The 49,905-nt window shown below is 62.2% G+C and carries 52 protein-coding genes and 2 pseudogenes (1 of these 54 running past the window's edge); 15 read left to right on the top strand and 39 right to left on the bottom strand.

Annotated elements, in window-relative coordinates; translation table 11 throughout:
* Positions 1-57 precede the first annotated feature (57 nt).
* Both NDO48_RS30445 and NDO48_RS30440 read right to left on the bottom strand, forming a co-directional pair.
* Positions 58-375, bottom strand: a complete 318-nt coding sequence (locus NDO48_RS30445; protein ID WP_267322121.1) for a DMT family transporter — start codon at positions 373-375, stop codon at positions 58-60.
* Between the two features lie 79 nt (positions 376-454).
* Positions 455-772: a DMT family transporter gene (locus NDO48_RS30440; RefSeq protein WP_267322121.1), complete on the bottom strand. Its 318-nt coding sequence runs from the start codon at positions 770-772 to the stop codon at positions 455-457.
* Between the two features lie 160 nt (positions 773-932).
* On the opposite strand from NDO48_RS30440, the gene intI1 reads away from it, so the two are divergent.
* Both intI1 and NDO48_RS30430 read left to right on the top strand, forming a co-directional pair.
* Entirely contained in the window at positions 933-1,946 is a 1,014-nt protein-coding gene (gene intI1 / locus NDO48_RS30435) for a class 1 integron integrase IntI1 (protein WP_000845048.1), read from the top strand.
* Positions 1,947-2,237: 291 nt separating this feature from the next.
* A complete protein-coding gene (locus NDO48_RS30430) occupies positions 2,238-2,702 on the top strand; it encodes a hypothetical protein (RefSeq protein WP_267322122.1) in 465 nt (154 codons plus the stop codon).
* A gap of 53 nt (positions 2,703-2,755) precedes the next feature.
* On the opposite strand, the gene NDO48_RS30425 is transcribed toward NDO48_RS30430, so the two are convergent.
* The 12 genes from NDO48_RS30425 to NDO48_RS30370 form a co-directional block, all read right to left on the bottom strand.
* Positions 2,756-3,301, bottom strand: coding sequence for a hypothetical protein (locus tag NDO48_RS30425; RefSeq protein ID WP_267322123.1), 546 nt, complete (start codon positions 3,299-3,301; stop codon positions 2,756-2,758).
* 18 nt (positions 3,302-3,319) lie between these two features.
* Positions 3,320-5,329, bottom strand: coding sequence for a hypothetical protein (locus NDO48_RS30420; protein WP_267322124.1), 2,010 nt, complete (start codon positions 5,327-5,329; stop codon positions 3,320-3,322).
* Positions 5,295-5,690 (bottom strand): hypothetical protein, encoded by a 396-nt coding sequence (locus NDO48_RS30415; RefSeq protein ID WP_267322125.1) that lies wholly within the window; start codon positions 5,688-5,690, stop codon positions 5,295-5,297. The genes NDO48_RS30420 and NDO48_RS30415 overlap by 35 nt, the downstream gene beginning before the upstream one ends.
* A gap of 2 nt (positions 5,691-5,692) precedes the next feature.
* Complete coding sequence (locus tag NDO48_RS30410; RefSeq protein ID WP_267322126.1) at positions 5,693-6,190, bottom strand: hypothetical protein; 498 nt, start codon at positions 6,188-6,190, stop codon at positions 5,693-5,695.
* Positions 6,187-6,951: a ParA family protein gene (locus NDO48_RS30405; protein ID WP_267322127.1), complete on the bottom strand. Its 765-nt coding sequence runs from the start codon at positions 6,949-6,951 to the stop codon at positions 6,187-6,189. Before NDO48_RS30405 ends, NDO48_RS30410 begins: the two co-directional genes overlap by 4 nt.
* Positions 6,952-8,198: 1,247 nt before the next feature.
* Positions 8,199-8,396, bottom strand: a complete 198-nt coding sequence (locus NDO48_RS30400; protein WP_267322128.1) for a hypothetical protein — start codon at positions 8,394-8,396, stop codon at positions 8,199-8,201.
* 60 nt (positions 8,397-8,456) lie between these two features.
* Entirely contained in the window at positions 8,457-8,846 is a 390-nt protein-coding gene (locus NDO48_RS30395; RefSeq protein ID WP_267322129.1) for a DUF2958 domain-containing protein, read from the bottom strand.
* 537 nt (positions 8,847-9,383) lie between these two features.
* Entirely contained in the window at positions 9,384-9,557 is a 174-nt protein-coding gene (locus NDO48_RS30390) for a hypothetical protein (RefSeq protein WP_267322130.1), read from the bottom strand.
* Positions 9,558-9,808: 251 nt separating this feature from the next.
* A complete protein-coding gene (locus tag NDO48_RS30385; protein WP_267322131.1) occupies positions 9,809-11,962 on the bottom strand; it encodes an integrase in 2,154 nt (717 codons plus the stop codon).
* Complete coding sequence (locus NDO48_RS30380; protein WP_267322132.1) at positions 11,959-13,761, bottom strand: hypothetical protein; 1,803 nt, start codon at positions 13,759-13,761, stop codon at positions 11,959-11,961. The genes NDO48_RS30385 and NDO48_RS30380 overlap by 4 nt, the downstream gene beginning before the upstream one ends.
* Positions 13,758-15,167, bottom strand: coding sequence for a tyrosine-type recombinase/integrase (locus NDO48_RS30375; RefSeq protein WP_267322133.1), 1,410 nt, complete (start codon positions 15,165-15,167; stop codon positions 13,758-13,760). The genes NDO48_RS30380 and NDO48_RS30375 overlap by 4 nt, the downstream gene beginning before the upstream one ends.
* A 632-nt stretch (positions 15,168-15,799) precedes the next feature.
* Positions 15,800-16,129: a DUF736 domain-containing protein gene (locus NDO48_RS30370; protein ID WP_267322134.1), complete on the bottom strand. Its 330-nt coding sequence runs from the start codon at positions 16,127-16,129 to the stop codon at positions 15,800-15,802.
* 751 nt (positions 16,130-16,880) lie between these two features.
* Between NDO48_RS30370 and NDO48_RS30365 the strand changes: the two genes are divergently transcribed.
* Positions 16,881-17,117, top strand: a complete 237-nt coding sequence (locus NDO48_RS30365; protein WP_267322135.1) for a hypothetical protein — start codon at positions 16,881-16,883, stop codon at positions 17,115-17,117.
* Here the strand turns inward: NDO48_RS30365 and NDO48_RS30360 are convergent.
* From NDO48_RS30360 to NDO48_RS30325, 8 genes are all read right to left on the bottom strand, one after another.
* The gene (locus NDO48_RS30360) at positions 17,111-17,425 is read right to left on the bottom strand and encodes a hypothetical protein (RefSeq protein WP_267322136.1); all 315 of its coding nucleotides are present in this window, start codon (positions 17,423-17,425) and stop codon (positions 17,111-17,113) included. The genes NDO48_RS30365 and NDO48_RS30360 overlap by 7 nt on opposite strands.
* 66 nt (positions 17,426-17,491) lie before the next feature.
* Positions 17,492-17,821 (bottom strand): DUF736 domain-containing protein, encoded by a 330-nt coding sequence (locus NDO48_RS30355; protein WP_267322137.1) that lies wholly within the window; start codon positions 17,819-17,821, stop codon positions 17,492-17,494.
* Between the two features lie 798 nt (positions 17,822-18,619).
* Positions 18,620-18,892 (bottom strand): hypothetical protein, encoded by a 273-nt coding sequence (locus NDO48_RS30350; protein ID WP_267322138.1) that lies wholly within the window; start codon positions 18,890-18,892, stop codon positions 18,620-18,622.
* Positions 18,889-19,290 carry a DUF3085 domain-containing protein gene (locus NDO48_RS30345; RefSeq protein ID WP_267322139.1) on the bottom strand — a complete coding sequence of 134 codons (402 nt, stop codon included), beginning with the start codon at positions 19,288-19,290 and terminating at the stop codon, positions 18,889-18,891. Before NDO48_RS30345 ends, NDO48_RS30350 begins: the two co-directional genes overlap by 4 nt.
* Positions 19,287-19,601 (bottom strand): hypothetical protein, encoded by a 315-nt coding sequence (locus NDO48_RS30340; protein ID WP_267322140.1) that lies wholly within the window; start codon positions 19,599-19,601, stop codon positions 19,287-19,289. The genes NDO48_RS30345 and NDO48_RS30340 overlap by 4 nt, the downstream gene beginning before the upstream one ends.
* Positions 19,598-19,777, bottom strand: coding sequence for a hypothetical protein (locus NDO48_RS30335; RefSeq protein ID WP_267322141.1), 180 nt, complete (start codon positions 19,775-19,777; stop codon positions 19,598-19,600). The genes NDO48_RS30340 and NDO48_RS30335 overlap by 4 nt, the downstream gene beginning before the upstream one ends.
* Positions 19,778-19,944: 167 nt before the next feature.
* Complete coding sequence (locus NDO48_RS30330) at positions 19,945-20,133, bottom strand: hypothetical protein (RefSeq protein WP_267322142.1); 189 nt, start codon at positions 20,131-20,133, stop codon at positions 19,945-19,947.
* A 352-nt stretch (positions 20,134-20,485) separates the two neighbouring features.
* Complete coding sequence (locus NDO48_RS30325; protein WP_267322143.1) at positions 20,486-21,433, bottom strand: recombinase family protein; 948 nt, start codon at positions 21,431-21,433, stop codon at positions 20,486-20,488.
* 405 nt (positions 21,434-21,838) lie between these two features.
* On the opposite strand from NDO48_RS30325, the gene NDO48_RS30320 reads away from it, so the two are divergent.
* The 4 genes and pseudogenes from NDO48_RS30320 (at position 21,839) to NDO48_RS30305 (ending at position 25,393) form a co-directional block, all read left to right on the top strand.
* Complete coding sequence (locus NDO48_RS30320) at positions 21,839-22,987, top strand: RHE_PE00001 family protein (protein WP_267322144.1); 1,149 nt, start codon at positions 21,839-21,841, stop codon at positions 22,985-22,987.
* 379 nt (positions 22,988-23,366) lie between these two features.
* On the top strand, positions 23,367-23,978 hold the full coding sequence (locus NDO48_RS30315; RefSeq protein WP_267322145.1) for a hypothetical protein: 612 nt from the start codon (positions 23,367-23,369) through the stop codon (positions 23,976-23,978).
* Positions 23,979-24,119: 141 nt separating this feature from the next.
* Positions 24,120-24,212: pseudogene (locus tag NDO48_RS30310) on the top strand (helix-turn-helix domain-containing protein); the annotation flags it as partial.
* Between the two features lie 314 nt (positions 24,213-24,526).
* Entirely contained in the window at positions 24,527-25,393 is an 867-nt protein-coding gene (locus NDO48_RS30305) for a hypothetical protein (RefSeq protein ID WP_267322147.1), read from the top strand.
* An 845-nt stretch (positions 25,394-26,238) separates the two neighbouring features.
* Here the strand turns inward: NDO48_RS30305 and NDO48_RS30300 are convergent.
* From NDO48_RS30300 to NDO48_RS30265, 8 genes are all read right to left on the bottom strand, one after another.
* Positions 26,239-27,021, bottom strand: coding sequence for a hypothetical protein (locus NDO48_RS30300; RefSeq protein ID WP_267322148.1), 783 nt, complete (start codon positions 27,019-27,021; stop codon positions 26,239-26,241).
* A 98-nt stretch (positions 27,022-27,119) separates the two neighbouring features.
* Positions 27,120-27,377 (bottom strand): hypothetical protein, encoded by a 258-nt coding sequence (locus tag NDO48_RS30295; protein WP_267322149.1) that lies wholly within the window; start codon positions 27,375-27,377, stop codon positions 27,120-27,122.
* Positions 27,374-27,601 carry a hypothetical protein gene (locus NDO48_RS30290; RefSeq protein WP_267322150.1) on the bottom strand — a complete coding sequence of 76 codons (228 nt, stop codon included), beginning with the start codon at positions 27,599-27,601 and terminating at the stop codon, positions 27,374-27,376. Before NDO48_RS30290 ends, NDO48_RS30295 begins: the two co-directional genes overlap by 4 nt.
* A gap of 151 nt (positions 27,602-27,752) precedes the next feature.
* Entirely contained in the window at positions 27,753-27,998 is a 246-nt protein-coding gene (locus tag NDO48_RS30285) for a hypothetical protein (protein WP_267322151.1), read from the bottom strand.
* On the bottom strand, positions 27,995-29,023 hold the full coding sequence (locus tag NDO48_RS30280; RefSeq protein WP_267322152.1) for a Fic/DOC family protein: 1,029 nt from the start codon (positions 29,021-29,023) through the stop codon (positions 27,995-27,997). Before NDO48_RS30280 ends, NDO48_RS30285 begins: the two co-directional genes overlap by 4 nt.
* The gene (locus tag NDO48_RS30275) at positions 29,020-29,301 is read right to left on the bottom strand and encodes a hypothetical protein (RefSeq protein ID WP_267322153.1); all 282 of its coding nucleotides are present in this window, start codon (positions 29,299-29,301) and stop codon (positions 29,020-29,022) included. The genes NDO48_RS30280 and NDO48_RS30275 overlap by 4 nt, the downstream gene beginning before the upstream one ends.
* 122 nt (positions 29,302-29,423) lie before the next feature.
* The gene (locus NDO48_RS30270; protein ID WP_267322154.1) at positions 29,424-30,344 is read right to left on the bottom strand and encodes a DUF2493 domain-containing protein; all 921 of its coding nucleotides are present in this window, start codon (positions 30,342-30,344) and stop codon (positions 29,424-29,426) included.
* Positions 30,345-30,641: 297 nt separating this feature from the next.
* Entirely contained in the window at positions 30,642-31,007 is a 366-nt protein-coding gene (locus NDO48_RS30265; protein WP_267322155.1) for a toprim domain-containing protein, read from the bottom strand.
* Between the two features lie 99 nt (positions 31,008-31,106).
* On the opposite strand from NDO48_RS30265, the pseudogene NDO48_RS30260 reads away from it, so the two are divergent.
* Together NDO48_RS30260 and rnhA are read left to right on the top strand one after the other, a co-directional pair.
* Positions 31,107-31,457: pseudogene (locus tag NDO48_RS30260) on the top strand (phosphotransferase); the annotation flags it as partial.
* The gene (gene rnhA, locus NDO48_RS30255; RefSeq protein WP_267322156.1) at positions 31,454-31,933 is read left to right on the top strand and encodes a ribonuclease HI; all 480 of its coding nucleotides are present in this window, start codon (positions 31,454-31,456) and stop codon (positions 31,931-31,933) included. The pseudogene NDO48_RS30260 and the gene rnhA, both read left to right, overlap by 4 nt.
* Before the next feature lie 20 nt (positions 31,934-31,953).
* Here the strand turns inward: rnhA and NDO48_RS30250 are convergent, their stop codons facing one another.
* Both NDO48_RS30250 and NDO48_RS30245 read right to left on the bottom strand, forming a co-directional pair.
* Positions 31,954-32,439 carry a peroxiredoxin gene (locus NDO48_RS30250; RefSeq protein WP_267322157.1) on the bottom strand — a complete coding sequence of 162 codons (486 nt, stop codon included), beginning with the start codon at positions 32,437-32,439 and terminating at the stop codon, positions 31,954-31,956.
* A gap of 92 nt (positions 32,440-32,531) precedes the next feature.
* On the bottom strand, positions 32,532-33,338 hold the full coding sequence (locus tag NDO48_RS30245; protein WP_267322158.1) for a protein-disulfide reductase DsbD domain-containing protein: 807 nt from the start codon (positions 33,336-33,338) through the stop codon (positions 32,532-32,534).
* Between the two features lie 147 nt (positions 33,339-33,485).
* Here NDO48_RS30245 and NDO48_RS30240 point away from each other — a divergent pair, with 147 nt between their 5' ends.
* Positions 33,486-34,094: a YqgE/AlgH family protein gene (locus tag NDO48_RS30240; protein ID WP_267322177.1), complete on the top strand. Its 609-nt coding sequence runs from the start codon at positions 33,486-33,488 to the stop codon at positions 34,092-34,094.
* On the opposite strand, the gene NDO48_RS30235 is transcribed toward NDO48_RS30240, so the two are convergent.
* Genes NDO48_RS30235 through thrC form a run of 4 tightly spaced genes read right to left on the bottom strand, consistent with a single transcriptional unit; the run spans position 34,085 to position 40,292 of the window.
* Positions 34,085-36,925 carry an EAL domain-containing protein gene (locus NDO48_RS30235; protein ID WP_267322178.1) on the bottom strand — a complete coding sequence of 947 codons (2,841 nt, stop codon included), beginning with the start codon at positions 36,923-36,925 and terminating at the stop codon, positions 34,085-34,087. The genes NDO48_RS30240 and NDO48_RS30235 overlap by 10 nt on opposite strands.
* A 50-nt stretch (positions 36,926-36,975) precedes the next feature.
* The gene (locus tag NDO48_RS30230) at positions 36,976-37,572 is read right to left on the bottom strand and encodes a GNAT family N-acetyltransferase (protein ID WP_267322159.1); all 597 of its coding nucleotides are present in this window, start codon (positions 37,570-37,572) and stop codon (positions 36,976-36,978) included.
* Between the two features lie 15 nt (positions 37,573-37,587).
* The gene (locus NDO48_RS30225) at positions 37,588-38,880 is read right to left on the bottom strand and encodes a M16 family metallopeptidase (RefSeq protein WP_267322160.1); all 1,293 of its coding nucleotides are present in this window, start codon (positions 38,878-38,880) and stop codon (positions 37,588-37,590) included.
* 14 nt (positions 38,881-38,894) lie between these two features.
* The gene (thrC, locus tag NDO48_RS30220; protein ID WP_267322161.1) at positions 38,895-40,292 is read right to left on the bottom strand and encodes a threonine synthase; all 1,398 of its coding nucleotides are present in this window, start codon (positions 40,290-40,292) and stop codon (positions 38,895-38,897) included.
* A gap of 128 nt (positions 40,293-40,420) precedes the next feature.
* Between thrC and NDO48_RS30215 the strand changes: the two genes are divergently transcribed.
* Complete coding sequence (locus tag NDO48_RS30215; RefSeq protein ID WP_267322162.1) at positions 40,421-41,014, top strand: hypothetical protein; 594 nt, start codon at positions 40,421-40,423, stop codon at positions 41,012-41,014.
* Positions 41,015-41,068: 54 nt separating this feature from the next.
* On the opposite strand, the gene NDO48_RS30210 is transcribed toward NDO48_RS30215, so the two are convergent.
* On the bottom strand, positions 41,069-41,758 hold the full coding sequence (locus NDO48_RS30210; RefSeq protein WP_267322163.1) for an HAD family hydrolase: 690 nt from the start codon (positions 41,756-41,758) through the stop codon (positions 41,069-41,071).
* Positions 41,759-41,929: 171 nt separating this feature from the next.
* Here NDO48_RS30210 and NDO48_RS30205 point away from each other — a divergent pair, with 171 nt between their 5' ends.
* Positions 41,930-43,063: a site-specific DNA-methyltransferase gene (locus NDO48_RS30205; RefSeq protein ID WP_267322164.1), complete on the top strand. Its 1,134-nt coding sequence runs from the start codon at positions 41,930-41,932 to the stop codon at positions 43,061-43,063.
* Positions 43,064-43,215: 152 nt separating this feature from the next.
* Here NDO48_RS30205 and NDO48_RS30200 read toward each other — a convergent pair whose 3' ends face one another.
* Positions 43,216-43,827, bottom strand: a complete 612-nt coding sequence (locus NDO48_RS30200; RefSeq protein WP_267322165.1) for an HAD family hydrolase — start codon at positions 43,825-43,827, stop codon at positions 43,216-43,218.
* Between the two features lie 7 nt (positions 43,828-43,834).
* A complete protein-coding gene (mutY, locus tag NDO48_RS30195; RefSeq protein ID WP_267322166.1) occupies positions 43,835-44,947 on the bottom strand; it encodes an A/G-specific adenine glycosylase in 1,113 nt (370 codons plus the stop codon).
* Positions 44,948-45,004: 57 nt separating this feature from the next.
* Between mutY and NDO48_RS30190 the strand changes: the two genes are divergently transcribed.
* The 3 genes from NDO48_RS30190 to smc form a co-directional block, all read left to right on the top strand.
* Positions 45,005-45,502 carry a DUF721 domain-containing protein gene (locus NDO48_RS30190; protein WP_267322167.1) on the top strand — a complete coding sequence of 166 codons (498 nt, stop codon included), beginning with the start codon at positions 45,005-45,007 and terminating at the stop codon, positions 45,500-45,502.
* 143 nt (positions 45,503-45,645) lie between these two features.
* The gene (locus NDO48_RS30185) at positions 45,646-46,389 is read left to right on the top strand and encodes a DsbA family protein (RefSeq protein ID WP_267322168.1); all 744 of its coding nucleotides are present in this window, start codon (positions 45,646-45,648) and stop codon (positions 46,387-46,389) included.
* 60 nt (positions 46,390-46,449) lie between these two features.
* Positions 46,450-49,905: the 5' portion of a chromosome segregation protein SMC gene (gene smc, locus NDO48_RS30180; RefSeq protein ID WP_267322169.1), read on the top strand. The gene runs 3 nt beyond the window's last position; 3,456 of the gene's 3,459 nt are visible here — the first part of the coding sequence; the start codon lies at positions 46,450-46,452; its stop codon lies off the right edge, out of view.

The following is a 49,905-nucleotide window of genomic DNA, read 5'->3' as shown; positions in this document are numbered from 1 at the left end:
AACGCCTGAATTAAGCCGACTCGCGAAGCGGGTTCGGCTTGAATGAATTGTTAGCGCTCAGTGCGCCAACTTTAACGTCGCTACTCCGGCCACTATCAACGCTACTCCCAGATAGCGAAAGAATGACGTGGGGTCTCCGTAGTACATGACGCCGACTAAGAAGGTTCCCGCGGCGCCGATCCCTGTCCAGATCGCATACGCTGTGCCAATAGGAATTGTTCGCTGGGCTAGAAAGAGAAGCGCGCCACTAATGCCCATGAATACTACGGCGACCCCAATCCCGCTCCAACGAGTGTCAGGCTCTTGGGCCATCTTTAGCCCAACTGGCCAGCCGATCTCAAACAACCCCGCGAGTAATAGATAGATCCAAGCCACGGCAATCTCCCAATTGAGTGCTAACGCCTGAATTAAGCCGACTCGCGAAGCGGGTTCGGCTTGAATGAATTGTTAGCGCTCAGTGCGCCAACTTTAACGTCGCTACTCCGGCCACTATCAACGCTACTCCCAGATAGCGAAAGAATGACGTGGGGTCTCCGTAGTACATGACGCCGACTAAGAAGGTTCCCGCGGCGCCGATCCCTGTCCAGATCGCATACGCTGTGCCAATAGGAATTGTTCGCTGGGCTAGAAAGAGAAGCGCGCCACTAATGCCCATGAATACTACGGCGACCCCAATCCCGCTCCAACGAGTGTCAGGCTCTTGGGCCATCTTTAGCCCAACTGGCCAGCCGATCTCAAACAACCCCGCGAGTAATAGATAGATCCAAGCCACGGCAATCTCCCAATTGAGTGCTAACTTTGTTTTAGGGCGACTGCCCTGCTGCGTAACATCGTTGCTGCTCCATAACATCAAACATCGACCCACGGCGTAACGCGCTTGCTGCTTGGATGCCCGAGGCATAGACTGTACAAAAAAACAGTCATAACAAGCCATGAAAACCGCCACTGCGCCGTTACCACCGCTGCGTTCGGTCAAGGTTCTGGACCAGTTGCGTGAGCGCATACGCTACTTGCATTACAGCTTACGAACCGAACAGGCTTATGTCCACTGGGTTCGTGCCTTCATCCGTTTCCACGGTGTGCGTCACCCGGCAACCTTGGGCAGCAGCGAAGTCGAGGCATTTCTGTCCTGGCTGGCGAACGAGCGCAAGGTTTCGGTCTCCACGCATCGTCAGGCATTGGCGGCCTTGCTGTTCTTCTACGGCAAGGTGCTGTGCACGGATCTGCCCTGGCTTCAGGAGATCGGAAGACCTCGGCCGTCGCGGCGCTTGCCGGTGGTGCTGACCCCGGATGAAGTGGTTCGCATCCTCGGTTTTCTGGAAGGCGAGCATCGTTTGTTCGCCCAGCTTCTGTATGGAACGGGCATGCGGATCAGTGAGGGTTTGCAACTGCGGGTCAAGGATCTGGATTTCGATCACGGCACGATCATCGTGCGGGAGGGCAAGGGCTCCAAGGATCGGGCCTTGATGTTACCCGAGAGCTTGGCACCCAGCCTGCGCGAGCAGCTGTCGCGTGCACGGGCATGGTGGCTGAAGGACCAGGCCGAGGGCCGCAGCGGCGTTGCGCTTCCCGACGCCCTTGAGCGGAAGTATCCGCGCGCCGGGCATTCCTGGCCGTGGTTCTGGGTTTTTGCGCAGCACACGCATTCGACCGATCCACGGAGCGGTGTCGTGCGTCGCCATCACATGTATGACCAGACCTTTCAGCGCGCCTTCAAACGTGCCGTAGAACAAGCAGGCATCACGAAGCCCGCCACACCGCACACCCTCCGCCACTCGTTCGCGACGGCCTTGCTCCGCAGCGGTTACGACATTCGAACCGTGCAGGATCTGCTCGGCCATTCCGACGTCTCTACGACGATGATTTACACGCATGTGCTGAAAGTTGGCGGTGCCGGAGTGCGCTCACCGCTTGATGCGCTGCCGCCCCTCACTAGTGAGAGGTAGGGCAGCGCAAGTCAATCCTGGCGGATTCACTACCCCTGCGCGAAGGCCATCGGTGCCGCATCGAACGGCCGGTTGCGGAAAGTCCTCCCTGCGTCCGCTGATGGCCGGCAGCAGCCCGTCGTTGCCTGATGGATCCAACCCCTCCGCTGCTATAGTGCAGTCGGCTTCTGACGTTCAGTGCAGCCGTCTTCTGAAAACGACACAAATAGACTCGCTCTTTCAATTAATGAGCTAGGCCCGTAAGCTACGCGCATTGAGGTATCTCCTATTTGGCCGGGTAGGTTTCGAGTGATGGCCGAAATCCCAGCTTCGGGCCGACCAGGCCAACTGAGAAAGAAATTTCAGGAGAAAGGCCGTGCTGCCGTCGCCGAACTGAAGTCGCCGCGAGGACAATTTGCGTCCGCACTTCACAGTTTCACGGAGAGCGCTTACGCGGCATCGTCGTGGGACAAGGATTTCGAGGACGAACTTTTCAGGCGCTTCGAGCTTGAAGCGCCCGCTGACTTCATGACGTGGGTGGCGTCGGCCACGGAGGGGCTTTTCCGTTCCGTGGACAAACCACCCATATGGGTTGGCGAGGTCGATTGGTGTTTTCATAACGGCACACCGTTGGCGTTTCTGGCGCAGTTCTCTGATGACGATGATGCCACCTTCTACGTGTTCCGAGGCTACAACGAAGAAAAGCGGACGTTCTTCAAGATGCGCGCATGGCGTGGGGAGGCCCGGATTATTCTGGACGGTAAAATTGGGGGTTAGGCTGCAATAGGAGCGTAGAATAAGCCAGGTTCAATGCCGATTGCGATGCCATTTCAAGCCGTGTGCAGTGGTGCAGCCAGATCAGCGGCGTCATACCAGTCGCCGGCAACGGAGACGCCTCGCAGCCAGGTCTCTTCGGCCGAAGCGGGGGTTTGGCGATAGTTGGCGCAGTAGATGATCATTGGTGACGGCCACTCAGGCGCGGTCATCCGATTGACCAAGGTAAATACTCCCTCCTCTGCCCCGCTGATGCGGATCTCGATCTGGTCGGCCAGGCCGTAATCGTTGAGGCCCTGCAGGTAGGCCATGCCGGCTTCGGCGGAGGCGTGGTAGCGTACGATCAGCGAATATCGGTCGTACCGATCGAGCGTCGCGATGGACTTGATTTCGACCATACCGGGATAGGCGGCCGGGTCGTTGTGCAGTGAATGAGTGGTCTTGGTGCCTGGCTCGACGCCGGCGAGATTGTATCGGCTGATAAGCACGGACGTGACATACTGCTCGATGCGGAAGATGCGGGGGAAAGACAAGCCGAGCGGCTCGCAGACGACGTCGCCGGATTGGCCGTATCTGATCGGAAACTGGATGACGTTCGTCATGCTCTCCCCTGCACTGCGCTACCGGCTGCGATCGCCGCGATCGCGATCCTTGGGCGGTGTGAGCACCACTCGGGTCGGCAGCTCGCGATCGGTCTGTTTCTGCTGTTCGCGCTCCTTGCCCTTGTCGCGGCCGCGTTCGCTGCGATCGTCGGCGGCGCGGCCCTGATTGGCTTGGGCGATACGCGATTCATCGACGGTGCGATTGCTCGAGGTGCGGTCGATCTCGCCTTTTTCGAGCACTGGATCGCGGCCGGCGGCCGACTTGGTCGATGTGGCGTTTGTGGCTTTGTCGTTATCGCGTTCCTTGCCTTTGGCCGCGCGGGCGTCGAGCTGAAGGTTGACGACTTTTCCGATGATCTGGGTCGCCGATTCGAACAGGGCGCGATCGGCGGGATTGGTTATTGCCTTGGCGAACGTTGCGGCTGTGGCGGCGACGGCGTCCTTAGCCGTCTTTGCCTGGCTCGCGGTGATTGGCGAGTTGCGCAGCATGTGGGTATCACCTTTCTCTAGTGCGGGGTCCCTGCCCTGCGATACGGCGGTTTCCAGTCTTTGGTACTCGCGGCGTAACCCGACAGCAAGGTCGCGGGTCAGTTCGCGAGCGGTACTCGGCTGTGTGCGATCTTTAGCGATCGTGTCCAGCATATCAAGAACACGGTTAAGAGAGTTCTTTGTCATGTTGAAGCGATCGAGACCGGCCGGCAATTTCGGCGCTGTTGGCTTGTCGCGGATCTTGCTCATGACCTTGGTCATGACATTGGGCGGCGAGTATGCACCGAGGCGTCGGAACATTTCCCATTCCCAGCGCTTCACCGGCGGCGGGCCGGCGCGTTCGAGGCGGCGCTGGTGATCGATGGCGAGCCCGCGGGCTCTGGCCTTGTCGGCGAAGCGTTCGCGCCATTCGGTGAAATCGCGGATATTGGGGTTGAGGCGGGTCTTGCCGGGGCCTTTCAGACTGACGATGGCATGGACATGAGGATGTTTGTCCATCTCGTTTCGGTTGTGAACGGCATAGGCGTAGCGATGACCATGAAACTGGGTGCGCAGGAATTCGCCTGCGGCCTCGACGAATTTGGCGCGATCGACATTGGCCGGGCCGGAAAGAAGAAGATGCATGAAGTCGCGCGGCTGGCGGCTCTGCAACAGCACGCCGACGGTGCGGCCTTCTGTCGTCAGCTCTTTGTGATTGGCGGTTGTGATGGAGCGACGCTGGTCGCCGTTCTTATAGATCGGCGTCTTGTTCTCACGTTGCTGCAGGTGGGAGTGCGTCGACAGCGTCACTTCATTGTCCTGACGCTGCATGGCATGCAGTGTGGCTGTCAGCCCCTTTTGTCCGGAGGCGAACTTTGCTGGATAGCGAGAGACCGGTTCGATCCCCTGCCCTTTCAGGCGCGATGAGATCCGCAGATCGAGAGCGCGGATGGTGTCGATCGTCGGCGATGCCTGATTGTCGGTGCCGCGGTCGGCGCGGTCGGATTTCTCGTGTGCGAGAACGATCGCGAGGCTGAGACGCGTTTGACCCTTCACGCCAGGGCCGATGCTGTAGGCGTAAGTGCGCTTTGTGTCGTCATCCTGAATGATGCCGTCGCGGGCGAGATCGTCGAGCGCTTTGGTGACGGTTTCGCGATCGGTGGTCGGCAGTTCATAGTTGAGCAGGACAACATCCTTCGACCCTTGGCGCTCGGTGAAATCGCGTTGCCATTGCTCAAGAGCGTCTTGAATGCTGGTGACTTCGCGGCCGTCCTGGTCGAGCGCGCGTTCTTCCTTGGCCTGGTACTCGAGCACGTTGCGAGCCGATTTCGCACCGGCGCCGTAGGAGAGGATTTTGACGACGACGGCATTGTTGCCGGTTGCACGGCTGAAAGGTGTGGTTGGAGCGGCGCTCGGCCGGCGCGAAGGACGACTGCGACGAGATGCCGGGCCGGAGCCCCCTCCCCCACCACCGCCGCGGCGTTCCTCGTCCTCGAGCAGCTCGTGGAAGAAAGGCAGGCGACGCTTAGATTCGGAGCGATTGCTGGACGGGCTTTTCATCGTGGGCGGCAATTAGATCCTGTATAGTTGTCGATGGTCGCACAAAAGCGGAGTCGCGGATAGAGTCGACGGCTCGGCCGAGATGTTCCAGCGTATCGAGGATACGCGTGGATTGTTCGTCGGAGGCGACGACATCGCCGGCGATCAGTTCGCGGAAGACCTGGGCGATGTCGCGGATCGCAAGATGGATATTTTCAAGCTGCTGGTCGTGATCGTCCAGGACGGTGGCCACCTCAGAAAGCGTGCGTGACACGAGCAGCTTCACGATCATGCCGGGCGTGGTCTCGATCCGCGCTGCCAATGCTTCCAGCTCGTCGGCCTGGTGTTGGGGAAGACGGAATGAGTATTTCGGGCTGGGCATGATCAGCCCTTGTGTCGCTCAAGGCCAGCCATGATGTAGTCTTCGATCACCGCGGTGTAGCGTTTGTTCTGCTTCAGCGCGATCGTGAAAAGTTGGGACATGACATCGTTGTGCAGCTGCAGCGCGACTCGGGTGTATTCGGGCGATACGGCGCGGTTGATACGGGCTTCTGGCGTGACCTTTTTTTGCGGCCGCGGCGCTGTGCGTTCGGATGCCGGCGCGCGTGTGGCTGGCGCTGACGGCCGTGTCGGTTCGGGTGATGAGGCAGGCGCCGGCGCATCGACTTTTGCTTCTGGTTCTGCAGACGGCTGATCGGCGATCGCTGGATTGCTCGTCTCGACGTTCGAAGAGGTCAATTCGTCGACTGATGCCAATGGCGGTATGAATGTCAGGGCGGGATCGCTTGGATCCACCGGTTCAGCTTTGCGGAACCCTTTGGCGAGCTCGGCGAGGTTGCCACCGACCTGCACCCGTTCTTTCGGCGCTTTTGCCATGATCATGCTGCCATGCTGATGAGGTTGATGAACTCGTTGTTGAGACTTTTGATCTGGTCGATGGCGTCAAGCACGCTCTCGCGCGCGCGCTTCTTTGCCGATGGAACCAATTTGGGGTTGTTGTCGATCTCGCGAAGCTTTGTGTAGAGCGTGCCGTAGCCTGCGCCGACGTCGCTGAAATGTGTGGTTTTGCGGATGATCGTGTCGAACGTCGGCACCTTGGCGGCATTGAGGAGCTTGATCACTTCCGGAATGGCGCGATTGCTCTTCATCGCGATATGATCGACATGGTTCCAGATAGCAGCGTGCGGAATGACCTCCCTGCCCTCCTGTTTTGCGATCTGGTGCAGGAGGTTCGAGACGCTAGCTGCTTGTGTCGCGCTTGTGGCCTCAAGGATGACCGGGATGATGACTGCCTGGACGCGTTTGAACACATCAACAGCGCGACTATGGGCGAAGCCCCCGACATCAAAGATGTGGATGTCGGCCGGCGGCGCGGATCTCATCTTCTCGTCAAAATCTTCCTTGGGCAGGATCGAGATCGCGTCGATGTTGTCATCGTCAGTGAGAAGCTTGCGGGCGCGAGACGTTTGGTACCAGCGGTAAAGCGATTGCTGCTCGTCGCAGTCGATGAGCAGCGTCTTGATGCCCTGGCTGCCGAATTCGCCTGCCAGGTTGAGGCTGAGCACTGTCTTGCCGCCGCCGCCTTTGAAAGTGGACAGGGCAAGTGAAATGGATGGGGCTGCGGTGGGGGCTTTGGCGGCCATGAGTGGGCGGACCTCTTTGTTGTGTGTGCTGCGAGACGGCAGTCTGTCGAAATTGTGTGAATCACATATTAACTTGTTCACGCATTGCGCTAATCGCCGATTGTGTGATTGATCGAATGCGCTTTTAGCTGATTAGCGTATCATGCGATTACGTGAATACGTCAATAGCGGATTATCCGATTAGCGTATTAACGCATTGCGCAATTAGCGCATTGCACCGTTACGCGATTACTGTAATAACGCTTTACCGCAATGTGGCATTCACGCATTACCCGATTCACGCAATGCCGTATTAACTCAATCGCACAATTGGCGATTAGCGCAATGCGTGATTTGCACCCGTTCCAAGGTCCGAATTTTTAAGCTATATTGCGTCAATGCGCGATTACGTTATTCCGCTTTTCCGCTATTGACGTATTCACGCATTAACGCATTAGCGGATTAACACATTTCGAAGCCAGCTGCAGTACCCGGACAGAGCCTCCAAGCCGTAAGGTTAAACCGAGTCGCTTGCAAAAACCTCCGTAAATCGCGTAGGAGAGGCGTCAGTGCTTCCGCGCTCCACCCACACGGCGATTGCCGTGATGCCGCTCTGGCGGCGCTGCATGGCCGAATAAACGGCAATCTGATCGCGGACCCTCCCCAACGACGTAGTCGGAAAGCGCCCCTCGGGCGCAATGGCTAGCTGTCCCCAGCTAGCCTATCCTGCCATTTTACACTGGGAGACTGGCAGGAGCTGTCGTCACCAAGAAAATTTGGCCGAGACGCTTGCGGGACGGGTGAATTTTTGCAGGTGGCATGCAGACGACGAAGCCAGGATCGCGAAGTGATCCGTCGGGCTGAGGAAGGATGCAGCAGACAGCGTGATGGCAGTCTCCCAGTGTAAAAGTCCGAAGCGAACACCCGAAACAGCGTCACGGCGAGCTATCAAATCGCGGAGCGTTGATAGCGAAGCTGTAGCTAGGTGAGGGGTGTGAGCGCCACGGTAGGGCGAAGCGATGCATCAGATGGCAAAGCAAATCTGATGCGAGTGAAGCCCGGTTTGATTGGCGAATTCGCGGCAGCGTCCGTCAACCGGCCCGAAAGGCCGGCTGCGAAGCAGTCCAGAAGGTGAGGGGGGTGTGGGGGGAGAGGCGGTAGTCTCACCCCCCACGGGCGACGACGGGCTCGATGCCCGGAGACGGCCAGGGAGGGATTGGAGCTTGTGAGGTGGATTACCAAGAGGGCATAACGCCCCCTTGGGAGGATTACCGCACGCAACGCTCTCGGTAGTAGTCGCATTGCTCGCAGTGGATGACAGTGAACGCGTTGATCGAGCCGCCTTCAGCAGATTCGTAGAAACGATGGATGGCGCAGCCTCGGCAGGAAGGGCATTCGACTGTGGTCACGGTCTGCTCCAGTTCGTAGCCTTCGGATTCGATGGTGGTTGAGAAAACAGTGGTCATGGCGATCTCCTGGGTGATGAGGTGATGCGAGAGCGCCGAAGCGCCCTCGCGGATCGTGGATCAGCTGCGAGTGTGCGCAGGGCGGCGGAAGTACTCTTCCGCATATCCGTCATCGGGATCGCAATAGCTGGAAAGAGGGCGATCCGGACGAAACTCGGCGTCGTACTCGACGGGGGTGCGAGCGAAGCCGCGGATGGCGGCGAGCCGCGCGACTGTGACGTGGCCGAGAGTGTGTTCATGATGCTCGGTGCAGTAGACGAGACCGAAGAAGGTCTGCGTGTCGGGATTGTACTCAGTCAGAAGCCATTGAGCGTCATGCAGGGGAACGTGGAAGCGAATGAGGGGCTGATGATCGAAAGGCGCCTGGCCAAGATCGAGGCCGATGGCGTTGGCGAGAGCATTGCGCTCCATAACTGCGAGGAGTGCGGCGGGGATGTTGAAAGGTGTCATGATGATCTTCTCCTTCGTTTCGATGACGAAGGAGGCCCATCGTTTATCGACGAGCGGGTCAGGGACCGCGAAGCGGCCGCCAGAGGCGGGGAGTGGGGGAACCTATTTGCGAACGGCCCGTAGGGACGCGGCCATAGGCCGGCAAATTGGGGGGACCGCTCATCCTTGACGCGCGAGGAGGTGCGATAGAATGGGCCGTCATTGAGAGAGAGAAGAAAGCGCGCGACCAGCGCGCTTTGCCGTTTCGACCGGCAGGTCGAATATACTGACCGAGCAGCTGGTGCCGGCGTTTGTCGATCGACAGGTCGGTCGGATCATTCGGCCGATGAGAAGAAAGAGATTCCCTAGATGGGAATCTCGGTGTCCTCCGCGAACAGATCAGCAAGTAGCGCGTCACGCTCGATAATCGCCTTTTCGAGTTCAACCTCGATCCAGCGACGCTCGTCGGGATACACGGCGTTCCGCAGCTCGGCGCGTTATCCTGACAGTCAAGCGCTCATTTGAGGAAGGGGGGATTGCGCCCTTCCTCTTTCTTTCTCACGCGAGGTCCGCGAGAAAGATGTCGATATAGCGCGCGAAGTGCTCATCCTCGGCCTGCGCCTTTGCAATCAGAGCCGCCAGTTGGGCTTTGGCCGCAGCACGCTCTTTCTTCGTGAAATAGCAGTTCCGAAGCTCGGCGCGTAATTCGATGATCTCGTCCATAGTGGTCATGTCGATCGTCTCCTTTTTTATGACGTCAACGGAGCCACGTGCGCACGAAGCGCGTGTCAGGGATCGCGGAACGCGACCGGCAGCGCCGGCGAGTGGGGTGCCGGTTTTGTCGGAGCGCAGGGAACCGGAGCGGAGAGAAAATCGGGGGCCCACACTCGTCCTTGACGCGGGCTGAGCAGCCGTAGAATGGGACGGCAGAAAGAAGAGACCCCGCGACCCCGACCAGGGGTCGCGACCGTATTCCTTTGGGGTCAGCCGCTCACGACTTTGCTATAGGATAAGATCTTCTCGATCCGTCGCAGGTCCCCGCCGACGGCAAGCCGCTGCAGTTCCGTCAGCTTCTTCTCCTTGAGGATCGCCTTGGCGTTCTCCGCAGCGCCCGCCCATGCGGGACGATGACGTGCTGTGATACAGGCGTTCGGGCATCGCGTCGGTTCGCACAACGAGATCATAGGAGCAGTCTTATCGCCTGATGAGACGTGGCGGAGGCAGACGGCGGTGGCAGGGTCAAAGAAGCAGTCGGCCAGCACGCCGATGTGAAGTGTGCGGGCCGTATCCGCCAACAGGACACGAAGGCGAGCGCGGTCGGCGATCATGCCTGGAAAAGGTTGAAGCTCAGCGGCGATGCTATCCAGTGATCTGCCAATCCGTGTTGCGGCGGGGCCGGCAAGACCCGCTCCGAGCTGACGCTCATCGAAATAGCTCAGTATGTCATCCATCTGCCCGAGGCGACGCTCTGTCTCGACCTCGGCGGTGAAGCCCGAGCGGCTCGAACCCGCATAGCCTTCGAAGGTCGCGACGGAAACGTGCTTGTACTGGATCATGCCGGCGATCGTCCCGAAGGGTCGATTGGCGATATGCCAGGCAATCGTCCTGCGAAACTGACGCGTCGTCAGTTGCCACGGATACCCATTGGGGCCGGTCGGAATGACAGGTTCGCCTGCGGTTCCGAAACGTTCATTGAGATGGTCGCGGAACTGGTTCAGGCGAGATACAATATCGGTCGCGAGAGCTTGCTTACGGGCCCGTGCGACGTAGAGAACTGGCCAGAGCGTCTGCGTACCACGCCGCTCGACGGATCGGATGATAAGCTGTTCGAGCACCGAGATGGCGACCGCGACGGGTGCGATCGTAGTCCACTCGGCCTCCTCACCACGCGTTTGCTTTCCCTTGTAGGCGACTGACTTCACCCGGTGCCTGTCGATCAGGCCGTCCTCGCTCCTGGTGACGGACAGACAGCCGGGTCGCATGGCCTGGACCTCGCTATCGCGCATGCCGGTGAGATAGGCGCAGACGATGTAGCAGGCGGCTTGCAACATCCGCTCCTCCGCCGCGAGCGCTTTCACGTCGAACCGGGAGCGCCATGGACCGCCGGTGTCTGGATCGACTGAAATCTGCGTATCCATTCCGCCGACCTCGGTTCCCAGTTCCCGGCCAGCAGCCTGAACGGTCCGTCGCATGTTATTGTTGGGTTGGCCCACGGCGGGTCGTTGGAGATTGGCGTCGGCGCCTATATGCAGATAGATCAGATGCCAGTTCCAAGGTGGCTCTGGCTCTACAGATGATGCCGGCCCACCGATCCTGACCGGCCATACCGGAATGCCGCGGCCTTGCCGTCGGCGTTCGTCGAGATAGGCATTCAGACGCGCCTGGCGGCGGGCCCGCCGTGCATTGCGAGGCGCCAGCGCGTCCTCGGCAACAAACAGCCTATGACCATCTTCGAGCGTCCGCAGTTCGTTGCGCGCCGCGAGAATATCATGCGCAAATACCGTGACGTATTTGAGCGACCATGCAAGCAGTGGCCGGATGATGTCCTCGGGAATGCGGGGCGTCCGGTTCTCTTCGACGGAGAAACGATAACCCGCAATGTCGGCCGGCTTACGACCGCGCCACGGCTCGAAGGACAGCTTCGCCACGGATAAATGGTTACGAAAGGCATAGAGGTCGAAAACGATCCCCAGCCACTGGGAGACGATGACCGGCCTCCGGCCGGCGCGGAGAAACTTGGCAAATCGGTCAAGCAACGCCTGATCGACATGGTGCAGATCACAGACCCTGCACTCGGCCTTGACGAAATTGAAGAAGGTCAGCGCGAAACGAAAGAGGCGACGAACGCTCACCGGTGACGCTCGCATCTTGTATCCGGGTAAATCCGTGTTCAGGCGCACATAAAGGTAGTCGCGAATGGCTGCCGCGATGGCAGGGTCGCCAACGGCATCGACGTCTACCCTGGTGTCGGAGCGGCGCGCATTCTCACGAAAAACCGCCGGACCCAAATCCCAGTAAGCATCGCTGTAACGCGACAGGGAGGATCTGTCGAAACCAGCATGCAGCGGCGCTGTTGCCAGAACCGGGCGATCGTCGGCAACCGCGATGGCGGCGTAGGAGGAAAGCGCGGCCTTCACAGTGATACCTCCGGCGGCAAGTAGACCGAAACCGGTTCGTGAGCGAGCAGGCGACGTGCCTCGTCGACGGTCGCCGCGCTGAAAGCAGGAAGAATATGTCTGGTGATGCGGGTATGCGCGGCTGCGAACTTGGTCGCCCAATGGTTGGAGGAAAGCGATAGGCGCTGCTCCTCGAGGAAATCAAGGAAGGACAGGATTGCGGGAAGCTTGCGAGCGGTGATCACCGCGTTCGGGCATTCGAGACAGCCCCAGAACGGCAACGAGCAGGGTGAACCGCGTTCGCCATAGGGACTGGAAAAGAAGCCGCCACAGCTCGCAAGCCAGATATCTTGTTCGCCGTCGAGGAGGGCGATTGGATCGCTTCCCGCGGGAGCGACGGCTGAAGCGGCGACCGGGTCATTGCGCCAGGCATCCTCATTCTCCGGCGTCAGGATGATCGGCGACAGGGCCGATGTGACCGCCTCGTTAAAAGCGTCGGCGATCGTAGTCTCGTGAAGCGGTCTGAGTGCAGGGATATCAGCGTAATGCCGCGCAGCCACTTCCCGCGTATGGCCAACGGCAAAACGCGTCATGTGCCCTTCGGTCTTCAGATACCAGAGTGCCTTGTGCGTTTTGCGGAGGCGCGAAAGCTCCAGATGGAGCGGATGTCCACCATCATCGAGAATATTGTGCTCTTTTGTCCACGCGTCGACGAGATACTGCGTATCTTTTAGCCCGGACTTTAGCCCACCGAATCCGTAGTGCAGCCAAAGACGATCGCTTGGCCGGTGCTTGCGAGCGGCGGCCGTCATGGCGATGACCCACCGGATTAGTCCACCCGGCGTGCGCGAGCTGCCATCGCGCACGCGAAGCGTCTTGTGCTCGGCGCCGTGCGCCCGGCGTTTGACATAGGCGATCTCGACCGTACCGTTTGCAGGGTTCTGGAGACATTCGACGGTCAAGGTCTTGCAGCACTCGATCTCCAGACCGGTCTCGAGCGCCAGGAACACCAAAAGTGGTATTACATGGTGCGAGGTCAGATAGTGCCATTCGTGAAGCTGGTGACAAAAGTTCCCCGACGAGAGACCTCGCACCCTTCGGGCATGCAGAAGAGCTTTATATTTGCGATCGGTATGAAAGAGAACGCCTCTCGCATCGATGTGCGCATGCGCGCTGTCTTCCAGGATCTTTAGATCAGAGTCTGCGGCAACCGGCCTGGGCTTGCGAAATCTCCGGAAGATCCGCCCAATATCCGCACGAGCCGCATCGCGAAGCTGGCGCGCAATGTATGGGCTGTATGCATCCCGGGGATGCGACGACGGTATCGACCGCAACGTCGTATAGGCCAACCGGTCGTGCAGCGTGTCGGAAAAGGTGGTCGTTCCTTCAGCGGCAATCTCTCGCAAAGCCACGATGACCTTCGTCAGGATGGTCATCAGGTGGATTGGCGACTTGCCGTTTGCCGCCAGCCAGGCTTCGAAGCCATCAATGTGGCGCGCTTGAAGGAGTCCCGGGGCATCAGGCACGTCGCCGGTCTCTGCCATGTAGGTGAGAAATAGCGACAGGGTGCGGGCGTAAGCCGCCACAGTCGATCTGACGGACAGACGCCCGCCAAGACCGGCCAGCCGCCTCAGTGCACGGGCGAACGCAAGTGCGAGCCAACGCGGCGTCAGGCGAGCATAGTCAACCAGAACCTCACCGCCGTCCTGCGTCTGAATGTTGAATCGCAGACCCGATATCGCCTTTATCGGCTCCTGTGGTTGAACAGCGAGTTCGCGACCGAACGCGACAGGTTGGCCTTTGCGGGGGCGGAGGCTCATAGCCTGCTCCCGCTTGGCAGCAGCGCGAGCAGTTCGGCGACGGCGGTATCGACGGTGTCGGCGCGCGTGGCGATATGATCGAGATACAGGGAGGTGGTCTCCAGGCTCGCATGCCCGAGAAGCCGCTGCACCTGCTGAAGAGGATCACCGAGCAGCCTGCGGTAACCTTCTGCGGGTCCGGCGGAGATTGCCGAAGCTGCGCCTTCGAGCTGGCGCTGGATGAGCATCGCGAGCATATGGACGGCAAAAGTGTGACGAAGCTGATGTGGGCTGATGTCGATCGGAAATCCGTTCGCCCGGCAGCGACGGCAGGCACGAGCGAACGCCACCTCCCAGGAGTTTGGGCGCACCGGCTGACCGACCTCGGTTAGCCACAGCACTGCCGGCTCGGCGGGTGCATTGTCCAGATCACAGACGATGAGACGCTGCCGTTCATCCGGCGAGAAGACCTCCAGAGGAACGGCTCGACCGTCGACAAGCACAAGGCTGGCCGGGCCTGAGACTGGTCGGCGGACAAAGATCGGGTGCTCTATCGACTGCCAACCTTGACGTGCTTTGAACTTCGACGCGGCATGCGCGCGTTCCACACGAATGTAGGTCCGGAGCCGCTGAAGTAACCCGTCAGGAAAAAGAATCGCCCGGCCACGCTCGCCTTTGGTAAGGCCTGCGGGCAGATTGAACCATGTCTGCCGGATCGCGGAACCGAACGCCGGCAGGGCGCCGACTTCGAACGCCAGGAGAAACGATGCTTCCTCGAGCCTCAAGCCGGTTACCACCAGCATCTCCGCAAACAGCGCGTTGCGAAGTCCATTCCTGTCACGAGCTCCGGGTCGCTCGACTCCATCCGGAGCAAGGCCACGCAGCCCTGTATCCCGAAATCTTCGGAAATCCTCAAGCGTGACGAAACGAATATCCGATCGCTTTACCCGTCGTTCGAAAGCATCGTTGCGAGCAACAATCCGACCTTGGCCCCGCGTCCGATTGCGGCGCCAGACCTCCCGATGCGAAAATGGGCTGGAAGACAGAAGCCCCTCGTGCACTCCCCACTCATAAAGCTTGTCTATTGCCGCGACGGACCGATTCCATGATGCCGCCGAGATCCGGCTTCCGGGTTCGCCTCTTCTACGGATGCGATGGAAATCCTCGACGTCTTTCCGATTAGCCTCCCAGACCGTCTTGTCGCGGGCATCGGCAAGGAACCGCAACCAAACGGTGATGTCGTAGCCGTAGGCACGGAGAGAATGACGTGAGCGGACGCCATTAAGGGGCAGATCGAGGAAAAAGCGATCGACATCAGGATCGTAGAGCGCACCGCCTCGTAGGAATCTCGGCACATAAGCATCGAGGCCGTCAGCAGACCGCCGCTCCTCAATCGTAATGCTCGAAGGCGCAACGACAGTATCCACAGGTTATCCACCCCTCCCCCGGACCCCCACCCGGGAGCCTGTGTCAACGGGAGATGCTAAAGCTGCCCGGCACTCTCCAGGCCGGCCTCCGCCAGCTATGTGGGAGCGCTGCGGCCGGCCTGGAAAGCGCCTCCCTCAGCATGTGCATCGACGTAGGCAAGGTCGCGGGTGTCGGTGCAGACTGTCAAGATAAGGCGCGCAGTTCTTCGATGTGCTGTTCAATGGTCATCATCATCTCCTTCGTTTCAATGACGAAGGAGGCTCATCGGTAATCGACGAGCGGGTCAGGGACCGCGAAGCGGCCGCCAGAGGCGGGGAGTGGGGGAACCGATTTGCGAACGGCCCGTAGGGACGCGGCCATAGGCCGGCAAATTGGGGGGACCGCTCATCCTTGACGCGCGAGGAGGTGCGATAGAATGGGCCGTCATTGAGAGAGAGAAATAAGCGCGCGACCAGCGCGCTTGCCGTATTCGACCGGCAGGTCGGATTGGAGACCGTTCAGCTGGTGAAAATGCTCGCTCCTGGTCCTCCTGTCCGAGCTTTGTGGGCGATGCCGGAGGGCAATGAGGATGCGGGGCGAAGCACGAGAAGACCCCCCGCCCGGAGGCGGAGGGTCTTGGACGGTGGCGGCTTCAATTGCCGTCGCGTGGGTTCCAGATCAGGACGTACTTGCCTTCCTCGTCGCCCGGCGCCGGAGCCATGTTGGCGTAGATCGTGCCGAACTCGGGGGCGCGCAGCGTCACGGAGACATACTCGTTGCCGGTGTTCTGGGAGACGCGCTTCCAGCCAGCGCCGAGTTCGAAGCCGTTGCGGGTCGCGATGACGCGAAAGTCCGGCTCGCGGCCGTCGTCGCTCTTCTTCTTGTTCTCGACCAGAGCGATTGGGGTGCGGATGGCGAGGGTGGTGAGGGTGCCGGCGTAGCCGTTCTTGTTGGAGGTGAGCTGGGCGATGGTTGCAGACATTTCAGTTCTCCTTGGCGATCGGGATAATTCCCGTTGACGCCCTATGAGTTGCCGGCAGGTGAGACCGCGATCAGCCGAAGCGTAGCGAGGCCTTGACTGCCCCGAGAAGAAAAAGGGGGAGGGGTATCGCCCACCCGTAGGGCGGCGAGCGCAGCGAAGCCGTGATCGCGTAGCGATTATGGGGATGCCGCCTTTTTCTGGCCCGAAGGGCGCGGGGCGGTTGATCCCGGTCGAGACGCCGGTACGAATTAAAGGGCGTAGGGAATTATTTCGTCTTCGTCGCCAAGGAGGCGGCATGGAGTCTGCACTGCCCAGCTGATGGCGACATTCGGCGGCCATGCCGTCATGCTGACGATCGAGTATCTCGTCCAGTGCCGCCTGGTCGAGACGCAGACGCAAGGTCGACTGTGCCGGCGGCGATCAGCTGCTCCATCGTGGTCCGGCGTATCGAACCGGATGGCATGGCGGCGTGTTTGCCTGTTGTCGCTGGCGGGGGTGTCGCCGCCATGATGCTGCGTTCCGGGCAACCGGCGCGGTTTGCCCGATCTGGCCGGGCCATCCGGGGCAGGGGAGGGCGGAGAGCAGTGTGATCAGGATTGCCGGTGGGTAACTGCTGACGCGACCAAAGAGATAGTGCCAGCATGGGCGGGGGGGCTTCGGGCGAGCGGCCACAGCAACGAAATATGCGCTGGTTGGCCGCACAAAGCAGAAGAATCTTGGCCTTGTGGAGAGGAGGACAGGAGTTGATGCAATGATTCAAGTGAAACTGCGATTGACCATGCTGCAGGCCGAAGCCCTGCTGACGCTTGCGCAGGAAGCGGAGCCGGACACGCTGGAATATTCCAGGCGCGCGCAGCGCGCTGGAGAGGTGGCGGCGGAAAAATTGATGATGGCCATCGTTGAGGCCAGAGAGGCGAACGGCGAGCAAAAAAAGAGCCCGTGCCGAAGCACGGGCGAGGTGGGCCGTTTGGCCTTGGGAGGTCAGTGATAGGCGACGCCGACGTAATCCAGGATCAGGTAAGGATCGTGGTAGCAGGCGTCCTGCAGGTCAGGACGGGCGGCGCAGGTGGCGGCGTAGACGGCCAGGTCGGCCGAAGAGAGATCGGCGATATCGTTGCCGTGGGCCATCCAGGCCTTTTCGAGGTCGGAGGCGCAGCCGCGGCCGGCTGCACCGCACTGGCCGGGATCCATGGCAGCGATGTCCTGTTGAGGCGCCGGCTCCTGCGTGAAGGACGGCAGGGTGATGTAGATGTTGATCGAGAGGGCGATTGAAGCTGCGGAGAGAAGGCGTTTCATGTCGGTCTCCTGCGGTTCGGGTGAAGGGAGAGCCCCCGCCACTGCGGCGGGGGCTCCTGCGAGGCCTCAGTTGGCGTCGCGGGGGTTCCAGATGAGGACGAACTTGCCGTCTTCGTCGCCCGGCGCCGGAGCCATGTTGGCGTAGATCGTGCCGAACTCGGGGGCGCGCAGCGTCACGGAGACGTACTCGTTGCCGGTGTTCTGGGAGACGCGGTTCCAGCCTGCGCCGAGTTCGAAGCCGTTGCGGGTCGCGATGACGCGGAAGTCGGGTTCGCGGCTGTCGTCGCTCTTCTTCTTGTTCTCGACCAGTGCGATCGGTGCGCGGATGGCGAGGGTGGTGAGGGTGCCGGCAAAGCCGTTCTTGTTGGCGGTAAGCTGGGCGATGGTTGCAGACATTTCAGTTCTCCTTGGCGAGCGGGGTAATTCCCGATGACGCCCATGAAAATCGGCAAGCGAGAGCGGGGTCAGCCGTAGCGCAGCGAGGCCTTGACCGGACCGGCAGGAAAAATGGGGGAGGGGTATCTCTCACCCGTAGGGCGGCGAGCGCAGCGAAGCCGTGATCGCGTAGCGATTATGGGGAAACCCCCATTTTTCCGCCCCGTAGGGGCCGGTTCGGTTGATCCGGATCGAGACGCCGATCGAATAAGGGCGTTAGGGAATTAATCCGTCTTCGTCGCCAAGGAGACGGCAAGGCGTCTGCACTGCCCGGCTGATGGCGACGTACGGCGGTCCTGCCGGCATGCTGATGATCGAGCCTGCGGCTTGATGCTTCCTGGTCGTGACGCAGATGCGGCGACGATATGCCGGAAGACGCCAGTTGCTCCATCGTGATCGGTTGCGTGGAACCGGGTTTGCAAGGCGGCGTTTTGTCCTCCCTGTCTTCACCGGCAGAGTTGTCAGGTCCATGAGTTGCGTGCCGAGTTGATGGATAATCAGCCGAACTGGCCATGTCCGGGCAGCAGCGAAGGGCTTTTGTTCGTCTCAACTGGGACTTTACGTGAATCAGCGGCTTGTCAGTGCGCTGATGGATGGCTGGCCGGGCCTTCATTGCTCGGGCAGATGTGTCAGGTTGCGGCCTCTTGCATCGCGACCTATCGATCGCTGACAACGGCAGCAGGTGGAGCGCTAATGGCACCTAGTGGGTACCGCATGTGCGGGCCTACGGCTCCGGCACCAAGCGTCAGATTTCGACCACTAGATGCCGAACAGGTCGCATTGCACCGGTTCGGCGGCTTTGCGGGCAGCACCGCATCGCCCGCTTGGGCAGACGCCATATTGGCCGGCGGCGTCTGCGGCGAGGTCGCGGGCGCCGTGGACGCCATGCGCGAAGAGCGGATGTCCGGACGGGCGCTTGCAGGGGGCGCCGATTTTTGCTCGACAGTCAGGGCATGCGACCTCAAGGGCGGGATCGCGCGGCCAGGAACGGTCACAGCCGGGTTTACGGCAGTACATGGCCCGGTCGGTCATGTTTGCCGCCCGGCTTTGTCTGCGCGCGGCGTATAGATGACCTCGAAACTGTCGGGTGACATTTTGATGATCAGGTCCGAGCCGGCGGCAACGGCGTTGCGAATATAATCGGCTTCGATGAAATCGACGCCGTCATCGCCGCCGAAGGTGGCGTGTTTGACGTTCCACCAGGCGTCGAAACACATGATTTTCGGATTGCATTCGGCGGCGTAGACGACGGATGCTTTCTGATCGCCGACGACGCCGTTGTGCAATAGGTAGACGCCTTCGTCGCCGACCAGCCAGAAGCCGGCGGGGTCGCAGACGTGGTAACGACGGCGGATGCCGTGCGGCCAACGCGCCTCGGCCTCCTGGAGCAGCGATTGCAACTCAGCGTGCTTGAAGGTGAGCGATGTCATATCGTGTTTCTCCGGAGCGGGGGTTCGGTGGTGACGGCACGGCGCAGCGCGTCGAGACATTCGAGGCGCTGCATGGCTGGGCTGGAGAACTCACCGATCTCGGGGATCGGATCGTACGAGAAGTAGAATCGGCCGTTTCCGAACCGCACCATGCGGTAAAGGACGCCGTGTTCGCTGATTGCGCCGATGACGGCGCCGTCGGCGTCGTAGAGGCGAAGCGAGCGCGCGAGCACCTGGTAATACCCGAAACATTCGTTTCGGATTCCTGCGAGCGGAACGAATGACTTGCCGTTGAGGTGGATGATGGTCATTTGCGTTCACCGCAAATGACGCGACCGTCATTGGAGATGATGGGCTTGGAGCAAAGTGCTCCAGGCGGTGGAGAGACCGCGATACGGTCTATGTCGGCTGGCCGGCTGGCCGGCGCCGTGCAGGCGGCGGTGAGGCCGGCCAAGGCGAGTGCCGAGAGGCGCGAGGCGATGTTCATCGAAGAGCTCCGTCAGGAGCGGGTGAGGCGGAGCCTCTCTCTGCCTCTTGCCCGGTCCATCAGGGACCGGGTTGTCTCTCGCTCTGGATGGCGTGCGCGTGTCGGCTGACAGGCGGTGGCGGCGGTGAAGCGGGAAGCCCCCGCCGTTAGGGCGGGGGCGAAGGCGGCTACGCCGCCGGTTCTTCTGCCTTTTCGATGCTGGCTTCATAGCTGGCTTCGACCTTGGCGAAGAAGGGAATGGAGAACGATACGGTCAGCTTCAGTTTGCCCTTCTGGGTCAGGCGGGCCATGAGACGGTTGACGAACTTGCGGATACGGCGGCCGGTGTGCTGGCAGTAGGTTACGAGCGTTTTCATTTAGGCGACTCCTTGAGAGCGGTTGTTTGCAATCTGCGTAGCTCGAAGACCTGGAGCACGCGCCGGCGCACCCGAAGGGCCGCAACGCAGTGGAGGACGGCGAAGCCGTTGCGCTGGTGAAAAGTGCGGAAGGTATCGTGCGCAGCATAAAGATTGCAGACAGCTGCTCGGAGATCGCCGGTGACGCGCGGCTTGCGTCAGGACAGAACTTGGTGCCGTGGAAGTGCGGGCGACCGTGGGAAGGCAGAGAGAGATCCAGGGCGAATTGAAGCTGACCGTATCGTTCGTGCGGACCGAGCGAGGTCAGCTATTAGCGAGTTTCTGGCCGAAAGCGGGGCGTAGCTTGTCGTAGCTAAGTTGGCGTCGGCGCATTATTCTCGATAATCACTGTGAGGCCCGCGCGTCGCGCCCTGTCGAGCAGGTTCTTGACCGATGAGGGAGACCATTTCGAGCCACCCCGCGGGGTTCGTTCGTGCAAGCGCTCAAGCTGGCCAGCGATCTCGCGGAGTGTGAGGTCCGGGTTCGAGGCATGGATGCCAGCCACCAGCGTCATCAGCCGGTCTTCCGGCAGACGGGGAGGGGACTTCTTGAGCAGCCCAGGGTCGGCGAGATGCTCGGCGACGAGCCATTTGACCGCCCGGCGCAAGCGCTCCGGAGTCCAGTTGAGCCCTCGCTGCTTGAGCACGCGGGCAATGTCGTCCCAGGTATGGTCCGGCCGCATGCGGCGCACCGTCGGCAGCCATTGGTTTGCCGAAACCTGAATCCGGGACCCATAGGCTGCCTTCTGCGCGGCCGTCATCTTAGCGAGCGTCTCGGGTCGCCGTTCACGGATCCCGGGATTGCCGGGAAGCCGGCCTTTCGCCTTGGCGGCTTTGATACCGGCCTTCGTTCGCTCGGAAATCAGCGCCCGCTCGAGCTGGGCGACGGCACCGAGCACCTGCAGAGAGAACATGCCCTGTGGCGTCGACGTGTCGATCGGATCGCGCAGTGATCGGAAATGTGCACCTTTCTCGCCGAGATCCTCGATCACCTCCAGTAGATGACTGACCGAACGCGCCAGGCGGTCGAGGCGAACCACGATGAGGGTGTCGCCGGCGTCGATCTCGCGGAGCAGCTTCGCAAGGGCAGGGCGGGTGCGCGAGGCACCGGAGCCGTGCTCCTGGACGATCCGGTCACAGCCTGCTGCGCGCAGCTCCATTTCCTGCGCTTCAGTCGTCTGCTCGTCCGTGGAGACGCGCGCATAGCCGATTTGCCGGCCCTGTGGTCGACGGGAAGCGCGATTTTGCGTGTCAGCGGCCATCCGGAGCGCCTGATAGAGGTATTGAGGGCGGTTTTCCAAATACAGAAGATACGGATAACCGATCGGTTGTAAACGTCTTTAGCAACCCTTTGCATCGGCCCTACGGCCTCGGTGAGCTTGAAAAGCACCGTTTTTCAGGCTCCAGAGAGCCCTAGGGCGTGGTGCTGTACAGTCCCGATATGGGCCAATTATCGATAGTGAAAGTTGCCCCCCAGGAGAGCCGGTGTGAGTGAAGCAAAGTGCAAGATAGCTTCAGCAAGTCGAATCGGCTAAAGCGATATCAATGGCTTACGACGTCACCACTTTGCATCAAGAGAGGCTGTAGACGGGCCGCAAGCGGGTGCGCCGATTTTTGCCTAAGGATTTCAATTGGCAGCGCCAGAACGAAGGGCGGAACGACACCCGATGACTGTTTTTGACTTTGACCGTACCGATGCAATCCCGTGGCGCGAGCTCGCGGGACCGCTCGTCTCCGCAGAGGATTCTTTGGCGCGCCTCGATGAGCGGCTGGCCAGAAGTCCGGTGCGCGAAGGTTCTGTCGCGCGCGCTCACTTCTTCGACGCCGCCGCCGCGCTGTGGCTCGAGGGCGAGCTTGTCCATGTCGAGGATCTGGTCCTGCACGACACCCACATGGACATCCGCACGCCGACTCACGAGCTCACCCGTGCCCATGCGGTGCTGCGGGCACGGCGGTTGATTGTTGCCAACAGGCCGGACTGGGCGCTGAGCCCGAACGGCCTAAGACAATTGCGCGGGCGTGGCGCTAGCACCCCGGACGCTCTGCCACCGGAGATTCATGCGACGGCAGCGGAGGGCGCAGGCGATGAAGAGGCGGATGAGCCGGCCAACGACGATCTGAACGATGGCCTCGGCGCCGAATTTGCCGCCATCGATGCGCTGCTCGATCGCACGCGGAATGTGCTCGACGGGCTCTCCGCCGCGCCGGTGTCGCGACCGCAACAGGTACCGACGGGCGAAAAAAGTCCGCTCGTCTACGATCCCGACTGGGACGAGGAGGAACGGCTGTCGGACTGGCGGGCCGTGTTGAACCGGACCACGGGCCAGCCGCCCGTGCTCAGCGCCGCCCTGCTATGGGATGCGTGGGAAACACAAGAACCGCTGCAGCATCTGCCCTGGCTCGGACACTTGCTCGTGGGCGCCATGCTCAGGCAGGCCCGAAAAACGAGCGCTCACCTCGTCTGTCTTAACACCGGGCTGCGCGCCATTCCGCGCGAAAGGCGGCGCGCCCGCGACAGGACGGCGCGACTGATCGGGTTTCTGGAGGGCGTCACTGAAGCGGCCGTCGCCGGGCTGAAGGAACACGATCGGCTGATGCTCGCCCGGGAACAGATGGGGCGCCGCCTGCGCGGCCGGCGGGGACATTCGAAGCTGCCGCAACTCGTCGACCTCGTTCTTGCGCGGCCGCTCGTCTCCAGCGCGATGATCGAAAAGGACCTGAAGGTGACGACGCGTGGGGCGCTTAATCTCGTCGCCGAACTCGGCCTGCGCGAGATCACGGGCAGGGGGCGTTACCGGGCGTGGGGGATCCTCTGATAGCTCCTATGCGCTCGGAAAGAGCGTCTGGCACGCCGGCGTGCGACCGGCACTACCGTGCTATTGCGAGCCGCTTCGTCTTGGCAGCGGGACAGGCTTCCCACTTCTTGGGTCAGACGTTACCGCGAGACCTTGCGCCCGCGCGCTGCTTGCGCCATATCTGGACCATGGCGAAACATGCAACTACCGCTCGGCGCTCGGCGTCATCAGGCCAGTTTGTCACTACGAAGGGCGCCAATTCGGTTGGACGGACCAGTGACGGGGTTGTGATCCTGAAGCCTGCCACCAAGCCGACGCATTTCACGCAAAGTGAGATACGAGGCACGATTAAGGAAGTGAAGGGGAGCGACGGCCGCTTATCGAGTAGTAAGAATCTTTGATGGCTGCGCATCCGCGCAATGTGTTCATCAATTGTGCCTTCGACGCCGAATTTGAACCCCTATTCCACGCGATAGTTTTTACTGTGATTCGGTCAGGATTCCGTGCGCGGTGCGCGACCGAATCTGACGACGCGGGAGAGAACCGCTTCTCGAAGATTCAGCAAATCGTGGAGGAATGCCGCTACGGCATCCATGATATTTCGCGAACTGAAACCAGCGGCAATCCTCCTCTGCCTCGTTTCAATATGCCGCTCGAACTCGGCCTTTTTCTTGGTGCCAGACGCTTTGGCGATGGCGATCAAAAGAAGAAAAAGACCCTAATCCTTGACCGTGAGCAATATCGATTTCAGAGGTTTGTTTCGGACCTCGCCGGCCAAGATATTCACTCGCACAATGGCGACGTTTCGACCGCGGTGCGTGAAGTGGCAACTTGGTTGCGCACTCAATCGAGGTCGACCACTGTACCGGGCGGAATGAAGATCGCCGACGAGTTCGCCTTATTCCAAGAAGCCTTGCCCGCGATCTTAGGGCAACAAGGACTTGTAAGAGCCGAGATGACATTCGGCGACTACACGGCTATTGCCGTGGCATACATCAAGGAAAACGCCTGAACGTTGTGAGCGGTCAGAGGACCAGCTCGCCCGCCTCGACGAAACTGTGCGACGAAGCTCGATCGGAGAGGGTTACATTGAACGCGGACATTTTTTCGATTCAGCGGCCAGCATGTGGATCGCTGGGGAGCTCGTGCATATGTGACGCGTCGCGGCGCGCTGAACCTCGTTGATACACCGGTCGTCCGCGAGATGACGGGCAGGGGACGGTATCGCGCCTGGGGTGTGCTGTGACCCCAAGCCCGCCGGTGCGACCTTGGGAAAAGAGATCGTCAAGGTCGACGTCCTGCGGGTTGACTTATCCCAGATGAAACAGCGAAAAGAGCATCGCTCTTTTACGAGGGCGTGCGCCAGCAGTCTAACCCCAAGCCCCCCGCCCAGGCTGCTGGCGCATCTGTTCTCCGCTTCGCTAGCTGTTCTCCGTCGATTTCATTCAACATAGCAGTGCGCACACTCGCGACACTCTTTTTGGCGCCATTTTGCCGTTTGGATGGTGGGTGGCGGGCGATGATGATATCGTAGTGGCCGGGAAGTATTTGGGGAGGGGGATGCTGAAACGTATTCTGATATGGGTCGCGATCATCCTCGCGGGACTGATTGGCTATGCCGTCAAGAACACCTTCGGCATCGCAGATCAAACCATCTGGCTGGCGATGACGGCTCTCATGCTGGTCGTGGTCAGTTTTCAGTTCGACGGACGGCTGAATGCTCTTGAAGAACGTGTGATCCATAAGGATTACAGCGGGATCAAGGCGCTGATCGGGGAAGGAAAGCGGCACAAACCTCAGCACCAGCGGCCGAAGTCACTGGTCGAAGGAGGGGCGGTCAAATCCTTCATCACTGCCGCCCACGAGATTCTCTTCGAGGATTTCAGATGGTTCGGTGCCATGCTTAATCAGCATATTGCGGAGCCGTGGGCGATCGAGGAACTGAATGACACCGATGTCCGAGGCATCGACGGGCCCGAGGTTGGACGGCGCTATCAGGTCTATTACTACGCCTGCCAGATGGGCACCATGCAAGTCACTGCAGGCGGGCATGAATGGATTTTTCGACCGGAAACATTCGCCGAAAATCGACAAGCGCGAGTGGAGGTCGATCTTAACTACCTTCGGTTCGTGCCTTACGACGATACTCACAGCCTGATCAGCACGGTCGCACTTTTCATCGGCAAATTTGGTGATGATGGAGACGTGGCGCGCACCAAAGCATCGGCCGTTGCGACCGCTGCTTTGACTGGACACCTTTGGGAGTCCGTCAGAAATCCCGACATCGACATGTCGTTTGAATTTAGGACGGAAGGACCGTACGAGCTTCTGAGGGACGCGACCGATCACTGGAAGGCAAACGGCATCGATCCGTTTGAAAAATGGGACGGGGATAGGTCGTGGGCAGATCAAAATGCTGATGCATGACTCCGTGGGAGGGGATTAAATGAAATGGCTAAGAACCCTGTTTGGGGAAAAAGCGCTTTAGTTGGAATTGGGCGCCGCCGGGGGTTGGCCTTCATGGCCGCATGACTCATGGATGCGGCCGCCGAAAATTGCGATCAGGCACAGGAGCAGAAAGAAGGTCGAATTTGAGTTCATCGACGAGCCTCCCTGCGATTATTGGAAGTCGGACCTATCGTTTGACCGATCGCAGCGTTTGAACGCTGCCCATGCATCGGACGCTTTTGCGCTGCAGGCGATGTCTAGCCAATGACGGCGTTCCTTTTCGCTGAGTGCGTTCCACCATGCCATTCCGAGCTTCTCGTCCTCGGTCGGTAAGGGTTCGGTCGTCATGATCGATCTCCGGCGTTAGATGGAATTTCCGGCGGGCCTCGCAATCGGCATCGAACCTGGCTAGCATTCTATGCTCCTATTGCCTCAGAGGAGCTGCTGCGATTCCCATTCTCAAAGCGGTCATTGTGGGTAGCCTGGCCCACTTCGCCATTACGTTCGTCATAGGGTTCCTGTTCTCTTTCTCAGAAGCCCTGTTTAATCTGCAATTCTCCATACCCAGCTGGCTCGGTATGACCGTGGCCCAACTTGAGGTCGCCGGCGCAATTGCGGTGGCACTGCTTTTCTACCGCGACAGATCACGCGCAGAAGAAGAGCATAGCGGATTGCTCCGGTCAGAAGAAGACTAGGATGAGGGGATCCATCCCGGCCGACCTTCCCGCTCCGCATCAGTGGGGACGCTCCTTCTGCTGGATGTTCTTGGAGCGCCGAAGGATGCCACACCCCCGCGGCTCGCCCATATCATCTGAAACAGGCATTCACTTCCGGTACAGATAGGCCGGCTCGTCGGATTCCGGATCAGGTTCACACCTGCCGCCTCCAGACCAGCTGCTATCGTAGCAACGGCGCAGCGCGCGGTCTCTCAATCGCTCCAGACGCTGCTCAGCTATGGCGCGCCACCAACGTGCTTCAAGGACTGGCCATCGGTCGCCGGGGATCGTGCAGACCTGCGCCAGCTGGTCACCATTGCAGCGAAGGGGAATCGGTTCAGGCCCGTGTCGAACGATCCCGACCAGTGCTCGCGCGCTGCGCTGATCTGCGGGCGGCGGAGCATCGTTTCGCTCGGTCTCGCCCCAGCGTGCCATCGTCCGTGTCGGCTCGTCCTGTCCGGTGAGTTCCGCCAGGGGAGGCACGCGAATGATTTGGCCACCGTCCGAATAGGCATTTTCGAAGCCCGCCGTCATCTGCGGGCCCCTGTCTTCCATGTCGGTCCCGATGACCGACAACACCTGTGTGGCGTGCGCATGTGCATCTGGCGTTCCTTCGACAGGTCGGAACCGGTACGCAAACCTGCCGCCTTTGGGGTATCGCAGTTGCACTTCGGCATACCGGCCATCGAGGCGGATATTGGTGGCCGGACTGTCGCCCACGGTCTTGGTCCATGCATCGGGAGGGACCGGGATTGTGTACACCACCACAACGCCCCCGTGATTCAGAAGATCGCCGTTGAGATCTATCGTCAGGTCCGGCAGGGGCTCGCCTGCGCTATCGCTGACAGCGATCAACAAACTTGCTGCCGCCAGTAAGGCCTTGAATGACATCGACGGGTTTGCCCTTCATGGCGGGATCGCATCGCTGGATGTAGTCGACAGCGCCGGCGAGATTGTTGGGATCGATGCGCGCTTTCATGCACGCGGTCTCATATGCGGGGCTTGTGACGCAGGCCGCGCGGGTCGAGCATGTCGGGGCCGAGCAGAATTTCGAAGCGGTGGATTTCGGCGGGAGCGACGTTCATGCGGTGTCGCACGGTTGCGTAGCCGACAAGGAAGAAGATGAGCCAGGTGCCGATCGCGGCGGATTCGTTGAGGATGAAGGGCAGGAAGCTGGTGAACAGGACGAAGTAAAAGACGTTTGTCGGGATCCCAAAGAGGAGGTCATCGGCTTTGAACATGGTCATTCGCGGTTCTCCTGTTTGAAACGGCGCTGATGCTGGCGAAGCGCGGTGCGGATAACGAGATAGAGGAAGGCTACGGCGGCGCCGAAGGCAGACATCTCGACGAGGAAGATCTTCGCCAGGTCAAAGAAGGGCAGGATGACGGCGTACTGATCGTGGACGCGATAGGCGATCCAGACGCCGGCGGCGATCATCAGCAGGGCTATGAAGAGGTGGAGCGGAAACATCCCACCAGCCCGCGATGCGGCGCGGACTGGCGGGCGTTTTGCGTCGGCTGTCTCCTGGCGCGACGCAAGGAGAATGTCTGTTTGGCTCGTATCCACGCTGCGCAAGGTAAGTGCGAAGCGTTTATGAGGCAACTAAGAATTATACGATCGGCTAAGATTTGGATTGGGATTTGGTCGGCCGCGATGGGAGCAGGGCGGCTTCTGCCGGGGGCAGATGGCTGGCGATGGCGTTGACGATTCGCTTTGAGTAGATGTCGCCGCGGGCGTTCATGACGACGATGTGGTAGGGCGTACCGATTTCGCGGGCGATCTGGCCGAATCCGGACCCGGCGGATTTGAGCGCCAGCAATATCCGCTGAAACCGGTCGCGATCATAATTGTAGTGGGTTGGCTTCATCGCGATCGGTACTGTTCGGACGATTTTGGCGGGGTGAGCACTGCATGGCTCGGCGAATCTTGCGGTTTGTCGTCACTGCGGTCCGCAACGGCTTTTGCGCCAGATCTGCTATCGGTTTTGTCGGGTGTTTTGATCGGGGTTTCGCGCTCGACGGCCTTTGATTTGGAGAGTGGTTCGAGCGCCTGGCCGATGGTTGTGGAGACGCGATCGTTGGGGAAGGGGCGCTTTTCGAAGTTCGCGCCGGCGACGGCGTTGACGGCACGGCCGTTGCTGACAAGCACGGTCGAGTAGGAGACATCGAGGACCTGGCCGGAGACTTTGTCGCCTTTCTTTGGGAAGGAGATTTCCGGTTTTCCCATGAAGCGCAGCACATGGGCTGTCTGCGATGTGATGCGGCCGAGATCGGGGTGATTGCGGTCCTTGCCGATCTGGTGCGCGGTGAGGATGGTCTTGATCAGGTCCTTGGGCTGGCCGACGGTCGCCTTGGCCAGCGCATCGCGGGTTTCGGAGGCGCGTTCCCAAAGCGTATCGTGGTCGAGCTCGAAGCCGCGTTCTTGCGAGAATTGGCGCACGAGCGCGCCGACAGTACGGGTATTGCCTTCGCGGAAGGCGTGGACTTTCCAGATTGCGGCCATGTGACTGGCGAATTTCGAGGCTGAGGTCAGCTTGTCCTTATCGTTCCATTCGAATTTGGAGAGAGCGGACATTTCGCGATCGAGATCGGTAGTGATGGTCTTGTGGTGGCCATATTTGACCGAATCGCCCTGCAGGACGGGTTCGGGCTTATCCATATCATAGATTCGCGGCTTTCCGGCCCATTCATAGAACTGGCTGAAGATGCGGCGATTGATCTCGAGGAAATGCGAGGTGTCGTATTTGCCTTCGACCGGATTTCTGGCGAGGTCGATGATGGCATCGTTGGTGATGGCCCGTTCGGCGGTCGAATGGGCGACAGGATCGGTGATCCCGGGACGGTTCCTGAGAACACTCGTCCCGGGATAGCAGTAGGGGTCGTCGGCGCTCATGCGGCGCTTTGCTTGAGCGAGTTGCTGTAGCGAGTGGCGTAGGAGACGACATCATCGATCGTGATGATCTTGCGATTGAGCGTCAGTGACAGGAACTCGTCGAGGGGGGCGAGTTCGTTGCCCGAACCGCGCATGATGGCGCGGCTGGAACGGCTTGCTTCATCGGACATGGCCTCGATGTGGCGGGTGAAGATCGATCCGTCGCCGATCGCCAGGAAGGCGTCGAAGATGGTGTCGACCTGCGCCTTGGTGTCGATGATGTCGGGGATGCGGGCCATGTCGGAGATCCTCGTTGATGGCCTAATATAGGCATTCCGAGGCGATTTTGCCAGCGTCTGGAGAGGGTTGGTCGTCATGGTGATGCTCCTTTCGTGAGGTGATTGAGAGGTGGGGTGACGGCTCACGCCGCCACCTCCTGGCCGATGCGCTTGACCGGAATTCCGAGCCGGCGCGCTTTGTCGATCATGTTCTCGTGGATGCCGGTGCCGGGGGCGGCGATGAGCCCGATCGGCATCTGGTCGAGCAGTTCGTCGTTGCGCTTGAAGGGCGCTGCGTTGCGGTGCTTTTTCCAGTTGGGCTGGAAGCGAACCTGGTGGACGCCGCGGGCTTCGGCCCATTTCGAGGCGATCAGTTCCGCGCCGTGCGGGGTGCCGCCATGTAGCAGGATCATGTCGGGGTGTTTTTCGAGCGTCTTGTCGAGCGTTTCCCAGATCAGATTGTGGTCCTGATAGTCGCCGCCGGTGAAGGCGATGCGGGTTCCGGACGGGCAGTGCGTTTCGGCTTCCTGTCGGCGCTTGGCCGAGATGAAGTCGCGGCCTGCGATGACTGCGGCCGTCAGGGTGCGGTGGCTGACCTTGGAGCCTGTGCGCGGCAACCAGGCGGAGCCGGTTTCGACGCGATAGTGATCGGCGGCCAGATCGCGTATGGCCTCGAAGGCGTTGCGGCTTTCGGTGAGGGTGAGGCCTTCAGTGGTGAGCCGTTCAAGCTCGACGGATTTGACTTCCGAACCATCCTGTTCGGTGAGGCTTGCGCGCTGCCGGCCCTCGTTGTCGTCAAGGCGCTTCTGGATTGAGCCGAGGCGGCGATGGAAGATGTTGGTGAGCGACCAGAGCATTTCCTCGGTTTCGTCTTCGAGGCGCGTCTCGGCGAACATGTCGGTCATGGTCGAGACCAGGGCGGCGACGGCATGTTCGACGGTTTCGAGTTCGGGCAGCGGCCTGAAGTCTGCTTCGTCGGAGAGTGGCTTGACACCGTAGAGCGCCAGTTCGTCGAGCAGTGGGGCGATGTTGCTGGTGGTTGTGGGAGGTGCGGCGTGTAGCATCGTGCTTTCCTCGTTTGGTGGTGGGCGCCAGGCCCGGAATAGCGATGGGTTAAGCGGCAGGGGCCGGCCTTTGGTCAGCCGAAGCGCAGCGAGGCCTTGACTGTGCCGCGAGGAAAAAGCGGGAGGGGTATCGCCCACCCGTAGGGCGGCGAGCGCAGCGCTGCCGTGATCGCGCTTAGCGCGATTATGGGGAGACCCGCTTTTTCTGGCCCGCAGGGAGCGGCGCAGTTGACCGAGCCGGGCACGCCGCTTCTCTCCATCGCGACCGGGTCTGGCGTCTAGCGCCGGCGTGGCAAGTCAGGCGAAGGTAGGCCGCTTCTCCCTTGAGGCGGCACTCAGCCGCTCGAAGGTGGCGTGATCGAGTTGGCGGGCAAGCGCATCGCGCAGGGCTGGCAGGCCGTGTGCGCGAAGATCGTCGTTGAAATCGTTAGCGCGCGGGGTGAGCGGTGCGATCTGAAGTCCGCGCGGTGAGAGACGTTCGCGCAGGAGGCCAAGGGCGCGCGCACCGGCCTCGTCATTGTCGAGTGCAACAAAGAGCCGGCGGACATGGGCCGGTGGTTCGAAGGCTGCGAGATGGTTTGCGGTCAGGCAAGCGGCGAGTGAAGCGGCTGGAAGGGCCGTGCCGACAGAAAGGATGGTTTCGAGGCCTTCGCCAGCGATCATGTCTGGGTCCGATGTTGAAGCGAACCGCACCGCGTTGCCGTGCAGCGCTCCCAGCACGCGCTTCGGTTCGTCGATCGCGGCAAGTGACGATGACCTAGCAGGCTGTCGGGCCTGATCGACTTCTATTTCGCCTGCAACGACCTCTACGCCTACGACCTCGCCACCTGCCTCAACGCCTGGTGCTTCGAGAAGGACTTTTCCTTCAACCTGACCAAGGGCACGGCACTGCTGGACGGCTACCAGAGCGTCCGGCCGCTGAGCGAAGCCGAGAAGGCGGCCCTGCCTATCCTGGCGCGCGGCTCGGCCCTGCGCTTCATGCTGACCAGGCTCTATGACTGGCTGACGGTACCGGATGGCGGGTTGGTCATGAAGCGCGACCCGTCGGAGTACATACGCCGCATGCGCTTCCACAGGACGATCAAGTCCGCCCAGGAATACGGCCTGAAATGACAAAGCAAATCGAGATCTTCACTGACGGAGCCTGTTCGGGCAATCCGGGCCCTGGCGGCTGGGGCGCCATCCTGCGCTACAACGGCAAGATCAAGGAACTCTCCGGCGGAGAGGCCGAGACGACCAACAACCGCATGGAACTGCTCGCGGCGATCTCGGCGCTGAACGCGCTGAAGGAGCCGTGCACCGTCGACCTGCATACCGACAGCAAATACGTCATGGACGGCATTTCCAAGTGGATCCACGGCTGGAAGCGTAACGGCTGGAAGACGGCCGACAAGAAGCCGGTGAAGAACGGCGAGTTGTGGCAGGCGCTGGATGAAGCCAACAAGCGTCACCAGGTGACCTGGCATTGGGTCAAGGGCCATGCCGGGCATGAAGAGAACGAGCGCGCCGACGAACTGGCGCGCGAAGGCATGGCACCCTTCAAGGCCGGACGCAGTGCGCCGGCAGGATTGCGCGCCGCCAAGAGCTGACGGCGTGCCCCGCGTTTATCTCAAAGCTGTTCGAGGATACGGGCTGCGCCTGAATCGATCGCCTGACCAGCTGCGCCTTCGACGTTGAGCTGGGCGACCTTGCCGTCCTCGACAACCATCGAGAAACGCTTCGAGCGCAGGCCCATGCCGGCGGCCGAGAGGTCGAGGTCGAGGCCGGTTGCGCGGGCGAAATCGCCGCTGCCGTCGGCGAGGAACAGGACCTTGCCTTCACCGCCGCTGAAGCGCGCCCAGGCGCCCATGACGTGTACGTCGTTGACCGAGACCACCGCGATGGTGTCGACGCCGCGCGCGACGATGGCGTCATGGTTCTCGACATAGCCGGGCAGGTGATTGTTGCTGCAGGTGGGCGTGAAGGCGCCTGGCACCGCAAACAGCACGACCTTCTTGCCGGCGAAGACTTCTTCGGTGGTGAGGTTCTTGGCGCCGTCGGCGGTCATCGTCTTGAAGGTGGCGCTGGGCAGCTTGTCGCCAATGGAAATGGTCATGGAGGTCCTCGTGGCAATGAGATTGAAATCGGGTGGGCCGCTGCGATCCACTAGCGCAGATGCGTGGGTTATCCAATGGGTGGCGGATTGGCTCAGGGGTAGGGTAGATATCCTTCGACCGCGCCGGCTGAGCTGATCAGGGTGTAGGGAATGCCCTTGCCGGCAGGCTTTGACGTGGGCCGTTCGAGCACCTTGAGCGAGAAGGTGAGCTTGCCCGCTGCCTCGTTCCGCTCGGGCGTGCCGAACTGATACCCATCCACGCCGGCGACGAAAATATCGATGCCCTCGGGATCTCCGGGGGCGGTCGTCGCAATCGAGATCGTCTCGCCCTCTGCTGGCGCCAGCGTGGCGCCGAAGTCCGGCTGGGCGGCAGAGGGGAGGGCGGCGAGCGCTGCCGCTACCAGCGCGGCATCACTGGCATTGCCTGGGTCGGCGGCGGGGTCGACTTCCAGCCGCGCCTGCACCGGAACGCAGATGGTCTCGCAGATGCCGAGGAACACGTCGGCGGCAATCGCCGTCGGCTCGCCGGGGGCGGGTACGGTGAAGCTGACCGGCAGGCGGACGGGGAAGTCGTAGCCCGCCCATTTGGCATAGCCGTCGTCGTGCCGCTGCGGTGCGGGATAGGAGATTTCGGCGGCCGAGACGTTGCGGCTGGCCGAGATGTCGACCTGCGGCGGCACGCCGGAATTGCCGGGGTCGCGCCAATAGGTCTTCCAGCCGGGCTTGAGCTCGATGTCGAGCACCCCCTGGAGCTTGCCTGAGGCGTCGGGCTGGCCGGCCGTCACCAGCCGAAACCGGCCGCCGTCGGTTTCGAACCAGGCAGACGACGATGCATGGGCGGGTGCTGCGGCCAAAAAGGCGGTGCCGAGGCAGACGGCGATCGGGAGCGTGAATTTCATGGCGGTGATTTGATAGTCTCCGGCGGCGTGCGCAACCTGCCTTACGTCACGTTGCCATCATTTTTGCGTGACGCCACGGGCCAAAGGTGAACACGTAGTCCCCTTGAGCCATCTTTCAAGACGGCAGGAAACGCGTTACCTTTGGCTATGGACCTCTTACGCCAGAAGAAGGGCGCCTCGCAGCGCGGTTTTCTCGACGATCAGTTCCTCATCGCCATGCCGGGGATGAAGGACGACAGGTTCTCGCGCGCCGTCATCTACATCTGCGCCCATAGCGACGAAGGCGCCATGGGCCTGATCATCAACCAGGTCCAGCCGCTGCTCTTTCCCGATCTCCTGGTCCAGCTTGGCATCCTCGACGAGCAGGAGGCGATCCGGTTGCCGATGAAGGCCAAGGACTTCATCGTCCGCAATGGCGGGCCGGTCGACCGCAGCCGCGGCTTCGTGCTGCACACAGACGACTACAAGGTCGAATCCTCGCTGCCGGTTTCGGACGAGATATGCCTGACGGCAACCGTCGACATCCTGCGCGCGATTTCGGCCGGCCGTGGGCCGCGCCATGCGCTGATGGCACTTGGCTATTCGGGTTGGGGTGCAGGCCAGCTCGAAAGCGAGATCGCCGAGAATGGCTGGCTGACCTGCCCGGCGACGTCCGAGCTGCTGTTTGACGCCGACATCGACCGCAAATACGACCGCATCCTCGCTGCGCTCGGGATCGACCTGGCGCGATTGAGCACGGCAGCCGGTCACGCCTGAGCGAGCGGGTACTGTTCCTTCAGCATCTTGAGCGCCTGGTCGCCGGGAATCGGCGCGCCGAACATGAAGCTCTGCACATATTCGCAGCCCATCTGGCGCAGTTCGAGGGCGTCGCTCTCGTCCGAGATGCCTTCGGCGACCACCGACAGCCCCAGTTCGTGAGCCATGTTGACCATCGACTTGATCAGCACCGCGCGCTTGGGCGAGGTGTCGTCGACGAAGCTCTTGTCGATCTTGATGGTGTCGAAGGGGAAGCGGGTCAGGTAGGACAGCGACGAATAGCCGGTGCCGAAATCGTCGAGCGACAGGCCGATGCCAAGCTGCTTCAGCTTGGTCAGCACATGGTTGGTCTGCTCGGGATTGTCCATGACAAGCGATTCGGTGAGCTCGAGGCGGAAGCAACGCGGCTTGAGATTGGCCCGCGCGATGACCGAACGGACGTCGCTGACGAGGTCTCGGCGGATCAGCTGGCGGCTCGACAGGTTGACCGAAACGGACAGCGGGGCGTCGTTGATCTGCTTTTGCCAGTCGGCCAGGTCGTCGGCCGCGCGCTGCATGGCAAACAGGCCAAGCTGGACGATCAGGCCGCAGCTTTCGGCGACCGGAATGAAGTCGCCCGGCGGGATCATGCCGCGGCGCGGGTGGTCCCACCGGAGCAACGCTTCGAAGCCGGCGACAGTGCCATCCTCAAGCCGCACGATCGGCTGGTAGGCAAGCGTGAACTCCTTGCGCTCGATGGCGCGGCGGAGATCCGATTCGAGCTGCAGGCGATCGGTGCCCACGGTGCGGAAGGCCGGGCGGAACGGTTCGATGCGATCGCCGCCGAAGCGCTTGGCCTGGTGCATGGCAAGCTCGGCGTCCTTGACCATGTCTTCGGCCGAGGCCTGGGCCGTGGTCCAGGTGATCAGGCCGACGGATGCGGTGAGCACGATCTCGCGCTTGGCGAAGGTGATCGGCGCCTTGATCGCCTGCTTGATGGCGTCGGCCACGGCCGCTATGCGCGTGGGGTCCTGCTCCGACAGAAGCATCAGGGCGAACTGATCGCCGGCGAAGCGCGACAGCGAGTCCTTCGGCTTGAGCAGGCGGTGCAGGCGCCGCGCAATGGTCAACAGGATCGTATCGCCGGCGGAAATGCCGAGACCGTCATTGACCAGCTTGAAGCGGTCGATGTCGATGACGAAGACCGAAGGCCGCACTTTCTCCTCGGTGCGGGCGATCGAGATGATCGCCTCCAGCCGGTTCATGAACAGTTCGCGATTGGGCAGGCCGGTCAGATTGTCGTGCACGGCGTCGTGCAAGAGGCGTTCTTCCGACTTCTTCTGCTCGGTGACGTCGACCATCGTGCCGACGCAGCGGATCACTTCGCCGTCGGAGCCGATCACCGGCCGGGCCCTGAGCGAGAACCAGTGATAGTGGCCGTCGGCGCCACGCAGGCGGAAGCTTTGCGACACCCGGCCACGGCGGTGCTCCAGCACGACGTCGAGCGTCGTCCGGAACGTGTCGCGGTCGTCGGAATGCAGCACGGGCAGCCAGTTGCGCGCGGCCCCGCCAAGGCTGTTGGGAGCAAGGCCCAGCTGGATCGACACGTCGGGGCGGGTGACGACGCGGTCGCGCAGCACGTCCCAGTCCCAGACGATGTCGCCGGAGCCGGAAATCGCCAGCGCCTGGCGCTCCATGTCGCTGAACAGCCCCTGATGGGCCCCGCCGCCGGCGAAGGCATGCTGCATGACGGTGAAGCCGATGAGCAGGATGATGAGGATCAGGCCGCCGCCGAGGGCAGGCTGGACGATGTCGTTGTCGAGCACGCCGGTGATCGCCATCCACGAGCCGCTCAGCCAGATCAGCACCATCGCCCAACTGGGAACCAGCATGATGGCGCGGTCGTAGCCGCGGATGCTGAGATAGACGATAAGCCCAAGGCCGGTGAGTGCGGTCGCGGCGAAAGAAATACGCGCGATGCCGGCGGCAACGGCGGGATCGATGATCGCGACGCCGGCGATCAGCAGCAGGCCGATGATCCAGACGAAGGCACCGTAGCTGAAATGGCCGTGCCATCGGTTGAGGTTGAGATAGGCGAACAGGAAGACGACGAACGTTCCTGCCAGCGCCACCTCAGTCCCGGCCCGCCATATCTGCTCGTTGCCGGGCGAGACCTCGATGACCTTGTTGAGGAAGCCGAAGTCGACGCAGATATAGGCGAGTACCGCCCATGCCAGAGCGGCCGTTGCCGGGAACATCGAGGTTCCCTTGACCACGAACAGGATGGTCAGAAACAGCGCCAAAAGGCCGGCGATGCCGATGACGATGCCGCGGAACAGAGTGTAGGAATTGACCGTGTCCTTGTAGGCTTCCGGTTCCCACAGATAGACCTGCGGCAGCTTGGGGGAGGCGAGCTCGGCGATGAAGGTCACCACCGAGTTCGGATTGAGGGTGACCAGGAACACGTCGGCGTCGGGGCTGGCCTGGCGGTCGAGGGCAAAGCCTTCGCTTGGCGTGATGGCGGCGATGCGGCTCGAGCCGAGGTCGGGCCAGAAAAGGCCGGAGCCAACCAGCCGGAAATGCGGCGCGACGATCAGGCGGTCGATCACCTGGTCGGTGGTATTGGCCAGCGCGAACACTGCCCAGTCGCCGGACGAGCGCTTGTCGTTGGCCTCGACCTCGATGCGGCGCACGATGCCGTCGAGGCCCGGCGCTGTCGAAACCTGAAAGTTCTCGCCCTGATTCCGGTAGATTTCGACGGCGCCCGAGAGATTGAGCGCGACGTCGTCGCGGGAGATCTTGATCGGTTCCACGGCGAGTGCCGGCGACACCGCGCAGACACTAGCGATCATGGACACGATGAGCGCAAACAGGGGCGCCAGCAGGAGATGCTTCGACAAGTTCAGGCCTTCATGGTGACAGCTTGCGGGTCGTCCGCGATCAGTGCGTAAAGATAGTGGTCGTGCCATTCGCCGTTGATCCTGAGATAGGATCGCAAAAGTCCTTCGCGCCGGAATCCGGCTTTTTCAAGCACGCGGACAGAGCGCGCATTGTCGGGGATACAGGCAGCCTCGATCCGGTGCAACCGGAGCGTATCGAAAGCATGCCGCGCCACCAGCCTGACGGCATCGACCATGAAGCCCTGGCCGGCATAACGTTCGCCGATCCAGTAGCCGATATGCCCGGTCTGGGCGACGCCGTAGCGAATGTTGCCGAGGGTGATGCCGCCGACGAGCTTGCCGCTCGAGTTTTCGTAGATGAAGAAGGCGACAGCCGTGCCCTGGATGAACTCGTCCTTGTAGCGCGAGAGGCGGATGCGCCAGGCCGAGCGATCCAACTCGTCGGGTGCCCAGCGCGGCTCCCAGGGTTCCAGGAACGAACGGCTTTCAGCCCGGAGCGCCACCCACTCGTGATAGTCGCGCCAGTTCGGCAGCCGCAGGCTGACGCGTTCGCCTTTCAGTGCCGGGGTGTCGCGGCGAAAGAGCGAGAACGACAACATGCGTGTTTGGGCTGGTCAGACGGCGAGCTTGCGCGCGGTCGTATGTGCGCCCGGCAGCGCGTCAAGGATCGATTCGTAAGGCGCCAGGGTGCCGATCGGGCCAACCGCGGTGATCGTCGGTTGGGTAGAGAACAGGCGCGCCGACAGGTCGGTCAGGCGCTCGACAGTCAGCGCCGACAGCCGCTCCATCAGCTCTTCCTTGGCGATCGGGCGGCCGAACAGCAGAAGCTGGCGCGCGATCTGCGAAGCGCGGCTGGAGCAGCTCTCGGCCGACATGATCAGGCCGGCGCGATACTGGGCGCGGGCGCGGTCGAGTTCTTCCAGCAGGATGCTGTCGCCGGCCTTCTGCAATTCGCCGATGATGACGGGCAGCAGTTCGGCGATGTCGCTTTGACCCGTCGCGGCGTGGACGCCGAAGATGCCGGTGTCGGAAAAGCCCCAGTGGAAGGCATAGACCGAGTAGCAAAGGCCGCGCTTTTCGCGCACTTCCTGGAACAGGCGTGACGACATGCCGCCGCCGAGGATCATCGACAGCACCTGCGAGGCGTAGAAGTCGCGGACGTGATAGGCGCGGCCCTCGAAACCGAGCACGATCTGCGCGTCCATCAGGTCGCGGTCTTCGCGGAAATCGCCGCCGACATATTGCGCGTATTGCGGAATGGCGCTTTCGGCCTTGGAGCGGAAGTTGCCGAGCCGTTTTTCGACGTGGCGGATGAATTCGTCATGCTTGACGTCGCCGGCAGCCACCACGACCATGCGTTCGGCGCCGTATTGGCGGGTCATGAAATCGTGAAGCTGAGCCGAGGTGAAAGACTGCACCGTCTCGGGCGTGCCGAGGATCGAACGGCCGATCGTCTGGTGGCGGAACGCGGTTTCGGTGAAGCGGTCGAAGACGATGTCGTCGGGCGTGTCGTGCGCTGCCCCGATTTCCTGCAGGATGACATGCTGCTCGCGCTCGAGCTCGTTCGGATCGAATTCGGAATCCTGGAGGATGTCGGACAGGATGTCGACCGCCAGCGGCACGTCGTCGGCCAGCACGCGGGCATAGAAGGACGTCGTCTCGACCGATGTGGCGGCGTTGATTTCGCCGCCGACGTTCTCGATCTGCGATGCGATCTCGAAGGCGGAGCGGTTCTTGGTGCCCTTGAACGCCATGTGTTCGAGCAGGTGAGCCATGCCGTGCTCGTCGTCGCGCTCGTTGCGCGCGCCCGACTTGACCCATGTGCCGAGAGCTACGGTCTCTACGCTTGGAAGTGCTTCAGTGGCCACTGTCAGGCCGTTCGACAGACGGCTTACCTCAACACCCATATTAAGCGTACTCCCTAACCCGCCGCTCGTGTACGGCGGCTAATGTAATCTTCCACCATTTTTATCTCTGATGGAAGTACCGTGAACTTTTCCTTACGTTCCATCAGCCCCGACAGCCATTTTGGCAAAGCGGGTTCGATGCCGCAGGCAGCATTCACCGCAGCCGGGAATTTTGCCGGATGCGCGGTGGCAAGCACCACCATCGGCACGTCGCTCCCGGGAAGTCCGGCGGCGACGTGGACAGCGGTCGCGGTATGCGGATCGAGCAGGTAGCCGCTGCCTTCGAGCGTCGAGCGAATGGCCGCGGCGGTCTCGTCCATGCTGGCGCGACCGGCGCCGAATTCGCTGCGGATGCCGGCCAAGGCCTTTGCCTCGATGGTGAAGGCGCCGGACTGCTTGAGGCTGGCCATGTAGCGCCGGACCACGGCCGGGTCGCGGTCGGAGGCCTCGAACAGCAGCCGTTCGAAGTTCGACGAAACCTGGATGTCCATCGACGGCGAGGTCGTGGCAACCACGCCGGTCTGGCGATATTCGCCGCTCTTCAGCGTGCGGGCCAGGATGTCGTTGTCGTTGGTGGCGATGACCAGCTGGTCGATCGGCAGGCCCATGCGCTTGGCGGCGTAACCGGCGAAGATGTCGCCGAAATTGCCGGTCGGCACGGTGAAGGACACCGGCCGGTCAGGCGCGCCGAGCGAGATGGCGGACGAGAAGTAGTAGACGATCTGGGCCATGATGCGCGCCCAGTTGATCGAGTTCACGCCCGACAGCTGCACCCGATCGCGGAAGCCGTGGTCGTTGAACATGTCCTTCACCAGGCCCTGGCAGTCGTCGAAGTTTCCTTCGATCGACAGCGCATGAACGTTCGAGGCCGACGAGGTGGTCATCTGGCGCTGCTGCACCGGCGAGACACGGCCATGCGGGAACATGATGAAGATGTCGGTGCGTTCGCGTCCGGCAAAGGCCTCGATCGCGGCGCCGCCGGTGTCGCCGGAGGTCGCGCCGACGATGGTCGCGTGCTGGCCGCGTTCGGCAAGCACGTGGTCCATCAGGCGCGCCAGAAGCTGCATGGCGACGTCCTTGAAGGCGAGCGTCGGGCCGTGGAACAGTTCGAGCACGAAGCTGTTGGCGCCGGTCTGGACGAGCGGGCAAACGGCGTCGTGCCGGAAGGTGGCATAGGCCTCGCGCACCAGGCGCTCGAAGACGTCTTGTTTGATCTCGCCGCCAAGGAATGGCGTCAGGATACGGATCGCCAGGTCGGCGTAGCCGAGCCCGCGCATGGCGCGAATTTCGGCGGCGCTGAAGGTTGGCCATTGCGCCGGGAGATAGAGGCCGCCGTCGCGGGCCAGGCCGGCCAGAACTGCATCGGAAAATCCGAGCGTGGGCGCTTCCCCACGGGTACTCACATAGTGCATATCTATCCGTTCCAACGCGCAGCGACCTGCCGGTAATCGGCGGGACGGGGAAAACTGCGCTCCATCAGTCGCATTTTTGCCGCGCGGTTGATATAGAACGACTGCTTTGCGAGAGGGAAGTGCAGTTCATGGTGTTTCGTTTGATCGACGGCCGTTTTCTGACGGCTTTGGCGACCGCAGGCTTTATGCTCGCCGTCACGGGCTGCCAATCAGGCGGCAGCGGCGGCTTTTTCAGCCCTCCCGCGCCGAAAGACCCCAAGGTGATTGCGGCCGAAGAGGGCAAGATCCTGGCCAGCGAGTTGCTTGCCTACTGCCCGAATGTCACGCTGCGCGACGGCACGGCCTTCTTCAACAGCTATGCAAAGGGCGGCCAGGACGATCCGGCCAAGCTGGTCCACCAGTCGGCGATCACCGACGTCACCCGCAGCTGCACGCGCGCCGACGGCCAGATGGCGATCAAGGTCGGCGTCGCCGGCAAGGTCGTGGTCGGTCCGGCGGGCGGTGCCGGAACGGTCAACATGCCGATCCGCATCGCAGTGATCCGTGGCGAAGAGGTGCTCTATTCGCAGCTCCACAAGAACGTGGTGCAGGTTTCCGACCCGTCGACCGCGACGCAGTTCGTCTTCACCGACGCCAATGTCGTGATTCCGGTTCCGACCGCGCGCGACATCCAGATCTTTGCCGGTTTCGACGAGGGCCCGGCCAAGAAGAAGGCCCAGTAGGCAAGTTCTTCCTGCATGCATTCAAGCGCCGGCGTATCGCCGGCGCTTTTGCGTTCAGGCGTGTTCGGACCACATGCTGAGTGCCTGGAGCACGCCGCCGAGGTCGGCCCAGCGGCGAATCACCGTCTCGGCACCTGCCTCTGTCAGCATGTCGGCATGCCCGGGATAGCTGTGCGCCCCGCCGGTGAAGCCGATGACGCGCATGCCGGCCGAAACCGCGCCCGATATGCCGTGCACCGAATCCTCGATCACGAAGGTCTTGGCCGGATCGGCGCCATAGGTGCTTGCGGCGTGCAGGAAGACGTCCGGCGAAGGCTTCGGCTTCTTGCTCGGGGTTTCCAGCGCCGAGAAGATGCGGCCCTTGAACAGCGGCAGGATGCGCGTGCGCTCGAGCATCATTTCGATGCGCTCTGTGGTCGAGTTGGAGCAGATGCACCGCGGCGCCGTCACCGCAGCGACCGCCTCGTGCACGCCGTCGATGGCGCGCACGTCGGACTTGAGGCGACGGTCCACCAGTTCCTCGGCCTGGGTGATGAGCGAGGCCTGGAAGGGGATGGCCGCCTTCTCCTCGATCTTCAGCATGATGTCCTTGAAGGTCAGCCCGGCATAGGCCTCGGCGATCTCCTCGGCGGTGATTTCGAAGCCGGCTGCGGTCAGCAGTTCCGCTTCGATGCGGGCGGCGATGATCTCGGAATCGACGAGCACGCCGTCGCAATCGAATATCACTAGTTCTGGCTGGGTCATGACGGTCCGGGAAACTGGGGCGGCGCCGGGCGCAGGCCGAAAAGATCAAGCCGCGGCGATTACACCATTCTGCCCCGATCTGCAAATTGCGAGGGCCGCTTCACCAATTGTTTACGCTGATCGGTAACCATAACGGTGAGTAAACAGTAACGCGTCATCCCGGGTATCAGAATGTCAGCAGTGCGTCCTCTCGACCAGCTTTCCCGCACTCCCCAGCAGTCGGAATGGCTCGACACCATCATCAAGGGCGATTGCGTTGCGGCGCTCGACAAGCTGCCGGCCAACTCCGTCGACATCATCTTTGCCGACCCGCCCTACAACCTGCAGCTCGATGGCGATTTGCATCGCCCGGACCAGTCGAAGGTCGACGCGGTTGACGATCACTGGGACCAGTTCGAGAGCTTCGCCGCCTATGACGCCTTCACCCGCGCCTGGCTGCTTGCCGCCCGCCGCGTGCTGAAGCCGAACGGCACCATCTGGGTCATCGGCTCGTATCACAACATCTTCCGCGTCGGCGCGACGATGCAGGATCTCGGCTTCTGGATCCTCAACGATGTCGTCTGGCGCAAGACCAACCCGATGCCGAATTTCCGCGGCCGCCGCTTCCAGAACGCCCATGAGACCATGATCTGGGCCTCGCGCGACCAGAAGGGCAAGAACTACACCTTCAACTACGATGCGCTGAAGGCGTCGAACGACGACGTCCAGATGCGCTCGGACTGGCTGTTCCCGATCTGCACCGGCGGCGAGCGCCTGAAGGACGAGGACGGCAACAAGCTGCACCCGACGCAGAAGCCGGAGGCGCTGCTTGCCCGCATCATGATGGCCTCGACCAAGCCGGGCGACGTGGTTCTCGACCCGTTCTTCGGCTCCGGCACGACAGGTGCCGTCGCCAAGCGACTCGGCCGCCATTTCGTCGGCATCGAGCGCGAACAGGCCTATATCGACGCCGCCAACGAGCGCATCGCCGCTGTGCGTCCGCTCGAAGGTCCGGCGCTCACCGTGCTCACCGGCAAGCGCGCCGAGCCGCGTGTCGCCTTCGGCAGCCTGCTCGACATGGGCCTGCTGGCGCCTGGGGCGACGCTGTATGATGCGAAGAAGCGCTGGGCGGCAAAGGTTCGCGCCGACGGTACGCTGGCGATCGGCGACACCGCAGGTTCGATCCACCGCGTCGGCGCCTCGGTCCAGGGGCTCGACGCCTGCAACGGCTGGACCTTCTGGCACTACGAGCGTGCCGGCGGCCTGACCCAGATCGACGAATTGCGCCGTATCGTGCGCGTCGGCATGGAAAAGGCGGGGGCCTGAAGATTCACTCGCGCCGGCCTGTCCGGCGCGACGGCACAGGCTTCATCGATAACCCGTTCTGGACCTTCAGAGCCCGTTTCGAGCCTGCCATAGAGATCGAATTCCGGCAGCCAATCTAGCCAGTCCGGATTCGTCGATCGGCCGGTTTCCAGTCACCGTCCGATCCCGAGACGCTCGAGGTCCGCCTCGAGCGTTTTCGCATTTGTGAACAGCACCGCCTGCCAGCCGGCCTCGATGGCGGCATTCACGTTCTTCTGGCTGTCGTCGATGAACAGCGCAGCCTTCGGGTCGAGACCGAAGGAGGCGACGTGGAGATCGTAGATGCGCCGGTCGGGCTTGATCAGCCCGACATCGCCGGAAACGGTGACGCCGCGCGGCCTTTCGAGGAACGGGAAGCGACCGCGCGCCTCGCGGAACGTGTCCGACGCCCAGTTGGTCAGCATGGTGACGTCATGGCCGGCATCGACCAGTCCCTCCATCAGGGCGACGCTGTCGTCATAGGCGTGCGGCACCATCTCATGCCAGTGCTGGCGGAAGGCGCGGATGCTGTTTTCGTGCTCGGGGAAGTCGGCGATCAGCAGCGCCTCGGCTTCTTCCCAGTTCCGGCCGCGATCCTGCTCGATGTTCCACTCGCTGGTGCAGACATTGTCGAAGAACCAGCGGCGCTCGACCGGATCGGGGATGATGCGGCTGAAGGGAATGTCGGGGTCGTAATGGATCAGCACCTTGCCGATGTCGTAGACGATGTGGCGGATATCGCTCATGGTTTCGCTAACGTCCTCGTTTCGTTACGCCCGGTATGGCAGCTTCGATGACTTTTTTCATGACGCTTGGCAAGGCTTCGCCGGCGAGGTCTGCGGGTAGCGACCAGAAGTGGTCGGTCGGAGCCTGGTCCATCGTGACGTCGGTGCGAAACACGTCCAGATCGAGTGCGAAATGGGTGAAAACGTGGGTAATATTTCCCGCTCGCTGCCATTTCGCGGCAAAGGGCGCGCTGTCGGGTCCGGTGGCGCCGTCGACGCGTGCGGTCCAGTCGGTCGTCGGCACCTCCGTCATGCCGCCGAGCAGACCCTTGCCCGGCCGCTTGCGCAACAGCACCGCGCCATCGCCCCTGACAGCCACGAACGCCGCGCCGCGCCGCTGTGGTCGTTCCGCCTTGGCCGGCTTGACGGGATAGTATTCGGGATCGCCCGAGACGACGGCGCTGCAGTCCGAACGCAACGGGCACAGCATGCAGCGCGGCCGGCGCGGCGTGCAGATGGTGGCGCCCAGATCCATCATCGCCTGGGCGAAATCGCCGGGCCTCGCCGCAGCCAGCATCCGCTCGACATGGGCGCGGATTTCCACCTTGGCCTGGGGCAGGGGCGTTGCGATGGAAAAAAGCCGCGTGACGACACGTTCGACATTGCCGTCGACAACCGCCGCCGGCCGGTTGAAGGCGATGGAGGCTATCGCCGCAGCCGTATAGGGGCCGATGCCGGGCAAGTCGCGCAGGCCGTCTTCGCTGTCGGGGAAACGCCCGCCCGGCAGGTGCGCCACCTTCTCCGCGCAGGCCTTGAGGTTCCTGGCGCGAGAGTAGTAGCCGAGCCCGGCCCAGGCCTTCATGACGTCTTCGGTCTCGGCGGCGGCCAGTGCCGCAACGTCCGGCCACTTTTCCAGAAACGCCCGAAAATAGGGCTTCACCGCCTCGACGGTGGTCTGCTGCAGCATGATTTCGGACAGCCAGACACGGTATGGCTCAGGGCGGATGCCACGCTTCAGGTCGCTGGGCGGCGTGCGCCAAGGCAATTCGCGATGGTGAAGGTCGTACCATTCGAGCAGCAGTGTCGCGATCCTGCCGTCCACATCGGTGGCGTGCTTGCGGCTATCGGTCGGGGATGCCATTGATGGTCTGACTGCCTTCGGCGTTGCGTGTCGACAGGGGTATTTCTGGAGAACGACATGGCAGGGAAAAGGTGGACGGGCAATCCCGTTCCGGTCAGCGATCTGGCAAGTGCCATCCTCGATCCCGTCCTGCGCAAGCGCACCGGTATCTCGGTCGGGCTCGTGCAGTCGTGGGAAGAGATCGTCGGCCCGCGTCTTGCCCACAATACCCGACCCGAAAAGATCCAGTGGCCGCGGCGCATGCAGGAGGACGATCCGTTCGAGCCGGCGGTCCTGATCGTCGCCTGTTCGGGGCCGGCAGCACTCCATCTCCAGCACGAGACCGGCGAGATCATCGGTCGGGTCAATTCCTATCTCGGCTTCAACGCCATCGGCCGCATCCGCATCGTCCAGAAGCCGGTGTCGGGGGCGGCAACCAGGCCGCGGCCACGCCTTCGCAAGCTTACCGACGCCGAACAAGTCAAGGTGGCGGGCGCAGTGCGCTACATCGAGGACGAGGGCCTGAAGGCGTCGCTCGAGAAGCTTGGCGCGAACATATTGGGCAGTCGAAAGTAGAATTGGCCATCGTTCTCGCGCATTCGTGATCGAATGTGCGGCAAATCGCGATTGGTTTGGGGACAGCCATGCCTTAATTCGCGCCAACTCTCGCTTTCACGTAACCGCACATTGCAAAATCCAACCATCGTCAGGTGATTCGTATGCTTCGTTCGATTTCTCGCAGGACCGCACTTACCGGGCTCGCAGCCGTTTCGGCCGCGGCCCTGCTTTCAGCTTGCAGCGATTCCGGCGAGCAGGCCAACGCAGCAACGCCCAAGCCTGCCGAGCCGGCTACGCCGGCCGCCACCCCGGCTGCCCCGGCGACGCCAGTCCAGGCGGTGAAGGCGCCTGAGGCACAGGGCACCGTCGACATGGCCAAGCTGCTGGAAGCCGGCAGCCTGCCCGAGATGGTTCTGGGCAAGGCGGACGCTCCCGTCACCATCGTCGAATACGCCTCGATGACCTGCCCGCACTGCGCCACCTTCCATGAAAAGACGCTGCCGGCGATCCAGACCAAATACATCGACACCGGCAAGGTGCGCCTGATCTATCGCGAATTCCCCTTCGACCCGCTGGCCGAGGCGGGCTTCATGCTTGCGCGCTGCTCGAAGGATAACTACTTCCCGATGGTCGACGTGCTGTTCAAGCAGCAGTCGAACTGGGCAGCGTCGCAGAACCCGAAGGACGCGCTGCTGCAAATTTCCAAGCTGGCCGGCTTTTCACAGGAGTCGTTCGAGGCCTGCTTGACTGACCAGAAGCTTCTGGACGATATCAGGGCGGTGCGTGCCCGCGGCGAGAAGGATTTCAAGGTCGACTCCACGCCGACCTTCTTCATCAACGGGAATGTCTACAAAGGGGCGATGTCCATTGAGGAAATGTCGGCGGTTATCGACGGCATGCTCTGACAGGTTCGTAGCGCCGGGGCCACGCGGCTTCGGCGTACCCTTGCGTGCGGACTGGCGCGAATGAAGTTTTCGCGCCTCCGCCTTCTCGGTTTCAAGTCTTTTGTCGAGCCGGGCGAGTTCGTGATCGAACGCGGCCTCACCGGCATTGTCGGGCCGAATGGCTGCGGCAAATCCAATCTGGTCGAAGCGTTGCGCTGGGTGATGGGCGAAAGCTCGTACAAGAACATGCGCGCTTCCGGCATGGACGACGTCATCTTCTCGGGTTCGGGCACCCGGCCGGCGCGCAACACCGCCGAAGTGACGCTGTTCCTCGACAATTCCGACCGCACAGCCCCGCCTTCCTTCAACGATGCCGACGAGTTGCAGGTGTCGCGCCGGATCGAGCGCGAGGCAGGCTCCGTCTATCGCATCAACGGCAAGGAAGCGCGTGCCAAGGACGTGCAGCTTCTGTTCGCCGACCAGTCGACCGGTGCCCGGTCGCCGTCGATGGTGGGGCAGGGGCGCATCGGCGAACTGATCCAGGCCAAGCCGCAGGCGCGCCGTGCGCTGCTGGAAGAAGCGGCCGGCATCTCCGGCCTTCATACACGTCGCCACGAAGCCGAGTTGCGTCTGCGCGCGGCAGAACAGAACCTCGAACGCCTCGACGATGTCGTCGGCGAACTCGAAAGCCAGATCGAAAGCTTGAAGCGCCAGGCGCGCCAGGCCTCCCGCTTCAAGAACCTGTCCGCCGACATCCGCAAGGCGGAAGCGACGCTGCTGCATCTGCGCTGGACGCTGGCCAAGACCCAGGAAGGCGAAGCGCAGTCGGCACTGGCGACGGCGACGGCACTGGTCGGTGACCGTGCCGCGGCCCAGATGGCGGCGGCGAGGGACCAGGCGGTCGGCGCACACAAGTTGCCGGAAATGCGCGATGCCGCTGCTGCGGCGGCCGCGACCTTCCAACGGCTCTCCATTGCCCGTTCGCAGCTCGAGGAAGAAGCTGGGCGCATCAACTCGCGCCAGAGCGAACTCGACCGCCGTCTGCAGCAGCTCGACGCCGACATTGCCCGCGAGCAGCGCATGATCGGCGACAACGCCGCGATCCTGTCGCGCCTCGACGCCGAGGAAAAGTCGCTCAACGACGAGAACGCCGGCGCGACCGACCGCGAGACGGCGACACGCGCTGCCTTCGAAGAGGCGATGGCGACGTTGGCGCTGACCGAGGCGGAACTGGGCCGGGTGACCGCCGAACGCGCCGACGCCGCCGCCGGACGCACCCAGGCCGAGCGCGCGATGCGCGATGCCGCCGAACGCCGCGACCGTTTCGCCCGCCAGTTGGCCGAGCTCGACCGCGAGGCAAGCGAGATTGCCGCCCGCATCTCTGCACTCGCCGATCCGGCGGAAAAGCAGATGCTTGCCGAAGCAGCGCAGGAAGCGCTCGAAGAGGCAGAATTTGCTGCCACCGAGGCCGAACGTGCGGTCACCGAGGCACGGCAGGCGGAAGCTTCGTCGCGCGCGCCGCTGCAAGAAGCCAAGGCCGAACTGGCGCGTATCGAGACCGAAGCGCGCACGCTGGCCAAGATCATCAATGCTGCCTCGGGCGACCTTTTCCCGGCTGTGCTGGAACAGATCGGCGTCGAACGCGGGTTCGAGACGGCTCTCGGCGCTGCCCTTGGCGACGATCTCGAAGCAGCGCTCGACCGTGCTGCGCCCGTCCATTGGGGCGATGCCGAACCGGCGCCGGGCGATCCGAAGCTGCCCGATGGCGCGCGCAGCCTTGCCGAGGTTGTCCGCGCACCGCGCCAGCTGGCGCGACGCCTCGCACAGGTCGGCGTGGTCGATGCCGCCGAGGGCGCAAAGCTGCAGCGGCTTCTGATGCCCGGCCAGCGCCTTGTGAGCCGCGAAGGCGCGCTGTGGCGCTGGGACGGATTGACCGCCAGCGCCGATGCCCCGACCGCGGCAGCACAACGGCTTGCGCAGAAGAACCGGCTTGCCGAACTCGACGCCGAGGCGGTCGAGGCGACACTTTTGGTGCGCAAGGCCGAAGAAGCGCTGGCACGTGCCGAAAATGCGCTACGCGAAAGCACCGAGGCAGAGCGTCAGGCCCGGCAGGCTTGGCGCGAAGCGCAGCACGAGGTGGGGGCGGCCCGCGATGCGCTGGCCCAGGCCGAAAAGGCTGCGGGCGAATTGACCAGCCGCCGTGCCGCGCTCGACGAGGCCCGGGCGCGTGTCGCCGATGCGCATGAAGAGGCGCAAGCGACCTATGTCGAGGCCGAGGAACTGCTTGGCTCGGCACCTGATCTCGCCGACCTGCAGATGCGCCTCGAACAGCTTTCGGGCGCCGTCGCGCGCGATCGCTCGGCGGTGGCCGATGCGCGCGCCGTGCATGACGGGCTCAGCCGCGAGGCCGAGGCCAGGGCGCGCCGGCTTGCGGCGATCGCCGCCGAGCGCCAGAGCTGGGTGCTGCGTGCCGAAAGTGCTGGCGAGCAGATCGAGGCGCTCGCCGAGCGGCGCGAGGAAGCTGCAGCCGAGCGCGAAACGCTGGCCGAAGCGCCGGACGAACTCGACGTCCGCCGCAGGGCGCTGATGTCGGAGCTCGGCCGCGCCGAGGTCTCGCGCAAGGAAGTCTCCGATCGCCTGCAGGAGGCCGAGGCCAGGCAGGCCGTTCTCGACAAGGCGGCGACCGCCGCGATCCAGGGGCTGGCCGAAGCCCGGGAGGCCCGTGCGCGGGCCGAGGAGCGCCTGACCGCCGCCGACGAACGTCGCCGCGAGGTCGAGGCACGCATCCAGGAAGTGCTTGCGACACCGCCCCATCTGGTCCTTCGGCATACCGGTCTCGAAGCCGACAGCCCGATGCCGGACCCGGTTGAGGTCGAGCGCACGCTGGAGCGCCTCAAGATCGAGCGCGAGCGGCTCGGTGCGGTCAACCTGCGGGCCGAGGAAGAGCAGAAGGAACTGTCCGAGCGGCTCGAGGCGATCGTCTCCGAGCGTGAGGATATCATCGAGGCCATCCGCAAGCTGCGCCAGGGTATCCAAGGGCTGAACCGGGAAGGGCGCGAGCGCCTGCTGGCCGCTTTCGATCTCGTCAACGGCCATTTCAAGCGCTTGTTCACCCACCTGTTCGGCGGCGGCACGGCGGAGCTTCAGCTCATCGAATCCGAGGACCCACTCGAAGCCGGTCTCGAAATCCTTGCCCGCCCGCCCGGCAAGAAGCCGCAGACGATGACGCTGTTGTCCGGCGGCGAGCAGGCGCTGACGGCGATGGCCCTGATCTTCGCGGTGTTCCTGACCAATCCGGCGCCGATCTGCGTGCTCGACGAGGTCGATGCGCCGCTCGACGACCACAATGTCGAGCGTTTCTGCAACCTGATGGACGAGATGGCGGCATCGACCGAAACGCGATTTGTCGTCATCACGCACAACCCGATCACCATGGCGCGGATGAATCGCCTGTTCGGCGTGACCATGGCCGAGCAGGGCGTCAGTCAGCTTGTCTCAGTCGACCTCCAGGCCGCCGAGGCCCTGCGCGAGGCGAGC

Origin of the sequence: Aminobacter sp. MET-1, from assembly GCF_026521175.1 — a bacterium.
Classification (GTDB): Bacteria; Pseudomonadota; Alphaproteobacteria; order Rhizobiales; family Rhizobiaceae; genus Aminobacter.
The sequence above is the reverse complement of the archived record's forward strand: the minus strand, read 5'-3'. Positions and strand labels throughout refer to the sequence as shown.

Coding starts and splice junctions, on each gene's coding strand:
- intI1 (WP_000845048.1), top strand. CDS start 933: ATGAAAACCGCCACTGCGCCGTTACCACCGCTGCGTTCGGTCAAGGTT.
- NDO48_RS30430 (WP_267322122.1), top strand. CDS start 2,238: ATGGCCGAAATCCCAGCTTCGGGCCGACCAGGCCAACTGAGAAAGAAA.
- NDO48_RS30425 (WP_267322123.1), bottom strand. CDS start 3,301: ATGACGAACGTCATCCAGTTTCCGATCAGATACGGCCAATCCGGCGAC.
- NDO48_RS30420 (WP_267322124.1), bottom strand. CDS start 5,329: ATGAAAAGCCCGTCCAGCAATCGCTCCGAATCTAAGCGTCGCCTGCCT.
- NDO48_RS30415 (WP_267322125.1), bottom strand. CDS start 5,690: ATGCCCAGCCCGAAATACTCATTCCGTCTTCCCCAACACCAGGCCGAC.
- NDO48_RS30410 (WP_267322126.1), bottom strand. CDS start 6,190: ATGATCATGGCAAAAGCGCCGAAAGAACGGGTGCAGGTCGGTGGCAAC.
- NDO48_RS30405 (WP_267322127.1), bottom strand. CDS start 6,951: ATGGCCGCCAAAGCCCCCACCGCAGCCCCATCCATTTCACTTGCCCTG.
- NDO48_RS30400 (WP_267322128.1), bottom strand. CDS start 8,396: ATGACCACTGTTTTCTCAACCACCATCGAATCCGAAGGCTACGAACTG.
- NDO48_RS30395 (WP_267322129.1), bottom strand. CDS start 8,846: ATGACACCTTTCAACATCCCCGCCGCACTCCTCGCAGTTATGGAGCGC.
- NDO48_RS30390 (WP_267322130.1), bottom strand. CDS start 9,557: ATGACCACTATGGACGAGATCATCGAATTACGCGCCGAGCTTCGGAAC.
- NDO48_RS30380 (WP_267322132.1), bottom strand. CDS start 13,761: ATGAGCCTCCGCCCCCGCAAAGGCCAACCTGTCGCGTTCGGTCGCGAA.
- NDO48_RS30370 (WP_267322134.1), bottom strand. CDS start 16,129: ATGTCTGCAACCATCGCCCAGCTCACCTCCAACAAGAACGGCTACGCC.
- NDO48_RS30365 (WP_267322135.1), top strand. CDS start 16,881: ATGATTCAAGTGAAACTGCGATTGACCATGCTGCAGGCCGAAGCCCTG.
- NDO48_RS30360 (WP_267322136.1), bottom strand. CDS start 17,425: ATGAAACGCCTTCTCTCCGCAGCTTCAATCGCCCTCTCGATCAACATC.
- NDO48_RS30355 (WP_267322137.1), bottom strand. CDS start 17,821: ATGTCTGCAACCATCGCCCAGCTTACCGCCAACAAGAACGGCTTTGCC.
- NDO48_RS30350 (WP_267322138.1), bottom strand. CDS start 18,892: ATGACCGACCGGGCCATGTACTGCCGTAAACCCGGCTGTGACCGTTCC.
- NDO48_RS30345 (WP_267322139.1), bottom strand. CDS start 19,290: ATGACATCGCTCACCTTCAAGCACGCTGAGTTGCAATCGCTGCTCCAG.
- NDO48_RS30340 (WP_267322140.1), bottom strand. CDS start 19,601: ATGACCATCATCCACCTCAACGGCAAGTCATTCGTTCCGCTCGCAGGA.
- NDO48_RS30335 (WP_267322141.1), bottom strand. CDS start 19,777: ATGAACATCGCCTCGCGCCTCTCGGCACTCGCCTTGGCCGGCCTCACC.
- NDO48_RS30330 (WP_267322142.1), bottom strand. CDS start 20,133: ATGAAAACGCTCGTAACCTACTGCCAGCACACCGGCCGCCGTATCCGC.
- NDO48_RS30325 (WP_267322143.1), bottom strand. CDS start 21,433: ATGGCCGCTGACACGCAAAATCGCGCTTCCCGTCGACCACAGGGCCGG.
- NDO48_RS30320 (WP_267322144.1), top strand. CDS start 21,839: ATGACTGTTTTTGACTTTGACCGTACCGATGCAATCCCGTGGCGCGAG.
- NDO48_RS30315 (WP_267322145.1), top strand. CDS start 23,367: ATGGCTGCGCATCCGCGCAATGTGTTCATCAATTGTGCCTTCGACGCC.
- NDO48_RS30305 (WP_267322147.1), top strand. CDS start 24,527: ATGCTGAAACGTATTCTGATATGGGTCGCGATCATCCTCGCGGGACTG.
- NDO48_RS30300 (WP_267322148.1), bottom strand. CDS start 27,021: ATGTCATTCAAGGCCTTACTGGCGGCAGCAAGTTTGTTGATCGCTGTC.
- NDO48_RS30295 (WP_267322149.1), bottom strand. CDS start 27,377: ATGACCATGTTCAAAGCCGATGACCTCCTCTTTGGGATCCCGACAAAC.
- NDO48_RS30290 (WP_267322150.1), bottom strand. CDS start 27,601: ATGTTTCCGCTCCACCTCTTCATAGCCCTGCTGATGATCGCCGCCGGC.
- NDO48_RS30285 (WP_267322151.1), bottom strand. CDS start 27,998: ATGAAGCCAACCCACTACAATTATGATCGCGACCGGTTTCAGCGGATA.
- NDO48_RS30280 (WP_267322152.1), bottom strand. CDS start 29,023: ATGAGCGCCGACGACCCCTACTGCTATCCCGGGACGAGTGTTCTCAGG.
- NDO48_RS30275 (WP_267322153.1), bottom strand. CDS start 29,301: ATGGCCCGCATCCCCGACATCATCGACACCAAGGCGCAGGTCGACACC.
- NDO48_RS30270 (WP_267322154.1), bottom strand. CDS start 30,344: ATGCTACACGCCGCACCTCCCACAACCACCAGCAACATCGCCCCACTG.
- NDO48_RS30265 (WP_267322155.1), bottom strand. CDS start 31,007: ATGATCGCTGGCGAAGGCCTCGAAACCATCCTTTCTGTCGGCACGGCC.
- rnhA (WP_267322156.1), top strand. CDS start 31,454: ATGACAAAGCAAATCGAGATCTTCACTGACGGAGCCTGTTCGGGCAAT.
- NDO48_RS30250 (WP_267322157.1), bottom strand. CDS start 32,439: ATGACCATTTCCATTGGCGACAAGCTGCCCAGCGCCACCTTCAAGACG.
- NDO48_RS30245 (WP_267322158.1), bottom strand. CDS start 33,338: ATGAAATTCACGCTCCCGATCGCCGTCTGCCTCGGCACCGCCTTTTTG.
- NDO48_RS30240 (WP_267322177.1), top strand. CDS start 33,486: ATGGACCTCTTACGCCAGAAGAAGGGCGCCTCGCAGCGCGGTTTTCTC.
- NDO48_RS30235 (WP_267322178.1), bottom strand. CDS start 36,925: ATGATCGCTAGTGTCTGCGCGGTGTCGCCGGCACTCGCCGTGGAACCG.
- NDO48_RS30230 (WP_267322159.1), bottom strand. CDS start 37,572: ATGTTGTCGTTCTCGCTCTTTCGCCGCGACACCCCGGCACTGAAAGGC.
- NDO48_RS30225 (WP_267322160.1), bottom strand. CDS start 38,880: ATGGGTGTTGAGGTAAGCCGTCTGTCGAACGGCCTGACAGTGGCCACT.
- thrC (WP_267322161.1), bottom strand. CDS start 40,292: ATGCACTATGTGAGTACCCGTGGGGAAGCGCCCACGCTCGGATTTTCC.
- NDO48_RS30215 (WP_267322162.1), top strand. CDS start 40,421: ATGGTGTTTCGTTTGATCGACGGCCGTTTTCTGACGGCTTTGGCGACC.
- NDO48_RS30210 (WP_267322163.1), bottom strand. CDS start 41,758: ATGACCCAGCCAGAACTAGTGATATTCGATTGCGACGGCGTGCTCGTC.
- NDO48_RS30205 (WP_267322164.1), top strand. CDS start 41,930: ATGTCAGCAGTGCGTCCTCTCGACCAGCTTTCCCGCACTCCCCAGCAG.
- NDO48_RS30200 (WP_267322165.1), bottom strand. CDS start 43,827: ATGAGCGATATCCGCCACATCGTCTACGACATCGGCAAGGTGCTGATC.
- mutY (WP_267322166.1), bottom strand. CDS start 44,947: ATGGCATCCCCGACCGATAGCCGCAAGCACGCCACCGATGTGGACGGC.
- NDO48_RS30190 (WP_267322167.1), top strand. CDS start 45,005: ATGGCAGGGAAAAGGTGGACGGGCAATCCCGTTCCGGTCAGCGATCTG.
- NDO48_RS30185 (WP_267322168.1), top strand. CDS start 45,646: ATGCTTCGTTCGATTTCTCGCAGGACCGCACTTACCGGGCTCGCAGCC.